Below are 47331 nucleotides of genomic sequence, written 5' to 3' on the forward strand. Positions count from 1 at the left end.
CCTCTTTATAGCTAGTTTGGCTTTGAGTTCTATGAGGTTCAGGCTCCGATGGTGCTGCTTTATCCTCGGGAACCGATAAAGCTTGCTTTTCGTTAGACTTTTCCCTTTCGGCTTCTAAATTTTGATACGTAAATTGTAGAATAGTAAGTTTCTCATAGAGTTTTTTAGCTTCCTCTTTTAACATAGGAACTTTTTTCTCTAAATCTCCCTCTAACACTTGCTGCGCCAACTTTTTGAGTTCGATTTCTATCTTCTTTTTCATAACTTTTATAATTAGCCCTAAAAATGGGATTGGATTTTTATTAAATTTGTTCCACCTTTATAATAGAGGTTATTTCCTATTTCGATCTGAAAATTACAAAATGTTTCTCGAAAATACAGTAAATCACGAAGAGCAATTTGGTTGGATAGAGGTTATTTGCGGTAGTATGTTCTCCGGAAAAACCGAAGAACTCATCCGCCGACTTAAACGCGCCCAATTTGCAAAACAGAAAGTTGAGATTTTTAAACCAACTATAGATACTAGGTATCATGATGAAAAAGTAATTTCTCATGATGCTAACGAAATTCGGTCTACTCCAGTCCCTTCTGCTGCAAATATTCGTTTGTTAGCTGACGACTGCGATGTAGTAGGAATTGATGAAGCCCAATTTTTTGATGATGAAATTGTTACCGTATGTAACGATTTAGCAAATAAGGGGATACGAGTTGTTGTAGCTGGTTTAGATATGGACTTTAGAGGAAAACCCTTTGGACCAATGCCAAACCTTATGGCTACTGCAGAATATGTTACTAAAGTTCATGCAGTATGTACACGTACCGGAAATTTGGCACAATTTAGTTTCCGAAAAGCCGTTACAAATGATCTCGTTTTATTAGGAGAAACAGAAGAATACGAGCCTTTAAGCCGCGGCGCTTATTTCCATGCTATGAAAAAAGAGCGAATTAATAAAATGGAAGTAAAAGATGCGGAAACATTAAACAATAATCCCAAGAAATAATGCCTAAAGTTCAAGAAACTGTTCTTGAAATCGATTTAAAATCTTTAGAACATAACTATACATACCTTCGGGGAAAATTACAAAATTCAACAAAGCTATTAGGCGTGGTTAAAGCTTTTGCCTACGGAAGCGAATCTATTGTAATTTCTAAAAAACTTGAAAATTTAGGTATCGATTGCTTTGCTGTTGCTTATACCAAAGAAGGAGAAAGCATTCGCCAAGGCGGAATAGAAAAACCTATATTAGTATTGCACCCGCAATTTCATAGCTTCCAGACTTTAATAGATAATTGCCTTACTCCAAGCTTATATAGTGTTAGAATTTTAACTGAATTTATCGAGAAAGCTGAAGCGCTTCAGCTAAAAAAGTATCCCATACATATTAACATTAATACGGGATTAAACCGATTAGGTTTTAATACTGAAGAAATTGATCAGGTAATTTCAATCATAAAAAATTCATCAGCTATAGAATTAGTTGGCATGTATTCTCATTTGGGAGCAAGCGAAGATTTGGCTGAAAGAGATTTTACATTACAGCAAATAGATTGTTTTAAAACTATTTCAGAAAAAATAATTTCGAAATTCGATCAGAAAATTACTCGGCATTTATGTAATACTTCTGGTATTCTTAATTATCCGGAAGCTACTTTCGATATGGTTAGAACCGGAATAGGATTATACGGTTATGGTAATTCTGCCGAAGAAGATAAGAACCTTATTCCTATAGCCTCTTTAAAAACTATTATTTCTCAAATCCACCATATTAAAGCTGAAGAAAGCGTAGGATATAATAAAGGTTTTATAGCAAAAAAAGCAACCACAACAGCTACATTACCACTGGGACACGCCGATGGTATTTCTAGAATTTACGGAAAGCAAAAAACAACAGTTCTTATTAACGGGAAACAAGCACCGATAATTGGAAATATCTGTATGGATATGTTAATGGTAGACATTACAGATGTAGATTGCAAGGAGGGTGATGAAGTTATTATTTTCGGGAAAAATAAAAGTGCGGATGAATTTGCTAAAAAAGCAGGCACAATATCCTACGAGCTCTTAACAGCTATCTCACAACGTGTTAAAAGAATCGTTATTCATTAATTTATATTGATTTTTTTTATAATATCGCTTTAAATTAAACCCAATACATGAAACTATTTTCTGATTTCCGGAAATTTATAATGAAAGGCGATATTGTAGCCTTAGCAACAGCAGTTGTTATGGGAGCCGCTTTTAAATCTATTATAGATTCCTTGGTGAAGGATGTAATTACCCCAATAATTGGTGTTTTAACCAGCGGAACTGACTTTACCCGTAAATTTATAGTATTAAATGGGAAATCTTACCCAAGTCTAGAAGCCGCTCAAGAAGCAAAAGCTGCTGTTATAACTTATGGAAATTTAATACAGGCTATTGTTAATTTCTTAATTATTTCGATTTTTATATTTTTGTTTTTGAAAGCTTACGAGAAAACAAAAATTAAAGAAAACCCGAAACCAGTAGCGGCTCCTAAAGGCCCTACTCAAGAGGAGTTATTAATAGATATTAGAAACGAATTACGAAAACAAAATCAATCTTCTTCAGAAACAGAAGAAACTAAATAATATACGTGCACCGCTATACTGCACATTTTAAGTAGCAATTTGTATAATTAAACCCCTCTTTTCCGGAGGGGTTCTTTTTTAACAAAAACAATTAATTAGTTTAAAAACTTAATCTTCCCTCATTTTTTTACAATTTAAGATCGATAGATCGTTATAGGTATAATACATTTGTATAAAATCGATAATTATTAAAACCATCTGCAAACATGCAGATAAAATTGTAAAAAAATGAAAGTAGCAGTTGTAGGCGCTACCGGAATGGTAGGTCAGGTTATGTTAAAAGTATTAGCCGAAAGAAATTTTCCGGTTACCGAATTATTACCGGTAGCTTCTGAGAAATCAGTAGGGAAAAAAATTAGTTACAAAGATCAAGAATACACCATTATTAGTCTTGCTGATGCTGTTGCTGCTAAACCAGAAATCGCTATTTTTTCTGCGGGTGGAGATACCTCATTAGAATGGGCTCCGAAATTTGCTGAAAACGGAACTACCGTTGTCGATAATTCTTCAGCATGGCGTATGGATCCTTCTAAAAAATTGGTGATCCCTGAAATTAATGCTTCAGAATTAACAAAAGAAGATAAAATTATTGCCAATCCTAACTGTTCAACTATTCAGTTATTAATGGCACTAAAACCATTACACGACACGTATACTATTAAGAGAGCTGTTGTTTCTACATACCAATCGATTACCGGTACTGGTGTAAAAGCCGTTCGACAGTTAGAAAACGAATATGAAGGTAAAGAAGGTGAAATGGCATATCCTTACCCAATTCACAAAAATGCTTTACCACATTGCGATGTATTTCAAGAGAACGGATACACCAAAGAAGAAATGAAGCTTACCAAAGAAACTAAAAAGATTTTAGGAGACGATTCTGTTGCTGTAACGGCTACTGCTATTCGTATTCCTGTTGTAGGTGGGCATAGCGAGTCTGTTAATTTAGAGTTTGAAAAAGACTTCGAAGAAAGCGATGTTCGTAAACTGCTAAACAATTTCCCCGGAGTAACCGTACAAGACAATCCAGATACAAATACTTACCCTATGCCTATTTATGCGGAAGGGAAAAACGATGTTTTTGTAGGTAGAATTCGTAGAGATTACTCACAACCAAATTCATTAAACTTTTGGGTTGTTGCCGATAATTTACGTAAAGGTGCTGCTACAAACGCAGTGCAAATTGCAGAATATCTTTTAGAAAACAAGTTAGTGTAAACTATATTTAAAAAAGCATTAAAAATTAATAAAAGAGTTGGTGATTAATCACTAGCTCTTTTATGTTTAATACAACACCCTCTATATTTAACTAATGTTAGGTATAATATCTATTTTATTTTTATAGTTTTGCACCATGATTTTGTCGCAACGCACAAAAAATAGCCTTTCTGTTATTTTTCTTTTGGCTTTTATACTTATAAAAGCTGGAGGCTTGCACAGTCTTACCCACAAGGATGATCTAAATAAAATTAATGATTGTGTTTGGTGTCACTTATCAATAACAGATAGCCACACTCCAATTTTAGCTACAGATAATTTTGTAGATACATCTTTAGTAATAGTCATACAGCAATTTTATAAGGTTGATAATTTATATCAATTAACAACCAACTTAAAACAACCTGTTTGCCTTATATTTAATAAACCTCCTCCATTTTTTACTGTTTAAAGTAAGATAAAAAATAGTTTAAGAGTTAATATTTATCACAGGTATAGATCTAAAGTTTTAGAATTCTTTACTAAAACCAACTTATAAGGATATTCCTAAATGATATTTTTTTTAGTATAAAACACCATCATACCCTCTTAGCACCATATTCTTAATCAACTTATCTTGAATAAGATATCTTACAACTGTCAATTTTATATCTAAAATTACAAACAGTAAAAATTTTTTAAATGAAAAAATTTTGGGCCACATTCTTAATGGTTGTGGCAGTACTAACTGTACATGCACAAAAATGTGATAACACATTTAAAGGCTCTATTGTAGATTATCATAGTGGTGAGCCTTTATTTTCAGCAACAATATCGGTTATTGATACTGATATAAAAGTATATTCTGATTTTGATGGAAATTTTAGTATTCCTAATCTTTGCGATGGAGAAATAGAGCTTTTAATTACCCATCCTAACTGTCAGGATTTAATATATCCAGTTTATATTGATGGGGATACAAGCGATAAAATAAAACTAGAACATCACCTTGAAGAATTAGGAGAAGTTCTTTTAAAAGGACGTGAGTACTTACAAAAAACAAATACAGGACAAGAGCAACTTTTAGAATCCTCTCAACTGGAAAAATACAGCTCAAGCAGTTTAGGTGCTGCTTTAAAAGAGGTAAGCGGAGTTTCTTCACTAAATACCGGAAATAGCATTGCAAAGCCTGTTATACAAGGGTTGCATAGTAGCCGTGTTTTAATAATGAATAACGGCGTTCGCATGGAAGATCAGGAATGGGGAGCCGAACACGCACCAAACATCGATATAAATTCGGCGGGACATATTGCTGTTATTAAAGGAGCATCTGCTTTGCAATATGGTGGTGATGCTATTGGCGGAGTGGTTATTATTGAACCTGAAAATATACCCGCTAAAGATTCTTTATACGGTAAAACTATACTTTCCGGATCGAGTAATGGTAGAGGGGGATCCATAAGCACAAGCCTTACAAAGAGCTATGCCTCGCATTGGTTTGCTAAAGTACAGGGAACTTTAAAAAGATTTGGTGATTTTGAAGCGCCAGACTACATATTATCTAATACCGGAAACGAAGAAAAAGACTTTTCAATAAATTTTGGTCTACATAAATTCACATCCGGATTCGATGTTTTTTATAGTTATTATAATTCTGAAATCGGAATTCTAAGATCATCACATATAGGAAATGTAGCCGATCTTGTACGTAGCATTAATAATAAAAAGCCATTTGTTATTAATGATTTCTCCTACGATATTAATCACCCAAAACAACATGTAGAGCACCAATTAGCAAAGCTAAAATATTATAAGCGTTTTGAAAATTTGGGGAAATGGAATATCCAATATGATTACCAAGTAAATAATCGATTAGAATATGATATTCGTACTGGTGATGATAAATATAAACCATCGGTAGATTTAAAGTTACAAACCCATACTTTAAACACTAATTTTAAATTTGATCGTTGGGACAATTATAAATTAAACGTAGGTTTAACTGGAAGTTATCAAAATAATTTTCCGGACCCAGAAACCGAAGTTCGCAGATTAATCCCAGATTACGATCAATATAAACTAGGAGCATTTGCACTTGGCCAATATCAGATAAATTCAAAATGGCTAGCTGAAGCTGGATTTAGGTATGATTATACTCACTTAGATGCTAAAAAGTTTTATTTAAAAACACGTTGGGAAAATCAAAATTATAATGAGAAGTATAGTAACCTTATTATTGGTGATCATGATACCCAATACTTAACCAATCCGGTATTTAAGTTTAATAACTTTTCAACTTCAGGCGGACTTAATTATTCTTTTGATAATTATCAGTTAAGTCTGAATTATGCTTTATCTAATAGAGCCCCAAATCCGTCTGAATTATTTTCAGATGGCTTACACCACTCTGCTGCTGTAATTGAATTGGGAGACTTAAGTTTCGAATCGGAAACTTCAAATAAAATTGGATTTTCTTTCAGTAAAAAATCAGAAAAATTAAGTTTTACCATTGCTCCGTTTTATAATTACATAAATCATTTCATCAATATGGCCCCTAATGGTTTAGAGACTACCATTAGAGGATCTTTTCCTGTTTGGGAGTATCAACAAATCGATGCCAGAATGTATGGGGTAGATGTAGATTTAAACTATCAAATTTCAAATCATTTTAGTTACTTAGGTAAATTTGCCTATGTAAATGGCGAAAATGCAGCCACTGGCAAAGCTTTAATAAATATGCCTCCTGCAAATATTTCTAACAGCTTATATTTTAAATACCACCAATGGCATAAGCTTGAAGTGGGTGTAAACGGAAATTTCGTTTTTAAACAAACTCAATATCCTGACAATAATTTTTATACCGAAATTCTGGAGAACGGCGAATATACACGTACTCTTGTAGACATTAGTACACCTCCAGACGGTTATTTTCTATTAGGATTAGATGCCAAAACCACCTTTCATCCTTTTCAAAAAGGAAGTTTAGAAGTTGGGTTACAGGTTAATAATCTTTTAAATACTTCTTACCGAGACTATTTAAATCGCTTACGTTATTATGGCGATAACTTGGGAAGAAATTTCACACTACAATTAAAAATCAATTATTAATAGTAAATTATAAATAATGAAAAAGTTAAAATTTTTATCAATATTCTTATTCACATCAGTGCTTTTAACATCTTGTTCTGATGATGACGATAACATTCCCGAGCCTGTAAATGAAGAAGAAGTAATTACCGATGTTACGCTAACTTTTACAAACAAAGCAGGAGAAGAAACGGTTTATACGTATACAGATCCTCAATACCGTGATAATAGTTATACAGCCCCTGTAATTATGCTAAACAGTGGAGAAACTTATGATGTTGAAGCAAACTTTTATAATAACTCCAACCCTAATGACCCTGAAGTGGTAACCGAAGAAATTACAGAAGAAAAAAACGATCACTTTTTAGTTTATAATTTTGACGCTGCTGAAATTAATTTAACTAGAACTGATGGAGCTAAAACTACCGATGATAATAATGTACAAATCGGACTATTTACAAAATGGGTTGCTGGTGATGCTGCTATAGGAACAGCACAAGTAAGCTTAATTCACCAACCAACTAACAAAGATACTACAGATCCTAACGGAAGCTATACCGGTGGAGAAACTGATGCTGAAGTTAGCTTTGCAGTTGAAATTCAATAATTTTTAAAAAATTGTCAGGATACAAAAGTCTTCTCATTTCGCCGTGAGAAGACTTTTTGTTATTAAAAATCATTCTTTTAGCTATCTTATTTTAAAGTTATTCATTTAAAAGATAGACAATTACTATAGTATCAATACTTTAAGAAGTAAAAATTACAGTATATTTAAAATATATGTTCAAATTCATCACTAATTTTATGATAACAAAAAAATTATTCATCGGGATTTTTGCAGTAGCAGCAGTAGCTTCCTGTAAAAATCAAAACACTAAAAAAGAGACCGTATTGAATTATCCCAAAACCAAAAAAGTAGATACTGTAACCGATTATTTTGGAACAAAAGTTAAAGATCCATATCGATGGTTAGAGAACGATCGTAGCGAAGAAACCGAAGAATGGGTAAAGGCCGAAAATAAAGTCACTTTCGATTACTTAGATAAAATTCCATTTCGAGATTCTTTAAAAAGGCGTTTGTCTGAAATATGGAATTACGAAAAAATTGGTGCCCCTTTTATTGAAGGAGAATACACCTATTTTTCAAAAAACGATGGACTACAGAATCAATATGTAATTTACCGCCGAAAAAATGAAAACGACAAGGCCGAAGTATTTTTAGACCCTAATAAATTCAGCAAAGATGGAACAACATCGCTAGGAGGCCTAAGTTTTTCTGAAAACGGAAAAATGGCAGCATATAGTATTTCTGAAGGAGGAAGCGATTGGCGGAAAGTAATTGTACTAGATGCTGAAACTAAAAAAGTGGCTGAGGACACACTTAAAAACATAAAATTTAGTGGTATTTCTTGGAAAGGCAATGAAGGGTTCTACTATTCTAGCTACAAGAAACCGGAAGGAAGCGAGCTTTCTGCAAAAACCGACCAACACCGCCTATTCTATCATAAACTTGGAACGCCACAATCGGACGATAAAATTATTTTTGGGGGAACTACCGAGCAAAAACATCGATATGTAGGTGGTAGTGTAAGTGAAGATAACCACTATTTATTTATTTCAGCTAGAAATTCAACTTCTGGAGGAAAACTTTTTATGATGGATCTAACTCAAAAAAATCCTGAATTAAGGACGATTATCGATAATGAAGAAACCGATACTTATGTGATCGATAATGAAGGTAGTAAATTATTTATTGTAACCAATCTAGATGCTCCTAACCAAAGAATAATAACGGTAAATGCTGCTAATCCAACTCCAGAAAACTGGAAAGATTTTATACCGGAAACCGAAAATGTATTAAGTCCATCCACCGGAGGCGGTTACTTTTTTGCTGAATATATGGTAGATGCCGTTTCAAAAGTAAAACAGTACGATTACCAAGGGAATTTAATACGCGAAGTAAAATTACCCGGATTAGGCTCAGTGGGTGGTTTTAGCACTAAAAAAGAGAATGAAACACTTTATTATTCGTTTACCAATTATGTAACACCGGGTACCATTTATAAATTCGATATTGAAGCAGGAACATCTGAAGTATATAACAAACCTGCTATCAACTTTAATCCGGAAGATTACGAGAGTAAACAAGTTTTTTATACCTCTAAAGATGGTACAAAAGTCCCAATGATTATCACCTATAAAAAAGGAACGGAATTAAACGGTAAAAACCCTACAATTTTATATGGTTACGGCGGTTTCAATATTAGTTTAACCCCATCGTTTAGCACGGCTAATGCAGTGTGGTTAGAACAAGGTGGTGTATACGCAGTGCCGAATCTTCGTGGTGGTGGAGAGTACGGCCGTGAATGGCACGATGCAGGAATTAAAATGAAAAAACAAAATGTGTTTGACGATTTTATTGCTGCTGCCGAATTTTTAATTGATAACAACTATACATCTACAGATTATTTAGCTATTAGAGGAGGTTCTAACGGCGGATTATTAGTTGGTGCCACTATGACGCAACGCCCCGATTTAATGAAGGTCGCTCTACCGGCGGTAGGCGTTATGGATATGTTACGTTACCATACCTTTACTGCAGGAGCAGGATGGGCTTACGATTATGGAACGGCAGAAGACAGTAAAGAAATGTTCAATTATTTATATGGGTATTCACCTGTTCATAATGTAAAAGAAGGTACTGAATATCCAGCGACTTTAATAACCACAGGAGACCATGATGATCGTGTTGTTCCTGCACATTCATTTAAATTTGCTGCGGAATTACAGGAAAAACAAGCTGGTAATGAGCCTGTACTTATTCGGATAGAAACTAAAGCTGGTCACGGAGCCGGAAAACCAACTAGCATGATTATCGATGAGTATGCTGATATTTTTGGTTTTACACTATACAACATGGGATTTAAAAAGCTTCCGAATTCAATCGAAAATCAATAATTTTTTATTGATTTTTAAATACTATAAAAGCGTATTGATTTTTGAATATTTACAAAAATCAATACGCTTTTTTCTTTCTCTACAGATTGTAAAAACGTATCTTCAACATCCAAATTTTTAGAATTAATACGTTATGCTAAGGCTTGAAAATGTCTCTTTTAATTACGAAAATGGTGCTGAAGTTTTAAAAAATATAAACCTAAAGGTTCAGCCCGGAGAAAATATTTCTATTATTGGAGAAAGCGGTTGTGGTAAGAGTACGTTATTGCAACTAATTTACGGCCTTTTACATACCGATGGAAAAATTTTCTGGAAAGAGACCGAACTACTTGGGCCCTATTTTAATTTAGTTCCTGGAGAAGATTTTATTAAGTACCTAGCCCAAGATTTCGATTTAATGCTCCCCTTAAGTGTTGCTAAAAATGTAGGTAAGTATCTTAGTAACATGTATCCAGAAAAAAAAGAGAAACGAATTAAAGAACTTTTAGAAGTAGTAGAATTAGAAGAATTTGCCGATAGAAAAACAAAATTATTGAGTGGAGGCCAGCAACAGCGTGTAGCATTAGCTAGAGCATTAGCTAAAGAACCAGAGTTAATTTTATTAGATGAACCGTTTAGCCATATTGACCATTTTAGAAAAAACAATCTCCGTAGAAAGTTATTTCGCTATTTAAAAGAAAAAAATATTACTTGCATTGTCGCTACACACGATATTACCGATGCCCTTTCTTTTGCTGATACTACTATGGTTTTAAAAAATCATAAAATTTATGCAAAAGCCAGTCCGGAAAAACTTTATAACAATCCGCCTAACAAATATGTAGCCTCTTTATTTGGAGATGTAAACGAAGTTATGTTTAAGGATATTATTTCTGAAGAAAACTCCAGAAAAAAAATAATTCTATATCCCGAAGAAATCAAAATCATTGAAAATTCACCAATTAAAGCACAAGTTCTTCACTCGTATTTCAAAGGAAATTCATATTTAATTGAAGCTAAATTAAAAAACACTACAATTTATATTGACCATTCTCACGCTATTCAACCGGGAGCTTTAATTTCGTTGAAAGTTTCAAAAAAACTAATTGAAAAACGTAGAAAATAAGTTATTCTACGCTTAAAATAGTATTCTTTGTTTTATTAAATTCAAATTCAGATCCTTCAGATTTTCCCAATAGTAAGCGTGCTATCGGAGAGTTAGCTCCTATAGCATAAAAAAGCTTATCTTCTAGCTTAATTTTTCCGGAAGATATGCTAATAAAGTAATTTGATGCTGAAGTTTTTACTAAACTCCCTAACTGAACAGTCTTAGAGCTTTGTCTTCTCTTAGCTAAGTTTAGCGTTTGCTTTTGCTGTTTAAATTCAATTAATTGTTTAGATAGTTTATTCCATTCAGCACTCATCATCTCTCTTCCGGTTTCAAATTTATCCCCGGCACTACTTTTGCCTTCGTTCTCCATATCGTCTTCAAGATCTTTAAGCAGTTTTGAAATACGCTGAATGCGAGTTTCTAAATATTCTTCACAAGAATTATATAGTCGATCTTTTATAGTCAAATTCAATAATTTTAGTCTTTAAGTTTAGTTTTCCGTAGTTTTTCATTTACTAAATAATCCATCCTTTTATTTTTTGATGTAATTACTAAACAAACTTGGGGTGCTGCTTGCACTTCATTCTTTTACCCATTTCAATTCTATTTAAATATACTTCTAAAATCCGTTCTTTAGACTATAGCATTTCAATTAAGAATGTAAAATACACTTGTAAACTTTTCCAAAATAATTTTTTTTAGGGCAAAGAAATACACTTTATAAAAAAAAGCATGGTTTTAAAATTTCTATAGGAAAAACTAATTTCAATAAAAAACCCCCGATGATTATCGAGGGCTTCAAATTATAAAAAAATAATAGTTATTCTTCTATTGGTTTCATTTCAAAACTATCCATGAATGCTGTAGTATAATTACCAGCTATATAATCTGGATTATCCATCAACTGACGGTGAAATGGAATAGTGGTTTTTACCCCTTCTATAACAAACTCATCTAAAGCACGTCTCATTTTACTGATTGCTTCTTCACGCGTTTGCGCTGTTGTAATTAATTTAGCAATCATTGAATCGTAATGCGGAGGAATTATATATCCGCTGTATACATGAGTATCAATTCGAACTCCATGTCCACCTGGAGCGTGTAAGTTTTCGATTTTTCCTGGTGAAGGTCTAAAATTATGATATGGATCTTCTGCATTAATACGACACTCGATAGAATGCAATTGAGGCTCGTAGTTTTTACCAGAAATAGGAATACCTGCGGCTACAAGAATTTGCTCACGAATAAGATCGTAATCTATAACCTGCTCAGTAATTGGATGTTCTACTTGAATTCGAGTATTCATTTCCATAAAGTAGAAATTTCGGTGTTTATCTACCAAAAACTCTACTGTTCCTGCACCTTCATACTGAATATATTCAGCAGCTTTTACAGCAGCTTCTCCCATTTTTTTACGCAATTTAGGCGTCATAAATGGAGAAGGCGTTTCTTCTGTTAATTTTTGGTGTCTACGTTGTACCGAACAATCTCTTTCTGAAAGATGACAAGCTTTTCCGGTTTGGTCACCAATAATTTGAATTTCGATATGGCGAGGCTCTTCAATCAGTTTTTCCATGTACATGCCATCGTTTCCGAAAGCTGCAGCAGATTCTTGACGTGCAGAGTCCCAAGCGTTTTGTAAATTTTCCTCTTTCCAAACAGCTCTCATTCCTTTACCTCCACCACCGGCAGTAGCTTTTAGCATTACCGGAAATCCGATTTCTTTAGCTAGTTTAAGACATTCATCGAAATCCTCCAAAATTCCTTCTGAACCTGGAACACATGGAACTCCTGCTGCTTTCATTGTAGCTTTTGCAGTAGCTTTATCTCCCATTTTATTAATCATATCTCCTGAAGCTCCGATAAATTTAATATCGTGCTCTTCGCAAATTTTTGAAAATTTAGCATTTTCAGAAAGAAATCCATATCCAGGATGAATGGCATCTGCATTTGTGATTTCTGCAGCAGAAATAATATTGGCAATCTTTAAATACGATTGATTACTTGGAGGAGGCCCTATACATACAGCTTCATCTGCAAATCTAACATGTAAACTTTCTGCATCTGCTGTAGAATAAACTGCTACGGTTTTAATACCCATTTCTTTACACGTACGGATAATACGCATAGCAATCTCACCTCTATTGGCAATTAATATTTTTTTAAACATACCTGTATTTTTTGTTAGCAAAGCAATAAACTTTGCCTATACTCTTGGTAAATACTAAGAAGGATCTACTAAGAATAAAGGCTGATCGAATTCTACCGGAGATGAATCATCTACCAATACTTTTACGATTTTACCAGAAACTTCACTTTCAATTTCATTGAAAAGTTTCATAGCCTCAATTACACAAAGCACATCGCCTTCTTTTACAGTAGTTCCTACTTCTGCAAATACAGGTTTATCTGGAGAAGGCTTTCTATAAAAAGTACCAATAATTGGTGATTTTACAGTGATATACTTAGAAGTATCTTCTTCAGGTTTTGTTTCTTTTTCTTTAGTTTCTGCAGATTCCTGTGCTGGCTGTGTTGGCGCAGCAGGTTGCTGTTGTTGCACAGGCATTTGCTGCATTGGTTGTCCACCCATAGGTACTTGCTGTACCACGGTAGTTTCTTTCTCGTCAGAGCCAGTTCTAATTGTTATTTTAACATCCCCGGTTTCCAGTTTAACTTCACTGGCACCAGACTTGGCAACAAACTTTATTAAATTCTGAATTTCTTTTAAATCCATAATGAGGGTGTTATTTAAGAATTATAAGCCCATTTTAGATACGTAGCTCCCCATGTGAACCCGCCTCCAAATGATGCAAATATTAAATTATCTCCTTTTTTTAGTTGTTTCTCGTAATCACTCAATAATAGGGGAAGCGTTGCAGAAGTTGTATTTCCGTAACGTTCAATATTCATTAAAACTTTTTCATCTTCTAATCCCATTCGACTAGCTGTAGCTCCAATTATTCGCTTATTCGCTTGGTGCGCTACTAACCAATCTATATCTTTATTTGCTAAATTATTTCGTTCCATAATTTGAGCACTTACGCCAGACATGTTTGAAACAGCGTATTTAAAAACTGTTTTCCCATCTTGCTTTACGTAATGTAATTTTTTTGCTAAGGTTTCCTCTGATGTTGGTAAAAGTGATCCTCCTGCTTCTATTCGTAATGAATTTCGACCAATTGAATCTCCTCTTAACAATTCATCTTGAAATCCGTATCCTTCTTCGTTTGGTTCTAATAAAACAGCCCCTGCACCATCTCCAAAAATTATACAGGTAGTTCTATCTGTATAATCAATGATAGAAGACATTTTATCTGCTCCTATCACTAAAACTTTTTTATAACGACCTGATTCTATGTATGCTGTCCCAGTAGACATTGCATATAAAAAACCTGAGCATGCTGCTTGTAAATCATAAGAAAAAGCATTTTCAGCACCTATTTCTGAAGCTACATGAACTCCGGTTGCTGCAACTGGCATATCTGGCGTCGCTGTAGCCAAGATAACCATATCTATTTCTTTAGGGTCTAAATTTGTTTTATTTATTAAATCTTTAGCAGCCTGAATCCCTAAGTATGAAGTTCCTTTATTGGGATCTTTTAAAATTCTACGTTCTTTAATTCCTGTTCTGGTAGTGATCCATTCATCATTGGTATCTACCAATTTTTCCAACATCTTGTTGGTTAACACATCTTCTGGCACATAGCCTCCTACAGCGGTAATGGCTGCTGTGATTTTATTCATAGAATTGAATTTTATCCAACTAATTTACAGAATGTTAGTATAACATTATCTTTACAAACACTTAATTTTCTGCAAACAGCGGTGCAAATTAAGGCCTTTTTCGGACTTATTCAACTAATAACAAAAAACTCCCACGTAGGTGAGAGTTTTAATTTTTTAAAATCGTGCCAAATTAGGCTTCTACTGCTTCAGTATTATCAATTAATACCTGACCACGGTAATATAATTTACCTTCATGCCAGTGAGCTCTATGGTATAAATGAGCTTCTCCTGTTGTTGGATCTGTCCCGATTTGTGGTGTAGACGCTTTATAATGCGTTCTTCTTTTATCCCTTCTAGTTTTAGATATCTTTCTCTTTGGATGTGCCATGGCTTCCTATTATTTATTCGTTTAGTAAATTTTTTAATTTATCCCATCGAGGATCTATTTCGTCCCCACCTTTCTTATCCTTATTGTCTAAGCTTAACTCCTCTAGTTTATCAAGTACTTCAGATTCTAAAGTACCATCTTCAACACCTGGGTGAACTCGTTTAGCTGGTACGGCTAAAACAATCAGTTCGTAAATATATTGCTGTACGTTAACTTCAAACTCTCCATGTGGAATAATCAGTAAATCTTCATTGTCGTAATTATAATCGTCCCCAAACTTAATCACTAGATATAGATCGCTTTCTATAGGTTGATCATAAGCTTCGTTAGTAATATCACAATTTACATTTACCGTTCCTGAAGCTTTAAAACTAAGCTCCATCATGGTACTTTTCTTATCGAATAACAAATCTATTTTCACATTAGAATTGTTAAATTCGTCGTACTCAAAATGTTCAAAGAACTCGTTGTTAATATCGTACTCAAACTGATGCTTCCCTAGTTTTAAACCTACAAAAGGAATCGTATAGGCTTTCATATTCTTCATATTCTTCCTCAGTTTTGAGCCTCCGCCTTTCTAAAGGCGGCTGCAAAGATAAAAAATTAAATTAATTAAAAAGTTTTTCACAAACAATTTTTCACCTAGATCTTTTTTCCTTGTTTTTTTAAAGAGTTCTTTGTTAGCTCTTTATATTCTTGCCTACAATTAAAAATGTCTATCGCTTTATAGACTGCTTCTTTAAACGAACTAATATTTGCTTCATTTTTTCCTGCAATTTCAAAGGCTGTTCCATGGTCTGGAGACGTTCTAACTTTATTAAGCCCTGCTGTATAATTTACTCCTTTTCCAAAAGAAAGTGTTTTAAAAGGAATAAGGCCTTGGTCGTGATAAGATGCTATTACCGCATCGTAATTTAAATAGTTTTTAGAACCAAAAAAACTATCTGCAGAAAAAGGACCATATACTAACTCGCCTTCTTCTCGCAATTGGTTTAGCGTTGGTTTTAAAACAACCTCATCCTCATTACCTATAACGCCGTTATCTCCACTATGAGGATTTATTCCTAAAACAGCGATTTTGGGTTTTTGCACTCTAAAATCTTGTTTTAAAGAATGTTGAACCGTATGAATTTTCTGTCTTATTAATTCGGGGGTTATTGTCTTCGCAATATCTTTTAACGCAACATGATCGGTAAATAAGCCTACTTTAAGAGTATCAGTAATCATAAACATCAAGCTATTCCCTTCTAGTTGCTGTGCTAAATAATCGGTATGTCCCGGAAAATTAAATTTATCGGATTGAATACTATGCTTGTTAATTGGGGCAGTTACTAATGCATCTATTGTATCTTTTTTAAGAGCTTCTGTAGCAGCCTCTAAAGATTTAAATGCATATTCTCCGACTTTAACATCTTCTTCTCCAAATTTTATCGTTACGTTTTCTTTCCAAACATTTACGATATTAATTTTACCGTCAATAGCATTTTCAGCACTATCTACACCTTGAAAATGAAGTGATAATTTATATTTCTTCTTTAAAAAAGTAATAATTTTAGTTGAAGCAAAAATAACAGGCGTACAGAACTCTAACATCCTCGAATCCTCAAATGTTTTCAGCACTATTTCACTTCCGATACCGTTAAGATCTCCAATACTAAGTCCGATTTTTATCTTTTTAGGATGTTTCATATGCCTTCCCAATATAAATTTTAATTTTACACTACAAAGGTAACTAATAATATATAACCTATGTTTACAGGAATTATAGAAGAAGTAGGAAAAATTAAAAATATTACTGCTAAAGGAAGTAATTTAGATATTCAGGTAACTGCAAAAATTACCCCTGAATTAAAAATAGATCAAAGTGTAGCTCACAATGGTGTTTGTCTAACAGTAGTAAGTATAGAAGAAAATTCATATACTGTTACAGCTATTGAAGAAACACTAACAAAAACCAATTTAAAAACATTAAATATTGGAGATGCCATTAACTTAGAGCGTGGTATGAAACTGGGCGATCGCTTAGATGGGCATATAGTACAAGGCCACGTAGACCAAACTGCAAAATGTATTCGTGTTGAAAAATATGATGGTAGTTGGAAATTTACTTTTGAGTACGATCCAAGCTTACATAACATTACTATAGAAAAAGGATCGGTTACCGTAAATGGAGTTAGCTTAACTGTTGTAGATTCTAAAAAAAATCAATTCTCGGTAGCAATTATACCGTACACATATGAGCATACCAATTTTAAAAAAATTAAAGAAGGGAAAATAGTTAATCTAGAGTTCGATGTCATTGGGAAGTACGTAAAGCGTATGCAAGAATTTAGCTAAAAACAAAAATCAAGAAAGTTTCTTTCTTTTTTTTAAAAAGTAATAGCTTCCAGTTAAAGTTGCTCCTATTAATAATCCAGGAATCCAATCGTCTATTGGAGCTGGTGGTAATCCATAAGGAGGAGCACCACTAGCCCTTTGTTTTGGAGCCGGAGGTGTACTAACTTCCTGTGCGGCAAAAACAATAATCGGACTTGCAAGAAAGTAAAACAAAATAATATAAAAGTATTTTTTTCGCATTCTAACTTTAAACTAAGTTTTATAAAATTATCTTATAAATACTTACGCAAATTATTAATTCTAGGATTTGTATTTTGCATCAAAAGTAAGTTAAGGTGTGAAAACTAATAATTTTATTCGTTAAACTTCTTAAATATTCGATAGATGGGCTAAATATCAGGTTATGAATCGATTTAAATTCGATAAACCTTTATTTTTACAACAAAACTTTTAGAATCAAAAAAAAAGAACATTGCAATTAGAAACCAACCGACTCAAAATTATAAGTTTTGAAGCCGAATTATTTATGCCGCTTTATCAACTTTTTTGTGAGAATAAAACGGTAATGCAATCGGCTTTTAAAGGTAGAACACTTACCAAAAAGGAGTTTTTGGGCATTTTAGCTAATGATTTTATTCTGAATGATACCGATAGCATTGGTTTTGTATGCATTCTGGATAAAACTACAGGCGATTTTGTTGGTTTTACAGGCTTAATTCCCTGCAATTTTCTAGAAGATGAAAATGATCTGGAATTTGGTTTTGTACTGCATCAGGATTTTTGGGGAAAAGGTTTTGCTACCGAAATTGGACAATTCTGGGTTGATTTTGCTAAAAATGAGCTTCAAAAACCTCGAATTTTGGCTGCTGCGAGTCCAAAAAATCATGCATCCATAAATGCTATTAAAAAACTAGGATTAACTGAAGTTAAAGAAATCGCTTCCAATGATCGTGGATCAAGATTAGTCTTTTCAAAAGAGTTTTAAAATAGAATCATCGGCTTAGTTAAATCCTAAACCGATGCTTTTCTCTTACTTTTCAGTTTTAATTTTTATTGTGTCACTTTTCAGATTATCACTACGTACTTTCAGCTTAATAGTTCCTACTTCCATTCCAGATTTAAGGATGATCATTGCTTTTCCGTAGAATAAGTCTACTTTATCATTCTGAAGCGGCTCAAAAGATTGCGGATTACCATTTCCGGCACCGGCCAGTTCTCCTGCTCCACTTACTTCAATTTCTAAACTTTCATTCGCTAAAGGATCTAAATTTCCATCTTTATCAAAAGCTTCAACCAAAACATAAGAAAGATCCATCCCATTGGCTTTTATCATTTTTCGATCTGCTGAAAGCTTAATCTTGGTCGCTTCCGAAGTGGTTTTTACGGTTTTTTCACCTAATTTCTTTCCTTGCTTATAAGCGATTACTTTCAATTCTCCAGGTTGGTAAACCACATCTTTCCACATTAAGCGAAAACGCTCTGTAGCGTTTTTAGAAGATGGCGACTTACATTGTTTACCTTGAGATTCTCCATTAATAAAAAGCTCGGCACAATCGCCATTAGTATATACAAAAACCGGAACATTCTCTCCTTCTTTCCCTTCCCAGTTCCAATGTGGTAAAATATGAATTGTTTTTTCTTCTGGCTTCCAGTAGCTTTTGTATAAATAATATCGATCTTTTGGAATCCCTACCATATCTACAATTCCGAAGTAAGAGCTACGCGCAGCTTCTTTATCGCTCATCCCCATGTCTTTTACGGTTCGATTAGTGTAAGGTGTTGGTTCGCCTAAATAATCGAAACCTGTCCACACAAACTCGCCTGCGATATAAGGTTCGTCCTGCTGCCACATAAAATCATCATCCCCAATTTCTGCCCAATCTGGTGCATGAAAATCGTAAGAGCTTACTTGCAGTGATTTTGTGAAATCTGTTTTCTTCTCCGGTAACGGAAATTCGTAAAACCCGCGTGTACTTACCGTAGATGCAGATTCTGAAATAATAACCGATTTATTAGGTTCCATTTGTCTTGCTAATCGATAGCGCCTTCCGTAATTCCAGCTATGTACATCGTAAAAATCAAAATGCCGTAAAGCTGCATTATCCAACACATCGTTAACCATGGTTACCGGCCGGGTATGATCGTATTTTCGAACATAATTCAGCATGGTATGCAAGCGCTTAAACCCGTTATTGTAATTGGCCTGTACATCGTGCATCTCGTTCCCTATACTCCAAATAAATACAGAAGGATGATTTCGATCTCGCATTACAAAATTGCGAATGTTGCGTTCAGCAAAATTTTCAAAATTAGTCGTATCTACAATATCAGCTTTTCTATCATACTTATCGAAAACCTCGTTAAACATCAAAACCCCCATTTTATCACATAATTCTAAAACTTCTGGAGGGGCAGTATTATGGCTACTTCTTATAGCATTCACGCCCATCGATTTCATGATTTCTAGTTGTCGTTCCATCGCTCGTGGATAAAACGCAGCTCCAAGCGGACCATGCCCATGATGCAGGTTCACTCCTTTTAGTTGAACTCTTCTTCCGTTTAAATGAAAACCATCATCGGGCATAAATTCGATAGTACGTATTCCGAAAGTGGTTTCTGAAACATCTACGATTTTTTCATCAACCTTAACTTCAGTAATAGTTTTATATAGATTTGGATGCTCGATATCCCAGCGCATAGGGTCAATTAACTGAGGATTTACTTCAAAATAATTCTCTTCTCCAGCACGTAGAACATGCGAAATACTTTTGTTAGCAACCTCATTTCCTTCAGGATTTAAAATACGCTGGGTAACGGTTATTTTTTTCGCCTCGGAAGTTTCATTTTTCACCAAGCTCGAAATGCGGACATCTGCATAATTTGGTTTTATAATTGGAGTGGTAACCTGCGTTCCCCAGATTTTTGTATGAATGGGCTCCATAGTAACCAAACTTACTTTCCTGTAAATTCCGGCTCCCGGATACCATCTGCTATCGTGCTCTCGTGTATCTACATGAACGGCTAGTACGTTTTTAGCATTTTCTGAAAAATCTAGATAATCTGAAATATCAAGATAAAATGAATTGTAACCGTAATCCCATTGGCCTGCAAGCTCCCCATTAATATACACTTTTGGGAAAGCCATAACACCATCAAAAATCAGGAATACTTTTTCTTCTTTTTTTATTGCCGAAAGGTCTAAATCCCGGCGGTACCAGGCTTGTCCTTTCCAGGGTAATTTTCCAGTATTACCATCGCCATCTTTAATAAAATCTTCCGCTATCGCCCAATCGTGAGGTAGGCTTATACTTTCCCATTCTGAAGTATTTGTAGAAATTTCTTTAGCTTCTGAAGGATCTCCTTTTATAAATTTCCAGTCATTTTGAAGAATTTCAGTGTGCCGTTGCTGCGCCAAACATGTTGCTACTAAAAAAGCAAAAAATAAAAAAAGTATTGCTTCAACCTTATAATTTTTCATAAAACAAACGCTAAAGTATTAACATCCGAAGTTATCTATTTTAATTAAATTAACTATCCTGCATTTACCGGCTTGTATTTATAAAACTATTTTGTTTAGATAACAGAAATCATACATAAGTCATCAATATTAAAAATAAAAATATCGGGTAAATTTCAATATCTTAGGATACTGAAAAAACCAACCAACTTTCTAAATGAAAACCAACACATTAAAACTCATTATTTTTAGCCTTTTTTTATCATTTTCAATAAATTCTAATAGTCAAGAAAGTATACTCTTACATAGTCCTGACAAGTTGATTGCTGTAAAACTATTTACCAACGCCACACCTTCTTACTCCGTTAAACTAGGTAACGAAGACTTTCTAGAAAAATCTGTTTTAGGATTAAAAAGCTCTATAGGAGATTTCTCTAAAGGCTTGAAATTTATTAACTCTAATACTTCACAAATAGATACTTTGTATTCTTTAAAAAAAGCTAAAACTAGCAAAGTTCATTATGTTGCCAATCAGCTTACCGCAACTTTTATAAATTCGAAGAAAGATACGCTAAAAATACTATTTCGGGTTAGTAATACTGATGTCGCTTATTCCTATAGAATAAATGCAAAATCTAATGCAACCAATATTAAAATATATAAAGAGCTTTCTAGTTTCAATTTACCCGATAATGCTAAAACTTTTATTACGCCACAAGCCAAAGCAATGTCTGGATGGAACCAAACGAAACCTTCATATGAAGAAGAATATACCTTAAGAGGTTCTCTTAATAAACCTTCTAAATTTGGCGTTGGCTATACTTTTCCTGCTTTATTCGAAATCCCTGAAAAAGGCTGGGTTTTGCTTTCCGAAACTGGAGTAGATAGCCATTATCCGGGTTCTAGGCTAAGCGAAGCTTCCGAAAAAGGAATATTTAGTATTGAATTTCCTCAAGAAGAAGAAAACAATAGCCTTGGCAACACCTATGCAGCACAAGCGCTTCCTGCTAAAACGCCTTGGAGGACCATTACGTTGGGTAAAGATTTACATCCTATTATTGAATCTACTGTTGCTTTTGATTTGGTAAAACAAAAATATAAGCCAACAATAGATTATAAAATGGGAAGAGCTACATGGAGTTGGATTGTTTGGCAAGACGGAAGTATTAATTATGATGATCAACGTACATTTATCGATTTGGCTGAAAACCTTAATTTTGAATATGTATTAATCGATAACTGGTGGGACAGAAACATAGGAAAAGAAAAAATTGCAGAGTTAGTAGATTATGCAAAATCTAAAAATATTGGTGTTATTTTATGGTATAATTCTAACGGATTTTGGAATAATGCACCACAAACTCCTCAAGATAAAATGAATAATACCATAGCCAGACAACAAGAAATGGAATGGTTACAAAAAATTGGTGTAAAAGGTTTAAAAGTCGACTTTTTTGGAGGCGATAAGCAAACCACTATGAAATTGTATGAAAATATTTTAACCGATGCTAATAAATATGGGTTAACCATTACCTTTCATGGTTGTACGCTGCCTAGAGGGTGGGAGAAAATGTACCCTAATTATGTAACTTCAGAAGCAGTTTTAGCTTCAGAAAACCTCATCTTTATGCAAGATTCCTCTAATAAGCATGCTCGAAATGCTACTATTTTGCCCTTCACCAGAAATGCTGTTGGAGCTATGGATTTTGCTCCGGTATTTTTTAATAAGGTTTTATCTAAAGATCAAAAAAACGGGTCTATTCGAAAAACTACAGATGCTTTCGAAGTGGCCACTGCTGTTCTTTATTTTTCTCCGGTACAGCATTTTGGTATTACTCCGAATAATTTAAAAGAACAACCTAAATTTATAATCGATTTTATTAAAAACGTCCCTACAACTTGGGATAAGACTTTATATGTTGGTGGAAAACCTTTAGATTATGTAGCTATTGCCCGACAGAAAGGCGAAAAATGGTATGTACCCGTAGTAAATGGAGAACAAACCAAAAAAACAGTAATGCTAAACTTACCAATGTTAGCCGGGAAAGAGGTGAAAATTATATACGATAAAAAAGATGCTTCTGCAGCTATTAAAACTCAAAAAATTAATAACAACGGAAAGCTAAAAATTACTATGCAACCAGAAGGTGGTGCTATGATTTTTCAGGAATAAAAATTTATTGAAAACATCGATTTTTGATTATCAACACTTAAAAAGTCTATAAAAAAAGTGGCAGCCATTTTAAAAATGCTGCCACTTTCCACTACAAATCAAATTTATTATTTATTAATACCCAGGGTTCTGTAATAAATATCCTTCTACATTAGAAGCTCCATCTATAGCTTCCTGCGGAATTGGGAATAATCGGTGGTTAGGATCACTATCCGATTTTGAAGTCCAAGAATCCTCGTATTTTCCAAATCTAATTTGGTCTTGACGACGATGCATTTCCCAATAAAATTCAAAACCAAGTTCTCTATATAAAGTTTCTAAGCTTATAGATGATAATGCCTCTGGTGTTTGGTCTGGACGCGCATCACGAGAAGTTCTTACCATATTTACATCTTGCAAAGCTCCAGCATTATCGCCCATTCTTAATTTAGCTTCAGCTCTCATAAGATATACATCTGCTAATCGCAATAATATAAGGTCTACACTACTGTAGTTATTACCATCGTCTGATGTTTTACTGAATTGCCATTTTGCAAAACGGTAACCACTTGCATAACCTGCACTACCATCCAAACTAATATCTAAAGTATGATTTACGTAATATGTAATATCCTCAATATCTGATCCATTTTCACGAGCTTCTGCTAAAGGATAAATTCGGTATCCAGAATTTCCATTAGCATCGGTACCCGTTAGGAAATTCCCTGAACGGAAATTTTCTTTTCTAGGTGCCCACATAGTTCCTCGGATAATCCCTCGATCGATTTCAAAATCTGAACCTGCAATAAAATAATGATTTTTATCGCTTATTTTTCCTAAAGTATCTTTTACATAAGGAGTAAGTCCAGAAATATCTTCCAGCTCAGCCGGAACCTGTGCATTTTTCTGGTAGAATCTGGCATCTGCATCAGCCGGGTCTACATTGCCATAAGCATCAACCCAAGTTTGATAAAAATCTGAAGTCATGGCAGGGCCATCGGTCCCGTCCATACTTAAATAAAAATCACCAGGTCTTGGAAAAAGAGAACCAGACATTGACCAGTATGCCCAACGGTTGTGATCATTATTAAGCACTCCGCGCAAATCCAAAGCAAAAATCAACTCTGAATTATCGTGATTATCATCATTAAAAAGATCAAAATATTCTGAGGATAAAGAATAACCACCATCATTAATAATATTATCGGTGTATTCTACCACTTTTTGCATATCGGCATCGGCGAAATTAGGAGTACCATAAGGATCTCTGTATACCGCTGCATTTAAATAAAGCTTTGCTAAAAATCCATAGATTGCATCTTCCGTCATTCTACCAGGACCATGATCATTATTGATGTTGTCTAGTGCTGTTAAAAATTCAGATTCGATATAAGCCACTGCTTCTTCTCCCCTTAAAATTTCAGAGGTTTCAGAAGTTGTTTCTTTTACAAAAACCAGTCCCCAACTATCCAAAAATAACATATTTTCATAGGCTCTTAAAGCTCTCATTTCAGCTAACGCCTGTACCGCTTCTGCATCTCCTTCTTCAGCAAGTGGAGTGATTACATCTATTGCTGCTACAGTTCTAAATAACGCAGTGGTTAGATAGCTCCAAGCTCCGGTAACTAAACTATTGCTTGAAGACATTAAATGTCTATGAGCTGTAGTATAGGTATCATTATCTGCCCATTGCGTTCCACCTAAACCAGTTCTTGGAGGCAAAATTGCTTCGTCTGAAGGGATTTCCTGTAAACCAAAGTAACGGGTATGTCTAAAGGTTTGTGGAAGAATTCCGTAAGCTGCGGCCATTGAACCGGAAACTGGTTCTACTAGCCCCTCAGACCCAGTTAATGATTCATCTAATATTTCTTCTTCTAAATCTGTACAATTTGTAAATGCCAATACGCTAAGTCCTGCAAATACAGTTAGAATTTTATGTCTCATTTTTACTACTTTTAAAATTAGAAGGATACATTTAAACCAAAAACAAAGGTTCTTGCTTTAGGATAGGTGTAATAATCGATACCATAGGATTTTGAATCGCTGCTACTTCCTGTGTTTAATTCAGGATCAAATCCACTATAATCGGTGATTACAAATAAGTTTTGACCGGTTACTGATAATCTGAAGCTATTTATCCAATTCCCTAAACCTATTGTTGCAGGATCTAAATCGTAAGCAAGTGTTGCGTTATTTAGACGTAAAAAGCTACCATCTTCAAGATACCTTGTAGAAACCATGTTTGTATTGCTAGGATCTTCATTAGCGAATTCGATAGCTTGATCTGTTGTATTTAATGAGTTTGAAATTTGTGTCATATTAAACAAACTCATTCTAGTATGGTTGTAAATTTTATTACCACTTACTCCGTTAAAGTTTAATCCTAAATAGAAGTTTTTATAATTGAATTTTGTGTAGAAAGCATAAATAAAATCGGGCAATGCACTTCCTGAAGATACACGATCACTATCATCAATTTGCCCATCACCATTAATATCGGTAAACTGGCTAAGCCCATCTGGACCAATACCTTCAAACTGTCTTAAGAAAAAGTTTCCGATAGGTTGATTATTCATATATCCATTAATAGTTGCCCCAGTTTGCCCTGATCCTTGAGCAGTTCCTGTAGTAACAATTGTAAATGGAGAATCTTTAATCTCGTTTTTGATATATGAGAAGTTTCCGCCAATATTGTATGAGAAATCTCTGGTTTGGTCACTCTGAAAATCCAAAGACACTTCCAGACCTGAATTTTCAATTTTCATATTAGGAATGTTTTGCCAGGTATAGCCAACCTCATCAATAGGATCTTGAGTAGAGAAATAAAGCAATACGTCGGTAGTTTCTTTTGAAAAATAATCCACTGTACCGGTTAATTTCTGATTAAAAAAACCAAAATCAAGCCCAATATTTGTTTGGGTTGTTTCTTCCCATTGTAGATCTGGATTTGCAGTACGTGCGAATACTAAACCATACGGATAATCTTCTTTATTAATTTCATTACCATCCATTGGATAGATGTCGTTATCATCGAAACTCTCTCCGTAACTTAAATGAGTTTGCTTAGAAGGAATTTCCTGATTACCGGACTTTCCCCAACTTGCTCTTAGTTTTAAATTACTAATCGCAGAATTTTCTAAGAAATCTTCTTTATGAATATTCCAACCCAAAGCAAAAGACGGGAAAACCGCATATTCATTATTTTCTCCAAACTTAGTAGAACCATCAGAACGTACTGTAGCGGTCACTAAATATTTATCTGCATAATTATAATTTACTCTTCCAAAAAAAGATTGTAACTCGTTTTTAACAGCTTCTGAAGATTGTGTGTTATCATCTCCTCTTGCTTCTTCAAGTTGATATCTTGGCTCAATACCATTATCAGGAAACTTTGTAAAATAATATTGTTTAGAATGCACATAAAACTTCTGATAAGAATGCCCTGCTAAAAGACTTATACCATGATCTCCGAAATCAGTATCGTAGGTTAAGGTATTTTCTATAAGCGTATTTTTATTTGTAGTGAAGAAAGATTCTATTGATCCTTCTGCATAATCTGGATCTGCAGAGTAAGGAATAAACTGTTCATCTCTATCAGTTTTTGAATAATCGACCCCAAAATTTAATTTATAGGTTAACCCATCTATAATATCTAGAGATGGAGAAATATTTGCAATCATCCTGTTATTGGTCGAATAATCTCCATAAATATTTTGAATAATTAAGGGATTTATTCCTGTCCCGAAAATTGTAGGTTCTCCATCAGTATATGCAGGTCTAGTAGGGTTTAAAGACAACATATTACTAACCATAGTTTCAGTATCAGGCCGCTCGTTTTCAGTTCTAGTAGCCGATAAATTTAAATCTATTTTTAAACGATCACCTAATCCTTTTTGAGTAACATTAAATCTACCTGAATAACGTTTTATATTACTATTGTTAAGAATACCCTCTTGATCTCTAGCTCCTACGGATGCAAAATAAGATGTTTTTGAGGTACCTCCACTCATAGAGAAATTCAAATCGTTTGTAATTGCTGTTCTCGTGAGTTCATCTTGCCAATCTGTATTGGCTCCGTTATCACTTAAATTTCCTCCAACTTCTTGAACAACTCGTCTAAATTCATCTGCAGAAAATACATCTATCTTATTTGCTATAGAAGAAATTGCTGTGGAAGCAGAAAAATTCATTTGTGTCCTTCCCGCTTTCCCTTTTTTTGTGGTGATTACCACTACCCCATTGGCTGCACGAGAACCATATATTGCTGCAGCTGATGCATCTTTCAATACATTGATAGATTCAATATCTTCTGTATTAATAAAATTTAAAGGGTTTGCAGGCATTCCTGTATCAGAATTATCAAGTAAAAAACCATCAATTACATATAAAGGAGAAGTACCAGATCGTAATGTTCCTACTCCCCGAATAACAATATCTTGACCTGAACCAGGCTCTCCACTGGCATTAGTAACATTTAAGCCTGAAACTTTACCTTGTAATAAATTTCCGGGATTGGTGTTAATTCCTTTATTGAAATCTTTATCGCTAACTGAGGATACAGCTCCTGTTAAATCTGATTTTTTCTGAGTACCATACCCTACCACTAAAACTTCATCAAGTGAAGCATTATTGGCTTCCAATTGAACATCAAAGTTGGTTTGTCCAGAAACTTTTAGTTCAAAAGCTTTAAACCCTACAAATGAAAATTTTAAAACATCTCCTTCTTGAGCCTGAATAGTAAATTCTCCATCGAAATTTGTAGTGACTCCGTTATTTGTTCCTTTTACCAAAACAGTTGCTCCCGGGAGGGGCATACCTTGCTCGTCAGTTACAATACCACTTATTGTTTGTTGTATGGCATTTTTTTCTATATTGGTACTTATTAACGGAATTTTTGTAGGAGTGGCTTGCCCAGCCTGGGAAAAAAATAAAACCGAAAGGCCAAAAAGGATTTTTTTCGATTTTAAATGAGTAATTTTAAAATACATAATAGTTAAGTAATTGGTTGCACAATGCTTAATTTATAACCGCAGTTGTTGGTAGCTTCTGCGGTTTTTATTTATAAATTCATAGTAAATTCACTCGCTTTTTTAAATGCTTAAAAGAGAGCTTTAAATTATATTCTTCACTCAAAATTTACAGCAGCTAAATAAGTGAATATTTTTTTTTTTTGCATTGCCTTAAGATTATTATAAAATTAACAAACTCATCAGAAGTCGTAAATTTCTTAACCTTATTTATAGCTTCTAGTAATTTTCAGTTAATATATACAGCCATTTGGAGCATCTTGTATCAAAACTGTATGTAACTATCAAAAGATTATTATGAGTTTTTAAGGTTTACTTTATAACTTTTATGATTCTAAAAAAGATACTTTCAATCTGCTTAACTCTTGAATTTGATTTATGAATTTTCTGTCAAAATTTGTAACTCCTTTATTTTTGGTTTTCATTACAATAAATTTTAATAAAAGATAAATTGATGAGAGTTTCTTAGTCGGAACTGAGAAAAAATAAAATCAAAAGCCTAAAAAGTTTTTTCAATTATAAATATGTAATTTTAAAATCATGTAATTAAGCAATTGGTTGCATAATGATTAATTTATAACCGCAGTTGTTGGTAGCTTCTGCGGTTTTTATTTTTAAAAATTTGAATAAAAAAAAAGAGCGTTGAAAAACGCTCTTTTTAAATTTTAGTCTTAAAAATAAATTATTAATAGCCTATGTTTTGGGAAATTCCATCCGTTACATCAATGGTTTCCTGAGGAATAGCAAAAACTCTTAAATAAGGCTCCGTTGCAGCTTTTGCCGTATAAGGTTCATCATAAGTACCGAAACGAATCATTTGTTTTCTACGGTACATTTCCCAATACATTTCAAAACCAATCTCGTTGTAAAGTGTTTCTTCATCTAAAGAAGAAATTGGTTTTCCCGGAGCATTATCAAATAAAGCCTCTCTAGTTCTACTTGTTCTCAGTAAATTGATATCTTGTAATGCTGCTGCAGTTTCTCTTTTTCGAAAATAGGCTTCAGCTCTCATACAATAAATTCCGCCCAATCTGTAAAGAGGAACATCTACTGCACTAGAACCATTACCATACTCAGGATCAAATTCCCATTTGAAGTTTCTTACACCACGATTAATCTGATCCTGACTGAACACTGCAGAAAGAGAGTTATCGAAATCAAGTTCTGGTGTGTAATCCATAGGAACTGTAGTATTTTTCTCCATCATTAATTTACTGATGGCAATTCTACCATCAGAGGTCATATTAAAACCTCCCTGACCATCTAAAGTTGGGCCATATTGCTGCCCGACCTGCAATCCTCTGTTAAAGTGAAACCAGTCACCACCAGTATCAGGACGTACATCTTGTGCAGGTACACTACCAGTAGTACCATCATTCATAAACCATGTTCCATCAGAATATTGATAATATCTGTGAAAACGAGGATCATCATGATTTCCTTCCCAGGTATAATAAAATTCAGGCTCTACGCAAGAAGCATTGGTACCTCTATTATCTGGTGTGGGCTTTTGAGCTCTTCCGGTAGACATGTAAGCAAAGTCATTATCACTTCTACGGATGTTATCATTTTCTTGAGCTACAGCAAAAATAATTTCTGAACCATTTTTATTATCAATGGCAAAGTTGTCAAAATAATTACTTTCCAGACTAAAGTTTCCTTCAATCAATAAGGAAGTATAATAAATAACTTTGTCCATATCGCTGCCGTCATTATCGACTGCAGCTTCAGTAAAATTAAAACTAGACGAAGCATTATATCTATCTTTTAAAACGGCTCTATTTAAATACATATCTGCCAACAAAGCATAAGCGGCTTGCTTGGTAAAACGTGCATTAAATGTTCTTTGCTCTCCTAAATTTGACAAATTTGGAATAAGAGACTCGACTTCGATAATTAAATTATCAATTTCAGTATCTGCTTGAAGAAATTCTAACTCGGCATTCTCTGTAAATGGATCTCTATAAGGTGCTTGTTGAAATAAATCTATAGTGTTATAAATATATAGCGCTAAAAGACCTCTAGCTTCAGCTAAAAATAGATCGTAATTTTCATAATCTGGGTTTGCTTCCAAAGATTCAATAGCGGTAAGTGTTTTAGTGATACCACTATTTAAAGCATTCCAAGTACTAGCTACTGCGGCATTGTTTGTTCCCCAGGTAAATTCGGTTAAAGCTCTCCATTTACCGCCATCACCCCAGTCGCTACCTCTTGTAGGTAGCATACACTCATCTGTTGGATATTCCTGAAGTCCAAATACATTCCCGTGATCGGTAAACGTACCTTCTGCCAGCTGTCCATAGGCTGCTGCCATAGCACTTTCGGGACTGGAGCTTTTTCCTCCGATTACTTCATCAATTACTTCTTCTTCTAAATCTGTACAACTAAATAAAGTGGCACTAAAGCAGATCGCAATTATAGTTTTAGTTGATATATTCGAAAATTTCATTTATTATAATTTTAAAGTTGCACCAATCATATAAGATCTTGAAGATGGGTAGGTTGTATAATCGATCCCTATAGATTGATTACCTCCTGTTGATCTTGGACTATTTACTAAAGGATCGAATCCTGAATAATTGGTTATGGTAAATACATTTTGAGCGCTTAGATAAAGGTTAAGACCTTTAAGCCAATTAAGATTTGCTGTGTTAAAAGTATAGCCGACTCTTGCGTTATTTAATCTTAAGAAATCAGATTTCTCCATATATAAAGTAGAAAGCTGTGGTGTATTTTGAGGATTTGCGCCTTCTTCATAAAATTCGGAAAGTACGTTTCTGTCTGAAGCAAGGTTATTAATATTTAGTGCCAAATTGGTATTATTCACTAAATAACCTCCTGTTTGGCCAATAAATGCCATACTTAAATCCCATCTTTTGTAGCTTAAACTGGTATTTAAACCGAAAGTAAAGTTTGGAATGGCGCCTTCAAAAATCTGACGGTCGTCACTATTAATTACTCCGTCATTATTGATATCTTCAAAAATATCATTTCCGTTTTCGTCAAAACCAAGGTGCTTCAGCATAAAGAAAGAACCTGCCTCATAACCGCTTTTGTAGATATTTGCTGCTACTCCTGTTAAACCAGGGCCGGCAACACTACCAGAATACAATTCAGAAACTGGTAAATTTTTGATTTCGTTATGTAGTGTAGCACCATTAACATCAACAGACCAGTCAAAATCTTCTGTGCTTACAATTTTAGACCCCAATGAAAATTCAAATCCTTTGTTTACAATTTCTCCTTCGATATTCTTCCAAACTGAAGTTGTTGGGCTTAAAGGTTCAGAAGGAATATTTAAAATCGCATCTTTAGTTGTTTTATTGTAATAATCTAATGAGCCATATAACTTATTATTCCATAAACTGAAATCTACACCGGCATTAAACTGTGTCACTACTTCCCACTTTAAATCGGGATTAGCGGTACGATTAACCACAACACCATTTATTAAATTGTAGTCGTTATATAAATAATACCCTCCAGCTGCCGATTGTGAATAACTTGCCTGAGTGATTTTGTTTTGAACTTCTTGGTTACCTGTTTCTCCCCAGCTGGCTCTTAGTTTCAATTGATCTATTTCATTAAAATCACTAAGGAATAATTCTTTATCGATATTCCAGCCTAATGCAAATGATGGGAAATAACCATATTTATTATTTTCCCCGAATCTAGTTGAACCATCAGCTCTTAGAGACGCCGTCACCAAATAACGATCATCATAAGTATAATTAACGCGGCCAAAGTAAGATTGTAATTCATTTTCCTGAGCATAACCACTAACTCCAGACTGCTCTCCAGAATACCCTGGATTATATTCTGGTGCTACCCCTTCACCCATAGGACTAATATTAGTGGTCGAAAAAGAAGTTCCAGAAAAATTAAATTTCTGATAAGAAAAGCCTCCCAAAACTTCAAAATTACTTTTGTTAAGATCTAAATTATAGGTTAAGTAATGTTCAACTAAAGAACTTTGGGAATCAAGATTGTTCTGAACGTAAGCTCCTAGCGGAGTTCTATCCGTAACGTTCGGATATATAGTTGAATTTCTCTCTGAAGTAGAGCGATCTATCCCTAAATTAAATTTATACTCCAATCCATCAACGATACGAAAAGTAGCTTCTATATTCCCTAAAACTCGAAGTGTTTTAGTTTTATCCTCATAGATATGAAGCAAATACATAGGATTGTAATGCGCATTCATATTGAAGTTGGTATACTCACCATCGGCATCAAAAACCGAACGTGTAGGATTTGCCATTAACGCATGTATTATTACCTGCCCATCTGAACCTGCATCAGCTCCGTTTGGAATTCCGTTTTCATCAATTTGGCTGGCAGTAAGATTCATTTTCACCTTCAATCTTTTATTATCAAAGAAAGATTCTTCCGCATTAATTCTAGCCGTAGTTCTTTTGAAATCACTGGTCTCCACAATTCCTTCCTGATCCATACGAGAAAGCGACGCATAATAATTACCACTTTTTGTTCGCTTTGCAAATGAGAAATTATGATTTTGTGTGAGAGCGGTTCTAAATAATTCGTCTTGCCAATCTGTACTGCCACCATGATCATAAGATGGATCATCGATAGCATTTCTATATTCAGCAGCCGAAAGTAAATCTACCTTATCTATTACGTTAGCTACATTTAAATAAGAATCTACCGTAATTGTAGCGTCTCCTTTTTCTCCTTGTTTTGTAGTGATAATCACAACACCATTAGAGCCTCTAGCTCCATAAATCGCAGCAGCTGATGCATCTTTAAGAACGGTAATCGATGCAATATCGCTAGTGTTTAAAAAGTTAAGCGGATTCTTTGCAGCAGTATTTCCAAGACCAAAATCCGGACCGCCAGCACTTACATTCTCATTACTTAAAGGAATTCCATCTACCACAAACAAAGGTGTACTTCCACTACGGATAGAACCAATACCGCGAATAGATACATCTACTCCTGCACCTGGTTCGCCACTAGACTGTACCACACGTACACCAGCAACTTTTCCCTGGATTAAATTATCTGGAGAAACATTTACTCCTTTTTTAAAATCTTCTGTAGAAAGTTGGCTAACAGCTCCTGTTAAATCCTTCTTTGTTTTTTTACCATAACCTACTAAGACAATTTCATCCAGATTGGCGGCATCTGCAGCGAGTGTAACTCTAATTCCATCCTTTGCTTCTACCTGAATACTTTTGAAGCCTAAATAGGAAACTTCCAAAGTAGCATTATCGGCAACTTCTATAGTAAACTGACCATCAAAATTGGTTACAACACCATTATCTGTACCGGATTCTTTAATGGTTGCACCTGGTAAAGGCATTCCTTTTTCGTCTACAACCGTACCGGTAATAGTTTGTTGATAGTTGTTAGAACTAATTTTAGTTTTTGCATTCTCAATATAAATACTGCTTTCTGCAGTAGCCATTTGAGAAGCTAGTAAAACCGATATTCCAAAAATTATTTTTTTCGGTTTTAATTGTGTAATTTTAAAATACATGTAGTTAAGTAATTGGTTGCACAATGCTTAATAAATATCCACAGTTGTTGGTAGCTACTGTGTTTTTTTACTTCTGTTTTTCGTTGCTCAGATCATCCTAAATTGTTGAATTTGATAAAAGGTTTTACTTTATTTCTAAGCCGCTAAATAATAAAATGTCAATATCTTTCACCTTTTTTTAATTTTAATAAAGCTTTAAACAATTCTATCTTCTCCCTGTTTTTTTAACCTTTTCGACTAATCAAATTATTTTTGTAGTAACATTTACCTTCGTTTTATTTACTATGTCGAAAGCAAAGCTTACATTTTCTTAACATAACTTATTCTTAAGATTACTTTCCACTCCTCCTAAAAATCTAGCTTTATCGGCTAAAATTTAAATACTGCCATGGTCAATAAGCTATATGTCATCCTATTCTCATTACTTAGTATCTACTTTTTTTCTGCTTGTTCAGATAAACCGAAAAGCAAACAAAAAATAAATCAGATTCAGGTTATTGGATCTCATAATAGCTATAAGAAAGCTATTGAAGACGCTTTATATGCGTATTTAGAAAGTCGGGATTCTACAGGAGGATTAAAAGGTTTACAATACGAGCATATTCCTATGCTGAAGCAATTAAGTATGGGGCTCAGGAATCTAGAAGTTGACGTTTATATTGATGAAAATGGAGGGAAGTTCTCGAATCCTAAAGGTTTATCTTTAGCTGAGGACCAATCGGAATATGATACTGAAAACAAATTAGCGCAACCAGGGTTTAAAATGATACATATCCCCGATATCGATTTTAGAACCCAATATTACCTTTTCGAAAATTGCCTTAAGGATTTGAAATCTTGGTCGGAAGAAAATCCAGATCATACAACGATATTTATTACGTTAGAGCCAAAAGATGGTGAAAAGAATAATTTCGGTACCTCACCAGATCCATTTACTGCGGAAGCTTACCAAGAATTAGATGATATTATTCTAAAATCCTTAGGGAAAGAGCATCTAATTACTCCAGATGATGTAAGAGCTGATTATAAAACCTTAAATAGAGCTGTAACCGCTGGAAATTGGCCAACGGTTGATGAAGGAAAAGGCAAATTTATGTTCATACTAGATACTAAGGGCGAAAAAATGGAACTCTATATTAAAGATCATCCGTCTTTAAAAGATAGAGTAATTTTCACCAATTCTAATGAGAATTCTCCAGAAGCAGCTGCTATGATCATTAATGATCCCAATGATCAACGAATATCAGATTTAGTAAAAAAAGGATATATTATTAGAACAAGAGCCGATGCCAATACCACTGAAGCCAGAAATAATGATTATTCTCGTTTTGAAACCGCTAAAAATTCGGGTGCACAAATTATAACAACAGATTACTACATTCCTAGTACGTTCTTTGATTCTGACTATCAAATTGACTTCGGAAGGAATATTTTTTATAGAAAAAATCCTATAAATAATCAATCTTAGCTTACAAATATTCAACCAATTAGAATATATTTTAGTTTAGGACGTTGCTCTTATAATAACGTTAACTTTATAGAATGTATCGGATTTTTATATGTTTTCTCTTAACAAATGGTTTCATTTTTGCTCAAGAGACAAGCCCTCAAGAGAAAATAGATTCTAATTTTAATCAATATCAATCTTCAAAATCTATTTTAGGGATTGGTGGGTATACAGATTATACTAACAAGTTTACAATTATAAAACAAAACTTTATTAAGCTTGAAGCCTATACAAGTCTAATCCAGAAATACGAATATCTCTCGGGCACAACATTTATGAAATATTCATTTGGAGGAAAAATCTCTTTTTCTATAAGTCCAAAAACCAATTTTTATATAAAAGGGCGCCATGTATCGTTGCCCTTTTATGCCAGTCAGATAGAAAGTCCCGAGCAGTTAACAGTAGATCCAATTTTCCCAAAATCAGAAATTGGATTTGGTGTTGAAACGCAAATTCAAAAAAACATTAATTTTAATATAGATTCTCAATTTGTTATTCCGGCAGGGATCTCTACTCCTAATCCTGTACTTACTCCAATGATTCAAGCTAAATTGAAAACACGATTTTAAGAAGATTAAAAAAATTGAACTTAAACATCAATATCTTTATTTCTATATCCAGAAGGATTAACACCAAACTTCTCTTTAAATATTTTAGAAAAATATTTAACACTGCTAAATCCTACACTAAAAGATGCATCTGAAACTGAGTAATCTTCATTATAAATTAAATAAGCAGCTTTTTTAAGTTTAATATCCCTTATTAATTCGTTGATATTAAGTCCTGTTAAAGCTTTGATTTTTCGATAAAGTGATGTTCTACTCATTCCTAATTCTTTTACCAGCAATGCAGTATTTAATTTTTTAAGATAATCAGGATTTAATACTATATCTTCAATCTGCTGCAAAAACTCTTTTTCTGAATTTATAAGTTTAGATTTATTTTCTTCTCCAATTCTTATATTTTCATCTTGAAATTGCAAATAATGCGAGCGCATTTTTTCTCTGTTTTCTAAAAGGCTTTGGACTTGAATTTTTAAAATTTTTGGTTTAAAAGGTTTTGTTATATATAAATCTGCACCTTTTTGATAACCAGTACTAATGCTTTCTGTATTTGTTTTAGCAGTTAGTAATATAATAGGAATATGGCTCGTTACTAAATTACATTTCAGTAAATCGCAAAGATCAATTCCATTTTTAATTGGCATCATTACATCAGATAAAATAATATCAGGAATATATTTAGTAGCTTTTTTCATTCCATCTTGACCATTCTCAGCAAATAATAAGTCGAATTTATTTTTAAATAAATTATCTAAAAAAAGTCGAATTTCGGAATTATCATCTATTATTAGCATGATATTCCTATTTGTTTCTGCACTTAAGTTTTTTTCATTATCTCTTTCTAATGTTATGGGAATTTCTTCTGTCTCAACTATTTTTTCTTGATTTAACTCTAGAGTACTTTCTTTTATAATTGAAATTTCTTTATTTAAAAGGTCTTCCGGTAAACAGAGTGTAAAACTAGTATTTTCACCACAAACGCTGGATACATTAATAGTTCCTTTATGCAGTTCAGCAAAATTTTTAGATAATGCTAATCCTATACCTGTTCCCGTTTTATTTTGATGCCCAGCCCTATAGTACCACTCAAAAATATGATCAATTTCTTTAGGACTTATTCCTTCTCCCTGATTGGTAACTTTAATCTTTAATAGATTAGATTCACAATATACTTTAAGTACTATCTCTGTATTCCTTTCTGAATATTTAATGGCATTTGATAGAATATTATTCATAATCACTGCTATTTTTTTTATATCGCAGTTTATATTTTTCTCATTAATAGTATAATCTAGTTTTAATTGAACTTTTTTATCTCTAGCAAGTGGCTGATAATTGTCCAACCAGTGTTTTAAATTTACTTTTAAATTGTACTGATTACAATTAAGCTGGCTAAGCCCCTCCTCTGATTTTCTGAATTCTAAGAGCCTATCAATAGCTTGTCTTAAATTCTTAGCATTTCGTTTTATAAATTGAAGATCTTTTCGAGAGTCTTTTTGTTTTACTTTTTCCAATAAATTTTCTATTGGTGCTAAAATTAAAGTAAGTGGTGTTTTAAGTTCATGAGAAAAACCTGTGAAAAATCGCAAACGTTCTTCGTTTAATTGACGTTCTAGTTGATAGCGTTTTTGCTCAAAAGCAATAGAATTTTGAAGTTTCACACGTTCACTATAATATTTAGATAAAATATAAATTAATAAACTAATAAAGATTACATATAAAATATAAGCCTGCCATGTATTCCAAAAAGGAGGCATAATAATAATGTCTAATTTAGTTTTAACACCTTGTTCAAATCCTGCTTTATTCTTTATAATAAGTTTATATCTACCGGGTGGAACTTTAGTGAAGTTTACCGTATTAGATCCATTAGCGGGTATCCAGATATCATTATATCCGTCCAGTTTATAGAAAAAATTAGTGTTTTTAGAAAACGGATAATTTAAGCTATTAAAATCTACAGAAAAAGAATTCTCGTTATGAGCTAATGTAATATTACTTTGGTAGTATAAGGATTTATTTAATATTGCTTGATGGTTATTTTTCTGAATAAGAACTTTTTGATTAAGTATTTTTAAATCTTCAAAATAAATAGATGCATTTACATCTTGAAGTTTAATATCACCTCCTTTAAAGAAATTCAGTCCATTATTACCTCCTACATATATTGTTCCATTAGTATCCTTCTCAATAGCACCTACATTAAACTCTCCTTGCTGAATATTATTTAGAGTTGATATATTTAATATTTCTCCAGTTATAATATCGTATCGATTAATTCCATTGAATGAACTTAACCAAACATATCGGTCATTTTCTTTTATCATTCCTACAATAGAGTTGTTACTTAGACCTTCACTTTCTGTTATTCTATTTATAATATCAGTTTTTGAATTTAAAAGAACTGTACCTCCATATCTGGTGCCAGCTAGAATTTTGTTATTTCCAATACTTAATACGCTAAAAACAATATCACTAGGGAACCCTGATTTACTATCTTTAGAGTAAGTTACTGTTTCATTTGTAGATGGATTATATTTTTTTAAACCCGATCCATACGTTGCTAACCATAAATTGCCATCATCATCTTCAGCTATATCACGGATATCAAGTTTTTCCAAAGCACTCACGTTAAAAAAACCTTCAGCTTCTTCATTGTACCAAAATAAACCCCCTCGATTTGTTCCTACCCATATTCTATGATCAGATCCTTCAAAAATAACCCTAACATCGCTACCTGTACTTGGAGATCCTTCTAAAAAATGTTTAAATTTCCCATCATTATAACAATTTATTCCTCCACGATAGGTCCCTACCCACAATCTTCCTAATGAATCCTCAAGTAAAGACAAAATATAATTACTACTAAGACCTTTATTAGTTGAATCTTTTACAAAATGTCTGAAAATCTTATTTTTAGGATTAAAATAATCTAAACCTCCTCCATCTGTTCCTATCCAAATATTACCATCTTTAGAAGATTCTAATGCACCTATTCTATTATGGCTAAGACTTTTTTGATTACCTTTTTCATGTCTTATAATCTCTACTATTTCTCCTTTTATTTTAGTGAAGTTTATTCCCGTTGGAGTTCCTATCCACATATTTTTATCTTTATCCTTAAAAAGGACTGAAATTGTACGATTATTGACGCTATTCTTACCTTCTGAAGGTAAGTACCATTCTATATCTATCTGCTTTTTTTTATCTAAGACAGTATTTATATTTAGTATATCAAGTCCGCCATTCCTAGTTCCTATCCACATATACCCCTCTCCATCTTCTTGAAAACATAATATATCATCATCACTCAAACCGGTTTGAACAGTTTCCGTTTTTTTTAGTTCAATTATTACATTATTAGCAGTTATAATAATCAGACCATTTTGAGTACCAATCCACAAATTATTATCATAATCCAAATAAAGTGCATTTATACCCCTGTTTTTAAAATAAGTCCCTACTAACTTATTTTTGTTGAAATCTATTTTGTTTAAACCACCATTATAAGTTCCTACCCATAATTCATTATTCCTTTTAATTACTGAAGAAACTTCTTTTGAGGATAAATTTTTATTTAATTTATTATAAATTTTGAATGTTCTATTAGATTTAGATAAAGACATATATTGCAATCTGCCTCTATATACTCTAATAATCATTTGATTTTTATTCGGTGTTTTGTATAACTCACTTATACTATTTCCTAATAGTTTATTTTCCTCTTCATTTAAAATTTTAAGAGATTCATCCTCATTATTATAAATTGTTAGGCCTTCATCTGTTCCTATAAATAATTTATTATTTATAGCTTGAATACATTGTACATAATTATTGGAAATATAATTTATAGGATCACCACTTTTAAAAACTTTAAATGTTGATCCATCATATCTATTTAAGCCATCACTAGTTGCCACCCATATAAAACCAAGAGAATCCTGAGTAATATCATTTATAAAATTACTAGATAATCCATTCTGTGTATTTATTGAATGGAAATATAACCGTGGTTCATTTTGTGAATAAATTTTAGCTGAATGATTCCAAAATAGAAAAAAATAGAAAAAAATAAATAACCCGTTGTAAATTCTCATTTAGGACCAAAAAAATTATTAAATGCAAAAAAATATACTTCAATATCAATAATATCGCATATTTAACCAATTATTACCCATAATTAAGTCATTTTATACCCGCTGTTTTCTTAAAAAAATTAAGAAAATTGTAAAGTCGGAAAACAACCGAAAACGTTTTCTGAAAATTTATATACAAATCTAACTTTTTATTTAACAAATTGCTAAAACCATAGTATATGTATGAAATTTTACAACAATCAAAAAAACTCAAAGTCTGCTGTTTGCTATTCTTTGTATTTTTTTCTCATTCTATTTTAGCGCAACAACGAGAAATAAGCGGTAAAGTTTTAGATAATTCAGGTTTACCTTTACCGGGAGCATCTGTGTTATTAAAGAATACTTCTAATGGAGTAGTTACTAATTTTGATGGTGAATTCGAAATTACCATTCAAGAGGGAAAAGATCAGATCCTTTTAGTTTCCTATATAGGATTTTTGGAAAAAGAGGTTGCTTTAACGACCGAAACTTATTATGAAATTACGCTCCAACCTAATGAAGAGGCATTAGATGAAGTTGTAGTAGTTGGTTATGGGACTAAAAGGGAAAAGGATGTAACAGGATCTATTAGTACCATTAAATCCGAGAATATTTCTCGTACAACTTCAACAACCACAGCAGGTGCTTTGGCCGGTAAAATTCAGGGGGTCTCTGTTCGAGCTCAGGATGCAAGACCGGGCCGTGGTGCTGCATTAGAAATTCGAAATATGGGAAATCCTCTTTATGTAATCGATGGTGTTCCCTATGGCGGAGATAATGGTCGTGACTGGTTGCAGTCAACAGGAAATTCAGGTAACGACATGTTCAATTCATTAAATCCAGAGGATATAGAAAGTATTACTATTCTTAAGGATGCTTCTGCTGCTGTTTATGGGATGCGAGCTGCAAATGGAGTTGTACTGGTAACCACTAAAAAAGGAAGAAAGACAGATCAGCCAAAGATCAATGTTAATGGTTATACAGGTTGGCAAAATCTTACCAGATTTCCGGATCTTGCTAATGCAGCACAATATACCAGAGGTCTTGTAGAAGCAGCCCAAAACGAAGGTCGTGACCCAAATACCGTTTTTACTCCAGAGGAATTACAAAAATGGCAGGAGGGAACCTTACCTGGTTATCAAAGTTACGATTATTATGATTTTGTTATGAGAGATAATGTTCCACAGTATCATGTAAATGCAAGTGTATCAGGTGGAACAGATAAAACTAATTATTATCTATCATTGGCCAATACAAATCAGGAAGCTTTATTGGACGATTTCGCGTATGAACGAACAAATTTACAGGCTAATATCGAATCGCAGATAGCAGATAGATTAAAAGTAGGTACACAAATAAGTGGTAGAATAGAGGAAACTAATGATGTTGGTTTGCCGGGAGGTGATGGCTATTTTTCTGCAATATTAGGCTTGTTTAGTAATCTACCAACTACCCCTCCGTATGCTAATAATAATCCGGAATATCCTAATCATACTAGAGACTTTTCAAGAAATCCAGCATTATTTAAAAGGGATATTGTAGGATATAAGGATAATTTTGCCAGAAACCTGAATGTAAACTTATATGCTGAATATGAATTTTCTTTCGGCTTAAAAGCAAGAGGAACCTATTCTTACAACTTCAGTAATAATAAATTTGATGGCTTCCAATACAGATATGATGTATTTACTTACGACGAAGCCAACGATACTTATAATGCTACAGGAGGATCTGACGCTGGTTGGAGATATCAGGCAGAGCGGGAAGATATTAGTACATTCTCTCAAATAAAATTAGATTATACCAAGAAGATCGATAAACATTCATTTTCTGCGATGGCTGCTTACGAACGCTCTGATTTTGAACAGGATTATCAACAAATGGGAACTAACCCATCTAATGATTATTTACCGCTATTAGAATTTAATCAATTAAACTCCTTCGCAGATGGTTGGAACTATCAGGCACGAGTAGGCTATATTGGTAAATTTAATTATAGCTACGATGATAAATACATTGTCGAATTATTAGGAAGATACGATGCATCCTATTTATACCCCAAAGGAGACCGTTGGGGATTCTTTCCAGGTATTTCTTTAGGTTGGAGAATTTCAGATGAAAAGTTTTTTGAACCGCTTACTGGTGTAATCGACGATCTTAAAATTAGAGCTTCTACCGGGGAAACTGGCCAAGAACAAGGAGTGGGAATGTTTGATTATTTAGGCGGCTATACTTGGGATAATGGAAGTGCAGTATTAGATGGAACTTATACTACTGGACTGAGGCCAAGAGACTTACCGATTACAAACTTATCATGGGTAACTAATACCAATTCTAATATAGGTATTGATCTAACAATGCTTGATAATAAACTTAGTGTTACGGCAGATGTTTTTAAAATAAGGAGAACCGGTGTTCCTGCACCAAAGTATGATGTTTTACTTCCAAGTGAAGTAGGATATACTTTACCAGAGGAAAATCTTAATGAAAATGGTTATAATGGAGCTGAAGGAATAATTACGTACAAAAGTTCTATAAATGACTTTAATTATTCTGTTAGTGGAAACTTCACTTATTCAAGATACAAAAGTATTTCAACCTATAAACCACGTTTTGGAAACTCCTGGGCAGAATATAGAAACTCTGCAGAAGACCGTTGGGGAGGTATCTGGTGGGGATATCAGGTTGTGGGAAGGTTCCAAAATGAAGAAGAAATTAGAAACTACCCTATAAATATTGATGGTCAAAATAACCGGACGTTATTACCTGGAGACTTTATTTACAAAGATGTAAACGAAGACGGTGTGATTAATGGGATGGACGAGCGTCCTATTGGCTACCCAGATAGCTGGTCTCCAATGATATCTTATGGAGGTACGATCGCAATGAATTGGAAGAATATCGACCTTACTATAGATCTAGCAGGAGCTACCATGCAATCCTGGTATCAGAACTATGAGCTAAGAAATCCATTTCACGCAGGAGGAAACTCTCCAGCTTATTTATTGGAAGATCGTTGGCATAGAGCAGATCCTTACGATCCTGAAAGTGAATGGATTCCAGGACGTTATCCTGCTATACGTAACGGAAACGTTGGGCCAAACCACCGTAATAGTGATTTCTGGTTAACTAATGTATGGTTTTTGAGACTTAGAAATATTGAACTGGGCTATACTTTACCTAAAGAATGGGTTTCAAAAGTAAATGTAGACAGACTACGTTTTTACGCAACCGCTTCTAACCTGGTTTCATTTGATAATGTAAACGGTTTCGAGATCGATCCAGAAATATCAGCAAATGCTTCAGTAGTTTATCCACAACAAAGAACAATTGTGGTAGGTTTAAACCTTTCACTTTAATAGAAGTTATTAAAATATTATTATGAAACATACAATTTTACGCATCATAATGGTTGCATGCTTTATAGGCGTTATAGGCTGTGATAACGATGCATACCTAGAACGTCAACCCAAAGATATTATTGGGGATGAACAATTATGGAATGATCCTGCTTTGATTAAATCACTTCTTGCTAACTATTATGATAGATTACCAAGTTTACATGGTGTATTTAATGTAGGCGGAATGACAGAAATAGACGATGCCATGTGGTCTGGTCATAACGATCAAAACTGGAGAAATGATTTTCAGTATGGTTATGATTACGGTCGTTATTGGGATTATGGTTTTGTAAGAGATATTAATTTAGCTCTTGATAATCTGGAGGAGTTTAGTACTGAAATTGATGTAGACCAGAAAAAACTTTTTGGAGCAGAACTTAGATTCATCAGAACTTTTGTTTATTTCGAAATGGTAAAAAGAATGGGCGGAGTACCATTGGTAACTGAACAACTTATTTATGATTATAGTGGTGATCCTGAATACTTGCAAATACCAAGATCTACTGAAGCTGAAGTTTATGATTTTATTTATGCGGAATTAGAGGATATTAAAGATGATCTAAAAGATAATAATGATAGTAAGACACGAGCTAATTATTATACGGTTTTAGCTTTAGAAAGTAGGGCCATGTTATATGCCGGCTCTTTAGCTAAATATAATAACTTGATGGATAACCCAATTACTTTGCCAGGTGGAGAAGTAGGTATTCCCGCAGGTAGGGCTAATGAATTCTATACAAGGTCCCTAAAGGCCTCACAGGAAATTTTACAAAACGGAAATTACGCTTTATATGATAAAAATCCAGATAGAGGAATGAACTTCTACGAAATGCTAATGGATAAGAACAGTAACGAGGTAATTTTTGCAAAGGATTTTCAGAATAGCCTAAAAACTCACGGCTTTACTTTCGAAAATATCCCAAGAAGCTTGACAGAGGATAATGAATACCCATCAAATCTAACTCCATCTTTGAACTTAGTGGAAAGTTTTGAATATTTGGATGGTAGCGATGGTGAATTGCGAATCACAGATGCCAGTGGTAGCCCTGTAGTTTATGATGAGCTTACCGATATTTTTGATAATAAAGATGCTCGTTTATATGGGACTGTTATTTACCCAGGAACTTCTTTTAGAGGACTACAGGTTAGTTTGCAGGCCGGAGTAGCCGTGTGGAATGGCTCTGAATATTCTTATGAAACTTCTCAAAAATTAGGAAGTGTTTATAGCTTTCCTGACGGAAGCGGTGATGGAGGACTATGGACAGGTGCCGATGGACCGCAGGATAATGCACAGTTTGTAAGTAATACAGGGTTCTATATTCGCAAATTTTTGAGTGATGCTTCAGGAGCGAGCACTAGAGGAGTTGCTTCAGAAAATTGGTGGCCTTGGTTCCGTTTAGGAGAAATCTATTTAAATGGAGCAGAAGCTGCATACGAATTAGGGCAAGCTGAAACAGCTACAACCTACATCAATACTTTGAGAGAACGCGCAGGTTTCCCTGCAAATAGTATTACTAACCTTACTATGGAAGATATACGTAACGAGCGCCGTGTAGAACTGGCTTTCGAAGATCATCGTTTCTTCGACTTAAAACGCTGGAGAATAGCACACGAAATCTGGGATGGAGATGAGAGTAGTGAAAAGGCTGTTGTTTATGGCTTATATCCATATAGAATTTTTCGTCCCGGGCATCCAGATAATAATCATTATATCTATAACAGGATGAGACCTACCAGATTTAGAAGAGCTCGCCTTTTTAGATTAGGTAATTATTACGCTTCGATAGATCAGGGAGTTCTTAATAATAATCCAAAGCTGGTTAGAAATCCTTTCCACTAGAATTTTAACCCTTAATGAAAATTTATTTGTAATGAAAAAATATATAAAATATAGCCTTGTAGCGATAAGCTTGATGCTGATAGGTTGTGAATTAGATAATTTTGATGCACCTAACGCGATGTTGGAAGGACAGGTGACCTATCAGGGAGAACCTATATCTGTAAGATCTAATAGTGCTGAATTTCAAATATGGCAGGATGGTTACGCTTTAAATGAATTAATCCCTGTTTATATTGCACAGGATGGTTCGTATTCGGTTTCTCTCTTTGAAGGAGAATATAAACTGGTTCGCCGTGGAGGCGATCCTTGGTTGCCACAACCAAGCGATACTATTGTGGTTCAGGTAAGTGGAAATACTCAGGTAGATGTACCAGTAACACCATATATCAATATCTCTAACGAAAGTTTTCAGGTAAATGGATCAACTTTAAATGCTAAATTTCAAATTGATCAGATCGTAGAGGATACTAATGTTCAGGAAATAAACATTCTGCTTAGTAAAAATGTTCTTTTAGATGCAAAAATAAACAACGCTAAAGAGATAATAGAAATTGAAAATTTGGAATTTGGGAAAAGTAATTCAGTAGATGTAGAAATACCAGAATCTTTAAGAGCTGAAGGCTATCTATTTGTTCGGATTGCGGCTAAATCTTCGATGGCTAACGAGTTAATTTATACCCATGCACAAAAGATCGATCTATAGGATTTTTATAATCCTATTACTGGTCAGATTTTCCTGTTTAGGGCAATCTAGCGTAGAAAACGCTACAAGTATTGTCTGTCAAATTAAAATAGATACCTCTGTTGTTTACCAAAACATAGACAATTTTGGAGCCTCAGATGCATGGTCCTGCCAGTTTGTAGGATTGTGGCCAAAAAGTAAAAAAGAAAAAATTGCCTCCTTACTTTTTAGTAAGGAGGTAGATTTAGACGGTAACCCTAAAGGAATTGGTTTATCACTTTGGCGATTTAATTTAGGAGCAGGTAGTAGTGAGCAGGCAGAGAAAAGTGATATTAAAGACGAATGGCGTAGAGCGGAATCCTTTCTTAATAAGGATGGTTCTTATAACTTTCAAAAACAAAAAGGCCAGGTTTGGTTTGCACAAAAAGCTAAAGATTATGGGGTAGATCAACTGCTGTTATTTTCCAATAGCCCACCGGTAGAGTTTACCAAAAACAACAAAGCCTATAGTGTTTCTGGTCAGATTTCTAATTTGCATAAAAGTGAGTTTCAAAATTTTGCTACTTATTTAACCAATTCGGCTATTGGTTTAGAAAAAATGGGATTAAAGGTAGATTATATTAGTCCTTTAAATGAGCCACAATGGGATTGGGCTGATGCCGGGCAGGAGGGAACTCCTTTTTGGAATCATGAAATTGCAGATTTTGTAAAAGTTCTGGATTCAGAAATAACAAAAAAAGGTATAAAAGCCAAAATAGATATTACTGAAGCGGGACAAATAAATTACCTCAGCAGAGAAGATAATCGGCCAGGAAGAGGAAATCAGATCACAGAATTTTTTAATTCTGAATCTAAAAATTTCATAGGTAATTTACCTAATCTTAGCCATACCATTTCTGGACATAGTTATTTTACAACATCACCAAATCAAAAATTGATAAAAGAAAGAGAGACTCTTTTTGAATCTTTAAAAGCAGTAGAAGGACTTAAATTCTGGATGTCTGAATATTGTATTCTGGGTGATAATAATGGCGAAATTGAAGGAAATGGAAGGGATCTTGGTATAGATCCGGCTTTGTATATGGCTAAAGTAATTCATAGCGATTTGGCAATTGCTAATGCATCGGCATGGCATTGGTGGATGGCAATTTCCCCCTATGATTATAAAGATGGATTAATTTATATTGATAAAAATAAAGAAGACGGTAATTTCTATGAGAGTAAAATGCTTTGGGTTTTAGGAAATTATAGTAGATTTATTAAGCCCGGTAGCAAAAGAGTCAAAGTTTCTTCTTCTAATAAGAATAGCTCTCTTTTATACTCTGCATATCACAGCAAAAGCACAAATGAAATTATTACTGTGGTTATTAATAATGGAGAAGACAGTCAATTAATAGATCTGAGAAATCATTCTGGAAAAAGCCTTAGAACGTATACAACATCTTCAACTAGTAACCTAGCTTTTGAAAAAGTTTCAAACTCCACAATAAAAATTCCAAAGAAATCTATAGTTACCATTATTAAAAATTCTAAAGGCTAGTCAGTAAAATTAAACCTATGAAAAAGACCTTTTTAAGCCTACTTGGATTGTTGTTCTTTACCGCAACGTATGCACAGCAAAACGAGTGGGAAGATCCAACTAAAGTAGACCGGCATAAGCTTGATGGCCGTAGCGACTTTGTATTATACAGTTC

33 protein-coding genes (1 of these 33 running past the window's edge) are annotated in these 47331 nt (G+C 33.8%); 18 read left to right on the top strand and 15 right to left on the bottom strand.

Annotated elements, in window-relative coordinates:
* Window positions 1-262, bottom strand: partial view of a hypothetical protein gene (locus ACN0WI_RS04660; RefSeq protein WP_417885462.1) — the 5' portion only. 647 nt of this gene lie to the left of the window's left edge; only the first 262 of its 909 coding nucleotides appear in the window; it begins with the start codon at window positions 260-262; its stop codon lies off the left edge, out of view.
* A gap of 100 nt (window positions 263-362) precedes the next feature.
* Between ACN0WI_RS04660 and ACN0WI_RS04665 the strand changes: the two genes are divergently transcribed.
* From ACN0WI_RS04665 to ACN0WI_RS04705, 9 genes are all read left to right on the top strand, one after another.
* The gene (locus ACN0WI_RS04665) at window positions 363-1001 is read left to right on the top strand and encodes a thymidine kinase (RefSeq protein WP_417885463.1); all 639 of its coding nucleotides are present in this window, start codon (window positions 363-365) and stop codon (window positions 999-1001) included.
* Window positions 1001-2107: an alanine racemase gene (gene alr / locus ACN0WI_RS04670; protein ID WP_417885464.1), complete on the top strand. Its 1107-nt coding sequence runs from the start codon at window positions 1001-1003 to the stop codon at window positions 2105-2107. Before ACN0WI_RS04665 ends, alr begins: the two co-directional genes overlap by 1 nt.
* A 47-nt stretch (window positions 2108-2154) precedes the next feature.
* The gene (mscL, locus tag ACN0WI_RS04675; protein WP_417885465.1) at window positions 2155-2610 is read left to right on the top strand and encodes a large conductance mechanosensitive channel protein MscL; all 456 of its coding nucleotides are present in this window, start codon (window positions 2155-2157) and stop codon (window positions 2608-2610) included.
* 228 nt (window positions 2611-2838) lie between these two features.
* Window positions 2839-3828: an aspartate-semialdehyde dehydrogenase gene (locus ACN0WI_RS04680; RefSeq protein WP_417885466.1), complete on the top strand. Its 990-nt coding sequence runs from the start codon at window positions 2839-2841 to the stop codon at window positions 3826-3828.
* Between the two features lie 142 nt (window positions 3829-3970).
* A complete protein-coding gene (locus ACN0WI_RS04685; RefSeq protein WP_417885467.1) occupies window positions 3971-4279 on the top strand; it encodes a hypothetical protein in 309 nt (102 codons plus the stop codon).
* Between the two features lie 230 nt (window positions 4280-4509).
* On the top strand, window positions 4510-6915 hold the full coding sequence (locus tag ACN0WI_RS04690) for a TonB-dependent receptor (RefSeq protein WP_417885468.1): 2406 nt from the start codon (window positions 4510-4512) through the stop codon (window positions 6913-6915).
* A gap of 16 nt (window positions 6916-6931) precedes the next feature.
* Window positions 6932-7501, top strand: a complete 570-nt coding sequence (locus tag ACN0WI_RS04695) for a hypothetical protein (protein WP_417885469.1) — start codon at window positions 6932-6934, stop codon at window positions 7499-7501.
* Between the two features lie 197 nt (window positions 7502-7698).
* A complete protein-coding gene (locus ACN0WI_RS04700) occupies window positions 7699-9852 on the top strand; it encodes a prolyl oligopeptidase family serine peptidase (protein WP_417885470.1) in 2154 nt (717 codons plus the stop codon).
* Window positions 9853-9985: 133 nt separating this feature from the next.
* Entirely contained in the window at window positions 9986-10957 is a 972-nt protein-coding gene (locus tag ACN0WI_RS04705) for an ABC transporter ATP-binding protein (protein WP_417885472.1), read from the top strand.
* Window position 10958: 1 nt separating this feature from the next.
* Here the strand turns inward: ACN0WI_RS04705 and ACN0WI_RS04710 are convergent, their stop codons facing one another.
* The 7 genes from ACN0WI_RS04710 to pdxA form a co-directional block, all read right to left on the bottom strand.
* A complete protein-coding gene (locus ACN0WI_RS04710) occupies window positions 10959-11408 on the bottom strand; it encodes a transcription elongation factor (RefSeq protein WP_417885473.1) in 450 nt (149 codons plus the stop codon).
* A 354-nt stretch (window positions 11409-11762) separates the two neighbouring features.
* The gene (gene accC, locus ACN0WI_RS04715; RefSeq protein WP_417885474.1) at window positions 11763-13112 is read right to left on the bottom strand and encodes an acetyl-CoA carboxylase biotin carboxylase subunit; all 1350 of its coding nucleotides are present in this window, start codon (window positions 13110-13112) and stop codon (window positions 11763-11765) included.
* A 54-nt stretch (window positions 13113-13166) separates the two neighbouring features.
* Window positions 13167-13676 carry an acetyl-CoA carboxylase biotin carboxyl carrier protein gene (gene accB, locus ACN0WI_RS04720; RefSeq protein WP_417885475.1) on the bottom strand — a complete coding sequence of 170 codons (510 nt, stop codon included), beginning with the start codon at window positions 13674-13676 and terminating at the stop codon, window positions 13167-13169.
* Between the two features lie 14 nt (window positions 13677-13690).
* A complete protein-coding gene (locus ACN0WI_RS04725) occupies window positions 13691-14686 on the bottom strand; it encodes a beta-ketoacyl-ACP synthase III (RefSeq protein ID WP_417885476.1) in 996 nt (331 codons plus the stop codon).
* Window positions 14687-14858: 172 nt separating this feature from the next.
* Window positions 14859-15056: a 50S ribosomal protein L32 gene (rpmF, locus tag ACN0WI_RS04730; protein ID WP_417885477.1), complete on the bottom strand. Its 198-nt coding sequence runs from the start codon at window positions 15054-15056 to the stop codon at window positions 14859-14861.
* Window positions 15057-15069: 13 nt separating this feature from the next.
* Window positions 15070-15603 (bottom strand): YceD family protein, encoded by a 534-nt coding sequence (locus tag ACN0WI_RS04735; protein WP_417885478.1) that lies wholly within the window; start codon window positions 15601-15603, stop codon window positions 15070-15072.
* 95 nt (window positions 15604-15698) lie between these two features.
* A complete protein-coding gene (gene pdxA, locus ACN0WI_RS04740; RefSeq protein ID WP_417885479.1) occupies window positions 15699-16745 on the bottom strand; it encodes a 4-hydroxythreonine-4-phosphate dehydrogenase PdxA in 1047 nt (348 codons plus the stop codon).
* A 60-nt stretch (window positions 16746-16805) separates the two neighbouring features.
* Between pdxA and ACN0WI_RS04745 the strand changes: the two genes are divergently transcribed.
* On the top strand, window positions 16806-17393 hold the full coding sequence (locus tag ACN0WI_RS04745) for a riboflavin synthase (RefSeq protein ID WP_417885480.1): 588 nt from the start codon (window positions 16806-16808) through the stop codon (window positions 17391-17393).
* A 9-nt stretch (window positions 17394-17402) separates the two neighbouring features.
* Here ACN0WI_RS04745 and ACN0WI_RS04750 read toward each other — a convergent pair whose 3' ends face one another.
* On the bottom strand, window positions 17403-17606 hold the full coding sequence (locus tag ACN0WI_RS04750; protein WP_417885481.1) for a hypothetical protein: 204 nt from the start codon (window positions 17604-17606) through the stop codon (window positions 17403-17405).
* A gap of 259 nt (window positions 17607-17865) precedes the next feature.
* Between ACN0WI_RS04750 and ACN0WI_RS04755 the strand changes: the two genes are divergently transcribed.
* A complete protein-coding gene (locus ACN0WI_RS04755) occupies window positions 17866-18378 on the top strand; it encodes a GNAT family N-acetyltransferase (protein ID WP_417885482.1) in 513 nt (170 codons plus the stop codon).
* A 45-nt stretch (window positions 18379-18423) separates the two neighbouring features.
* Here the strand turns inward: ACN0WI_RS04755 and ACN0WI_RS04760 are convergent, their stop codons facing one another.
* Window positions 18424-20871, bottom strand: coding sequence for a glycoside hydrolase family 2 TIM barrel-domain containing protein (locus ACN0WI_RS04760; protein ID WP_417885483.1), 2448 nt, complete (start codon window positions 20869-20871; stop codon window positions 18424-18426).
* Between the two features lie 196 nt (window positions 20872-21067).
* On the opposite strand from ACN0WI_RS04760, the gene ACN0WI_RS04765 reads away from it, so the two are divergent.
* Window positions 21068-23023, top strand: coding sequence for a glycoside hydrolase family 97 catalytic domain-containing protein (locus tag ACN0WI_RS04765; protein ID WP_417885485.1), 1956 nt, complete (start codon window positions 21068-21070; stop codon window positions 23021-23023).
* A gap of 114 nt (window positions 23024-23137) precedes the next feature.
* Here the strand turns inward: ACN0WI_RS04765 and ACN0WI_RS04770 are convergent, their stop codons facing one another.
* The 4 genes from ACN0WI_RS04770 to ACN0WI_RS04785 form a co-directional block, all read right to left on the bottom strand.
* Window positions 23138-24946 carry a RagB/SusD family nutrient uptake outer membrane protein gene (locus ACN0WI_RS04770; protein ID WP_417885487.1) on the bottom strand — a complete coding sequence of 603 codons (1809 nt, stop codon included), beginning with the start codon at window positions 24944-24946 and terminating at the stop codon, window positions 23138-23140.
* Between the two features lie 17 nt (window positions 24947-24963).
* Window positions 24964-27990, bottom strand: a complete 3027-nt coding sequence (locus ACN0WI_RS04775) for a SusC/RagA family TonB-linked outer membrane protein (RefSeq protein WP_417885488.1) — start codon at window positions 27988-27990, stop codon at window positions 24964-24966.
* Between the two features lie 724 nt (window positions 27991-28714).
* Window positions 28715-30478: a RagB/SusD family nutrient uptake outer membrane protein gene (locus ACN0WI_RS04780; RefSeq protein WP_417885489.1), complete on the bottom strand. Its 1764-nt coding sequence runs from the start codon at window positions 30476-30478 to the stop codon at window positions 28715-28717.
* Between the two features lie 3 nt (window positions 30479-30481).
* Window positions 30482-33529 carry a SusC/RagA family TonB-linked outer membrane protein gene (locus ACN0WI_RS04785; protein WP_417885490.1) on the bottom strand — a complete coding sequence of 1016 codons (3048 nt, stop codon included), beginning with the start codon at window positions 33527-33529 and terminating at the stop codon, window positions 30482-30484.
* 388 nt (window positions 33530-33917) lie between these two features.
* Between ACN0WI_RS04785 and ACN0WI_RS04790 the strand changes: the two genes are divergently transcribed.
* A complete protein-coding gene (locus ACN0WI_RS04790) occupies window positions 33918-34997 on the top strand; it encodes a phosphatidylinositol-specific phospholipase C1-like protein (protein ID WP_417885491.1) in 1080 nt (359 codons plus the stop codon).
* Between the two features lie 74 nt (window positions 34998-35071).
* Window positions 35072-35605: a hypothetical protein gene (locus tag ACN0WI_RS04795; RefSeq protein WP_417885492.1), complete on the top strand. Its 534-nt coding sequence runs from the start codon at window positions 35072-35074 to the stop codon at window positions 35603-35605.
* A gap of 20 nt (window positions 35606-35625) precedes the next feature.
* Here the strand turns inward: ACN0WI_RS04795 and ACN0WI_RS04800 are convergent, their stop codons facing one another.
* Window positions 35626-39696 (bottom strand): two-component regulator propeller domain-containing protein, encoded by a 4071-nt coding sequence (locus ACN0WI_RS04800; protein ID WP_417885493.1) that lies wholly within the window; start codon window positions 39694-39696, stop codon window positions 35626-35628.
* Between the two features lie 218 nt (window positions 39697-39914).
* Between ACN0WI_RS04800 and ACN0WI_RS04805 the strand changes: the two genes are divergently transcribed.
* Genes ACN0WI_RS04805 through ACN0WI_RS04820 form a run of 4 tightly spaced genes read left to right on the top strand, consistent with a single transcriptional unit; the run spans window position 39915 to window position 47177 of the window.
* The gene (locus ACN0WI_RS04805) at window positions 39915-43073 is read left to right on the top strand and encodes a SusC/RagA family TonB-linked outer membrane protein (protein WP_417885495.1); all 3159 of its coding nucleotides are present in this window, start codon (window positions 39915-39917) and stop codon (window positions 43071-43073) included.
* A 22-nt stretch (window positions 43074-43095) separates the two neighbouring features.
* Window positions 43096-44955 carry a RagB/SusD family nutrient uptake outer membrane protein gene (locus ACN0WI_RS04810; RefSeq protein WP_417885496.1) on the top strand — a complete coding sequence of 620 codons (1860 nt, stop codon included), beginning with the start codon at window positions 43096-43098 and terminating at the stop codon, window positions 44953-44955.
* 31 nt (window positions 44956-44986) lie between these two features.
* A complete protein-coding gene (locus tag ACN0WI_RS04815; protein ID WP_417885497.1) occupies window positions 44987-45658 on the top strand; it encodes a DUF3823 domain-containing protein in 672 nt (223 codons plus the stop codon).
* Window positions 45636-47177, top strand: a complete 1542-nt coding sequence (locus ACN0WI_RS04820; protein ID WP_417885498.1) for a glycoside hydrolase — start codon at window positions 45636-45638, stop codon at window positions 47175-47177. Before ACN0WI_RS04815 ends, ACN0WI_RS04820 begins: the two co-directional genes overlap by 23 nt.
* Window positions 47178-47331 lie beyond the last annotated feature (154 nt).

It is taken from the genome of Zunongwangia sp., from assembly GCF_048269745.1.
In the GTDB taxonomy this organism is placed as follows: Bacteria; Bacteroidota; Bacteroidia; order Flavobacteriales; family Flavobacteriaceae; genus Zunongwangia.

What these genes read in the sequence shown, in the direction of transcription:
- ACN0WI_RS04665 (WP_417885463.1), top strand. Translation starts at nt 363, where the DNA reads ATGTTTCTCGAAAATACAGTAAATCACGAAGAGCAATTTGGTTGGATA.
- alr (WP_417885464.1), top strand. Translation starts at nt 1,001, where the DNA reads ATGCCTAAAGTTCAAGAAACTGTTCTTGAAATCGATTTAAAATCTTTA.
- mscL (WP_417885465.1), top strand. Translation starts at nt 2,155, where the DNA reads ATGAAACTATTTTCTGATTTCCGGAAATTTATAATGAAAGGCGATATT.
- ACN0WI_RS04680 (WP_417885466.1), top strand. Translation starts at nt 2,839, where the DNA reads ATGAAAGTAGCAGTTGTAGGCGCTACCGGAATGGTAGGTCAGGTTATG.
- ACN0WI_RS04690 (WP_417885468.1), top strand. Translation starts at nt 4,510, where the DNA reads ATGAAAAAATTTTGGGCCACATTCTTAATGGTTGTGGCAGTACTAACT.
- ACN0WI_RS04695 (WP_417885469.1), top strand. Translation starts at nt 6,932, where the DNA reads ATGAAAAAGTTAAAATTTTTATCAATATTCTTATTCACATCAGTGCTT.
- ACN0WI_RS04700 (WP_417885470.1), top strand. Translation starts at nt 7,699, where the DNA reads ATGATAACAAAAAAATTATTCATCGGGATTTTTGCAGTAGCAGCAGTA.
- ACN0WI_RS04705 (WP_417885472.1), top strand. Translation starts at nt 9,986, where the DNA reads ATGCTAAGGCTTGAAAATGTCTCTTTTAATTACGAAAATGGTGCTGAA.
- accC (WP_417885474.1), bottom strand. Translation starts at nt 13,112, where the DNA reads ATGTTTAAAAAAATATTAATTGCCAATAGAGGTGAGATTGCTATGCGT.
- accB (WP_417885475.1), bottom strand. Translation starts at nt 13,676, where the DNA reads ATGGATTTAAAAGAAATTCAGAATTTAATAAAGTTTGTTGCCAAGTCT.
- ACN0WI_RS04725 (WP_417885476.1), bottom strand. Translation starts at nt 14,686, where the DNA reads ATGAATAAAATCACAGCAGCCATTACCGCTGTAGGAGGCTATGTGCCA.
- rpmF (WP_417885477.1), bottom strand. Translation starts at nt 15,056, where the DNA reads ATGGCACATCCAAAGAGAAAGATATCTAAAACTAGAAGGGATAAAAGA.
- ACN0WI_RS04735 (WP_417885478.1), bottom strand. Translation starts at nt 15,603, where the DNA reads ATGAAGAATATGAAAGCCTATACGATTCCTTTTGTAGGTTTAAAACTA.
- pdxA (WP_417885479.1), bottom strand. Translation starts at nt 16,745, where the DNA reads ATGAAACATCCTAAAAAGATAAAAATCGGACTTAGTATTGGAGATCTT.
- ACN0WI_RS04745 (WP_417885480.1), top strand. Translation starts at nt 16,806, where the DNA reads ATGTTTACAGGAATTATAGAAGAAGTAGGAAAAATTAAAAATATTACT.
- ACN0WI_RS04760 (WP_417885483.1), bottom strand. Translation starts at nt 20,871, where the DNA reads ATGAAAAATTATAAGGTTGAAGCAATACTTTTTTTATTTTTTGCTTTT.
- ACN0WI_RS04765 (WP_417885485.1), top strand. Translation starts at nt 21,068, where the DNA reads ATGAAAACCAACACATTAAAACTCATTATTTTTAGCCTTTTTTTATCA.
- ACN0WI_RS04770 (WP_417885487.1), bottom strand. Translation starts at nt 24,946, where the DNA reads ATGAGACATAAAATTCTAACTGTATTTGCAGGACTTAGCGTATTGGCA.
- ACN0WI_RS04775 (WP_417885488.1), bottom strand. Translation starts at nt 27,990, where the DNA reads ATGTATTTTAAAATTACTCATTTAAAATCGAAAAAAATCCTTTTTGGC.
- ACN0WI_RS04780 (WP_417885489.1), bottom strand. Translation starts at nt 30,478, where the DNA reads ATGAAATTTTCGAATATATCAACTAAAACTATAATTGCGATCTGCTTT.
- ACN0WI_RS04785 (WP_417885490.1), bottom strand. Translation starts at nt 33,529, where the DNA reads ATGTATTTTAAAATTACACAATTAAAACCGAAAAAAATAATTTTTGGA.
- ACN0WI_RS04790 (WP_417885491.1), top strand. Translation starts at nt 33,918, where the DNA reads ATGGTCAATAAGCTATATGTCATCCTATTCTCATTACTTAGTATCTAC.
- ACN0WI_RS04795 (WP_417885492.1), top strand. Translation starts at nt 35,072, where the DNA reads ATGTATCGGATTTTTATATGTTTTCTCTTAACAAATGGTTTCATTTTT.
- ACN0WI_RS04800 (WP_417885493.1), bottom strand. Translation starts at nt 39,696, where the DNA reads ATGAGAATTTACAACGGGTTATTTATTTTTTTCTATTTTTTTCTATTT.
- ACN0WI_RS04805 (WP_417885495.1), top strand. Translation starts at nt 39,915, where the DNA reads ATGTATGAAATTTTACAACAATCAAAAAAACTCAAAGTCTGCTGTTTG.
- ACN0WI_RS04810 (WP_417885496.1), top strand. Translation starts at nt 43,096, where the DNA reads ATGAAACATACAATTTTACGCATCATAATGGTTGCATGCTTTATAGGC.
- ACN0WI_RS04815 (WP_417885497.1), top strand. Translation starts at nt 44,987, where the DNA reads ATGAAAAAATATATAAAATATAGCCTTGTAGCGATAAGCTTGATGCTG.
- ACN0WI_RS04820 (WP_417885498.1), top strand. Translation starts at nt 45,636, where the DNA reads ATGCACAAAAGATCGATCTATAGGATTTTTATAATCCTATTACTGGTC.